At 42.7% G+C, this 57,671-nt stretch carries 37 protein-coding genes and 1 pseudogene (2 of these 38 running past the window's edge); 16 read left to right on the top strand and 22 right to left on the bottom strand.

Annotated features, from left to right (window positions below; translation table 11 throughout):
* The 3 genes from C1A09_RS07000 to C1A09_RS06990 all read right to left on the bottom strand — a co-directional run.
* A protein-coding gene (locus tag C1A09_RS07000) for an LL-diaminopimelate aminotransferase (RefSeq protein ID WP_101542933.1) crosses the window boundary here: on the bottom strand, positions 1-155 show its beginning. Its footprint begins 1,078 nt before the window's first position; only the first 155 of its 1,233 coding nucleotides appear in the window; the start codon lies at positions 153-155; its stop codon lies off the left edge, out of view.
* Positions 156-179: 24 nt separating this feature from the next.
* On the bottom strand, positions 180-1,031 hold the full coding sequence (dapF, locus tag C1A09_RS06995) for a diaminopimelate epimerase (protein ID WP_101542932.1): 852 nt from the start codon (positions 1,029-1,031) through the stop codon (positions 180-182).
* Between the two features lie 341 nt (positions 1,032-1,372).
* Positions 1,373-2,143 (bottom strand): glycerophosphodiester phosphodiesterase family protein, encoded by a 771-nt coding sequence (locus C1A09_RS06990; RefSeq protein WP_101543007.1) that lies wholly within the window; start codon positions 2,141-2,143, stop codon positions 1,373-1,375.
* 338 nt (positions 2,144-2,481) lie between these two features.
* Here C1A09_RS06990 and C1A09_RS16635 point away from each other — a divergent pair, with 338 nt between their 5' ends.
* Complete coding sequence (locus C1A09_RS16635; RefSeq protein ID WP_255419806.1) at positions 2,482-2,610, top strand: hypothetical protein; 129 nt, start codon at positions 2,482-2,484, stop codon at positions 2,608-2,610.
* A gap of 158 nt (positions 2,611-2,768) precedes the next feature.
* Here C1A09_RS16635 and asnB read toward each other — a convergent pair whose 3' ends face one another.
* Genes asnB through gltB form a run of 3 tightly spaced genes read right to left on the bottom strand, consistent with a single transcriptional unit; the run spans position 2,769 to position 10,479 of the window.
* The gene (asnB, locus tag C1A09_RS06985; protein WP_101542931.1) at positions 2,769-4,490 is read right to left on the bottom strand and encodes an asparagine synthase B; all 1,722 of its coding nucleotides are present in this window, start codon (positions 4,488-4,490) and stop codon (positions 2,769-2,771) included.
* Between the two features lie 50 nt (positions 4,491-4,540).
* Positions 4,541-5,878: a glutamate synthase subunit beta gene (locus tag C1A09_RS06980; RefSeq protein WP_101542930.1), complete on the bottom strand. Its 1,338-nt coding sequence runs from the start codon at positions 5,876-5,878 to the stop codon at positions 4,541-4,543.
* Positions 5,879-5,928: 50 nt separating this feature from the next.
* Positions 5,929-10,479 carry a glutamate synthase large subunit gene (gltB, locus tag C1A09_RS06975; RefSeq protein WP_101542929.1) on the bottom strand — a complete coding sequence of 1,517 codons (4,551 nt, stop codon included), beginning with the start codon at positions 10,477-10,479 and terminating at the stop codon, positions 5,929-5,931.
* Positions 10,480-10,841: 362 nt separating this feature from the next.
* Between gltB and glmS the strand changes: the two genes are divergently transcribed.
* The 4 genes from glmS (at position 10,842) to carB (ending at position 19,088) form a co-directional block, all read left to right on the top strand.
* The gene (glmS, locus tag C1A09_RS06970) at positions 10,842-12,686 is read left to right on the top strand and encodes a glutamine--fructose-6-phosphate transaminase (isomerizing) (protein ID WP_101542928.1); all 1,845 of its coding nucleotides are present in this window, start codon (positions 10,842-10,844) and stop codon (positions 12,684-12,686) included.
* A gap of 88 nt (positions 12,687-12,774) precedes the next feature.
* The gene (locus tag C1A09_RS06965; RefSeq protein ID WP_101542927.1) at positions 12,775-14,658 is read left to right on the top strand and encodes an amidophosphoribosyltransferase; all 1,884 of its coding nucleotides are present in this window, start codon (positions 12,775-12,777) and stop codon (positions 14,656-14,658) included.
* A 2-nt stretch (positions 14,659-14,660) separates the two neighbouring features.
* Positions 14,661-15,737 (top strand): glutamine-hydrolyzing carbamoyl-phosphate synthase small subunit, encoded by a 1,077-nt coding sequence (gene carA, locus C1A09_RS06960; protein WP_101542926.1) that lies wholly within the window; start codon positions 14,661-14,663, stop codon positions 15,735-15,737.
* A 117-nt stretch (positions 15,738-15,854) separates the two neighbouring features.
* On the top strand, positions 15,855-19,088 hold the full coding sequence (gene carB, locus C1A09_RS06955) for a carbamoyl-phosphate synthase (glutamine-hydrolyzing) large subunit (RefSeq protein ID WP_101542925.1): 3,234 nt from the start codon (positions 15,855-15,857) through the stop codon (positions 19,086-19,088).
* Between the two features lie 99 nt (positions 19,089-19,187).
* Here carB and C1A09_RS06950 read toward each other — a convergent pair whose 3' ends face one another.
* From C1A09_RS06950 to C1A09_RS06940, 3 genes are read right to left on the bottom strand one after another with little or no spacing between them, the layout of a single operon-like run.
* On the bottom strand, positions 19,188-20,546 hold the full coding sequence (locus C1A09_RS06950) for a TolC family protein (protein WP_101542924.1): 1,359 nt from the start codon (positions 20,544-20,546) through the stop codon (positions 19,188-19,190).
* Positions 20,547-20,548: 2 nt separating this feature from the next.
* A complete protein-coding gene (locus C1A09_RS06945; protein ID WP_101542923.1) occupies positions 20,549-23,674 on the bottom strand; it encodes an efflux RND transporter permease subunit in 3,126 nt (1,041 codons plus the stop codon).
* Between the two features lie 30 nt (positions 23,675-23,704).
* Positions 23,705-24,772 carry an efflux RND transporter periplasmic adaptor subunit gene (locus C1A09_RS06940; protein ID WP_101542922.1) on the bottom strand — a complete coding sequence of 356 codons (1,068 nt, stop codon included), beginning with the start codon at positions 24,770-24,772 and terminating at the stop codon, positions 23,705-23,707.
* 266 nt (positions 24,773-25,038) lie between these two features.
* On the opposite strand from C1A09_RS06940, the gene C1A09_RS06935 reads away from it, so the two are divergent.
* Complete coding sequence (locus C1A09_RS06935; protein WP_101542921.1) at positions 25,039-26,178, top strand: acyltransferase family protein; 1,140 nt, start codon at positions 25,039-25,041, stop codon at positions 26,176-26,178.
* Positions 26,179-26,673: 495 nt separating this feature from the next.
* Here the strand turns inward: C1A09_RS06935 and C1A09_RS06930 are convergent, their stop codons facing one another.
* From C1A09_RS06930 to C1A09_RS06890, 9 genes are all read right to left on the bottom strand, one after another.
* The gene (locus C1A09_RS06930; RefSeq protein WP_101543006.1) at positions 26,674-27,114 is read right to left on the bottom strand and encodes an Hsp20/alpha crystallin family protein; all 441 of its coding nucleotides are present in this window, start codon (positions 27,112-27,114) and stop codon (positions 26,674-26,676) included.
* Between the two features lie 244 nt (positions 27,115-27,358).
* On the bottom strand, positions 27,359-27,823 hold the full coding sequence (locus C1A09_RS06925) for an alanyl-tRNA editing protein (protein ID WP_101542920.1): 465 nt from the start codon (positions 27,821-27,823) through the stop codon (positions 27,359-27,361).
* A gap of 237 nt (positions 27,824-28,060) precedes the next feature.
* Positions 28,061-29,356 (bottom strand): GNAT family N-acetyltransferase, encoded by a 1,296-nt coding sequence (locus C1A09_RS06920; protein WP_101542919.1) that lies wholly within the window; start codon positions 29,354-29,356, stop codon positions 28,061-28,063.
* Between the two features lie 246 nt (positions 29,357-29,602).
* Entirely contained in the window at positions 29,603-31,270 is a 1,668-nt protein-coding gene (locus tag C1A09_RS06915; protein ID WP_101542918.1) for a long-chain fatty acid--CoA ligase, read from the bottom strand.
* A gap of 108 nt (positions 31,271-31,378) precedes the next feature.
* Complete coding sequence (locus tag C1A09_RS06910) at positions 31,379-32,830, bottom strand: potassium/proton antiporter (RefSeq protein WP_101543005.1); 1,452 nt, start codon at positions 32,828-32,830, stop codon at positions 31,379-31,381.
* A 94-nt stretch (positions 32,831-32,924) separates the two neighbouring features.
* Entirely contained in the window at positions 32,925-34,286 is a 1,362-nt protein-coding gene (locus tag C1A09_RS06905) for a sensor histidine kinase (protein ID WP_101542917.1), read from the bottom strand.
* Between the two features lie 16 nt (positions 34,287-34,302).
* Positions 34,303-35,646, bottom strand: a complete 1,344-nt coding sequence (locus C1A09_RS06900; protein WP_101542916.1) for a sigma-54-dependent transcriptional regulator — start codon at positions 35,644-35,646, stop codon at positions 34,303-34,305.
* A gap of 96 nt (positions 35,647-35,742) precedes the next feature.
* Positions 35,743-36,492: a hypothetical protein gene (locus tag C1A09_RS06895; protein WP_101542915.1), complete on the bottom strand. Its 750-nt coding sequence runs from the start codon at positions 36,490-36,492 to the stop codon at positions 35,743-35,745.
* Positions 36,467-37,273, bottom strand: a complete 807-nt coding sequence (locus C1A09_RS06890; protein WP_245874971.1) for a metallophosphoesterase family protein — start codon at positions 37,271-37,273, stop codon at positions 36,467-36,469. The genes C1A09_RS06895 and C1A09_RS06890 overlap by 26 nt, the downstream gene beginning before the upstream one ends.
* 281 nt (positions 37,274-37,554) lie before the next feature.
* On the opposite strand from C1A09_RS06890, the gene C1A09_RS06885 reads away from it, so the two are divergent.
* Positions 37,555-39,870: an ABC transporter permease gene (locus tag C1A09_RS06885; RefSeq protein ID WP_101542913.1), complete on the top strand. Its 2,316-nt coding sequence runs from the start codon at positions 37,555-37,557 to the stop codon at positions 39,868-39,870.
* A gap of 63 nt (positions 39,871-39,933) precedes the next feature.
* A complete protein-coding gene (locus C1A09_RS06880) occupies positions 39,934-40,623 on the top strand; it encodes an ABC transporter ATP-binding protein (RefSeq protein ID WP_101542912.1) in 690 nt (229 codons plus the stop codon).
* Between the two features lie 186 nt (positions 40,624-40,809).
* Here the strand turns inward: C1A09_RS06880 and istB are convergent.
* Positions 40,810-41,495: pseudogene (gene istB, locus C1A09_RS06875) on the bottom strand (IS21-like element helper ATPase IstB).
* A gap of 76 nt (positions 41,496-41,571) precedes the next feature.
* On the bottom strand, positions 41,572-43,137 hold the full coding sequence (gene istA / locus C1A09_RS06870) for an IS21 family transposase (RefSeq protein ID WP_101542911.1): 1,566 nt from the start codon (positions 43,135-43,137) through the stop codon (positions 41,572-41,574).
* A 339-nt stretch (positions 43,138-43,476) separates the two neighbouring features.
* On the opposite strand from istA, the gene C1A09_RS06865 reads away from it, so the two are divergent.
* The 7 genes from C1A09_RS06865 (at position 43,477) to C1A09_RS06835 (ending at position 55,491) form a co-directional block, all read left to right on the top strand.
* Positions 43,477-44,685: a tyrosine-type recombinase/integrase gene (locus tag C1A09_RS06865; RefSeq protein ID WP_101542910.1), complete on the top strand. Its 1,209-nt coding sequence runs from the start codon at positions 43,477-43,479 to the stop codon at positions 44,683-44,685.
* A 706-nt stretch (positions 44,686-45,391) separates the two neighbouring features.
* A complete protein-coding gene (locus C1A09_RS06860) occupies positions 45,392-45,976 on the top strand; it encodes a DUF3575 domain-containing protein (RefSeq protein WP_101542909.1) in 585 nt (194 codons plus the stop codon).
* Between the two features lie 11 nt (positions 45,977-45,987).
* Positions 45,988-47,418, top strand: coding sequence for a DUF3868 domain-containing protein (locus C1A09_RS06855; RefSeq protein WP_101542908.1), 1,431 nt, complete (start codon positions 45,988-45,990; stop codon positions 47,416-47,418).
* A 31-nt stretch (positions 47,419-47,449) separates the two neighbouring features.
* Positions 47,450-49,222 (top strand): Mfa1 family fimbria major subunit, encoded by a 1,773-nt coding sequence (locus C1A09_RS06850; RefSeq protein ID WP_101542907.1) that lies wholly within the window; start codon positions 47,450-47,452, stop codon positions 49,220-49,222.
* Between the two features lie 271 nt (positions 49,223-49,493).
* Complete coding sequence (locus C1A09_RS06845; protein ID WP_101542906.1) at positions 49,494-50,567, top strand: FimB/Mfa2 family fimbrial subunit; 1,074 nt, start codon at positions 49,494-49,496, stop codon at positions 50,565-50,567.
* Positions 50,568-50,588: 21 nt separating this feature from the next.
* Positions 50,589-52,325 carry a hypothetical protein gene (locus C1A09_RS06840; RefSeq protein ID WP_101542905.1) on the top strand — a complete coding sequence of 579 codons (1,737 nt, stop codon included), beginning with the start codon at positions 50,589-50,591 and terminating at the stop codon, positions 52,323-52,325.
* A gap of 40 nt (positions 52,326-52,365) precedes the next feature.
* Positions 52,366-55,491 carry a DUF4906 domain-containing protein gene (locus C1A09_RS06835; RefSeq protein ID WP_101542904.1) on the top strand — a complete coding sequence of 1,042 codons (3,126 nt, stop codon included), beginning with the start codon at positions 52,366-52,368 and terminating at the stop codon, positions 55,489-55,491.
* A 116-nt stretch (positions 55,492-55,607) separates the two neighbouring features.
* Here C1A09_RS06835 and C1A09_RS06830 read toward each other — a convergent pair whose 3' ends face one another.
* The gene (locus C1A09_RS06830) at positions 55,608-55,910 is read right to left on the bottom strand and encodes a helix-turn-helix domain-containing protein (protein WP_101542903.1); all 303 of its coding nucleotides are present in this window, start codon (positions 55,908-55,910) and stop codon (positions 55,608-55,610) included.
* Between the two features lie 288 nt (positions 55,911-56,198).
* Between C1A09_RS06830 and C1A09_RS06825 the strand changes: the two genes are divergently transcribed.
* Entirely contained in the window at positions 56,199-56,462 is a 264-nt protein-coding gene (locus C1A09_RS06825) for a hypothetical protein (protein WP_145998976.1), read from the top strand.
* A gap of 15 nt (positions 56,463-56,477) precedes the next feature.
* On the opposite strand, the gene C1A09_RS06820 is transcribed toward C1A09_RS06825, so the two are convergent.
* Positions 56,478-57,671, bottom strand: the 3' portion of a protein-coding gene (locus C1A09_RS06820) for an MATE family efflux transporter (protein ID WP_101542901.1). It continues 159 nt past the right edge of the window; 1,194 of the gene's 1,353 nt are visible here — the last part of the coding sequence; the start codon falls outside the window, past its right edge; its stop codon occupies positions 56,478-56,480.

The raw sequence follows: 57,671 nt of genomic DNA, 5'->3' as shown, positions 1-57,671 counted from the left end.
CAGACAGGTGGCAGTGGCCGGGTAACATCTCCGATACCCAGACGAATGACGTCTTGTTTGGAGTGTGTTATCCTGAAAGTATTTATCTTTTTAGCTATGTCTGAAAATAGATAACTACCCGGTAACTTTAAAAAATGTTCGTTAACTAATGCCATATTCTTTGTTGTTTTAAGTGTTCATCATTTTTCCTTTATCTCTGCTTCTCCTTCAAATACCTTTGTGGCTCTTCCAGTCATTAAAACATGTCCGGTTGCAATCTCCCATTCAATGAGAAGTGTACCTCCATCCATAATGATTTCCGTTTTTCGTCCTGATCGTCCTGTTTGACAAGCGGCTACAGCCGTGGCACAAGCTCCCGTACCGCAAGCTTGGGTTATTCCTGATCCCCGTTCCCATACACGCATTCTTATTCTGTCTTTTCCCAATATTTGTGCAAACTCCACATTGATTCGTTCCGGGAATAAAGAATGGTATTCCAGTTTAGGGCCTACGGAAGTTAAATCTATACGATTAATATCATCCACAAAAACAACCAGATGCGGATTTCCCATAGATACGGTGGTTCCGATAAGTCGTTCACCATTCACGGTAATAGGATGTTCTTTCATCGGTTTTGCTCCCATCCCATCATAGTCCACAAGTTCATTAGTCGGAATACCCATATCAACAGTCACAGTATTTACTTCACCATTTATTATGTGAAGTTTCAGGATTTTAATTCCTGATAAGGTATCAAGTGTTATTTCTGTCTTTTTTGTCAATCCATAATCAAAAACATATTTTCCGATACATCGGCTGGCATTGCCGCACATCATGGCTTCCGAACCATCAGCATTAAAAATACGCATGCTGAAGTCTGCTTTGGGAGAACGCCCGATAAGTACCAGACCGTCACTGCCAATTCCCGTATGCGGTACACTCCATCTTTTCGAAAGTTCTCCGGGATTTTCGATGGAGTATCGGGTAGTGTCTATATAAATGTAGTCATTTCCTTCGCCATGCATCTTGGTAAATCTTATACTTCTTGTCATTTTGTATTTTAACTTCTTGTTAATATATCTTTTTGCTTTATTTATGTGCAAATATACGACGTTTTGAAATATTTTTTTGCTAAACAGGTGCCTTATTTCTATTTGTTTATACTTATACTTTCATTCAATATAAATATAAGTCAATCATCTTTCAATTTAAAAGTTTATAACGGTCATATTTATATAAATTGTAATATCAACAAGAAAAATATCTGAAATAGATAAATAAAAATGTTCAGTAATTGGAGTTTTAGGTACTTATGAAAAGAATAAATCCGTTTCATCTGTGATAAAATGAAACGGATTTACCTGTTTTTACTGACTATATGTATCGCGATAAGTCAATCCTTCATTAATGTTTCTTCCAATAATATCGGTTCGTTGGTAGTGATAAAATCTACCTTATGATTGATGAGCCATTCCATATCCTTGACGTTATTTACAGTCCAAGCATTGACTTTCAGTCCTAAGTTATGACATTCTTTAATCCATTCGGGATGTTTTTTGAATACGCTGTAATGATAGTCGGGTCCGGTACATCCCCATTCTTTCAGTTCTTCCGGGGTGAGGTCTCCTTCCAAATAGTATACGGGGGTTCCTTGAGGCGCACGGCGGATAAACTCTTTAGTGGCGTGGCGGGAAAAGGTGATGTATTCCATACGATCTTCCAATCCCATATCTTTAACCATCTTTACAATACTTTCCACGGCGTGTGTTTCTTGTTCCGGAGTTTTATGGGCTTTCAGTTCAAGGATAAGGCGTGTTTTCAATCCTTTCGCTTTTTCAAGATATTGTTGCAGGGTAGGGAGCGGCTCGCCGTTATCCAGTATTACTGCCGTACACTCTTGGGTGGTAGATTTTTGCATATTTACACCTTTAAAGGTGGCGTCATGGTTCACTACCAACTGATTATCAGTAGTAAGCCATACGTCAAATTCGGTACCGTAGCAGCCAATGGAATCGGCTTTAACCAGTGATGCGATGGAGTTTTGCGCAGAACCATCGATTTTCCAAAAGCCACGATGAGCAATCACCTGAGTTTTCTGTGCTTGCATAGTACCGCATGCGGCAAGCACTAACGAGATAGAAAGAATAATTTTTCTTAAATTCATCATTATTAAAGTTTTGATATTTACTCTGTCAAAGATAATGGAAGCTTTGCAAATATAAAATAGATTGTCTGTTACGGTTTCAATAAATTAATGTAATTATGCATATGGTCGGTATATCATGAAGGTTTTTCCTATGAATATTTTTATTCATCATTATCAATATCTTTGTTACTAAGAAAAGACGTACGACTTGTACGTCATTTGTTTAACTCCTAAAGAAGAGAGTAGTAATATGCCTATTCCATATTTTGTGAGACAAAAGAAGAACTTTCTGAATAAAGCGAAGAGTGGATTGTGATATGCCGTTATCCGTAAAATTCAGAAGCGGAGCGAAGTGAATGAGAAAGAAATCGGAGAAATGGTGGCTATGCGCGGTGGTTTCAGCCGTGGAGTGGTCGAAGGGGGAAACGCCCGGTGAAGTGAAAGTCTCAAAAGTCTATTTTATGGCAAACAGGAATATGTTGTAAAGATTGAAAAAAGAGAAGTGTACCCGCATGCCCTTAAGCCGGTATTTACCTAAAGAACTTCTGTCGCCGGAATTACTGAAAGAAGAGACGGATATGGAAAAACTTGAAAACGGTGAGTTTTAAAATCCGTCTCTTGGCTTATTTCTCAGATTTAGGTATCAGTAGGCTTCTTTGTGTATTCCGGTAACAGCACGTCCGCTTGGGTCGTTCTTCCCTTGGAAGGAGGCATCCCATGAAAGCGCTTCGGCAGTGGAACAGGCTACACTAGGTACACTCGGTACGCTCAGGGCTGCATTTATACTGGGAAAGTGTTCTGCGAAAATAGTACGATAATAATACTCTTCTTTGTTTTGTGGAGTATGAATGGGGAAACGTTCTGCAGCATGTGCCATCTGTTCGTCGCTGACGGTAGCGGCAGTGATAGCTTTCAGGGTATCAATCCAAGAGTAGCCCACACCATCGGAAAATTGCTCCTTCTGTCGCCATGCCACGCTTTCAGGTAACAGGTCGGCAAAAGCTTTACGAACTATTTTCTTTTCAATCTCTTTGCCCGGACACATCTTGGTGATAGGATTGATACGCATGGCTACATCCAGAAATTCTTTGTCGAGGAACGGTACACGACCTTCCACACCCCAGGCAGCAAGACTCTTGTTGGCACGCAGACAGTCGTACATGTGCAATGTGGAAAGCTTGCGCACAGTCTCTTCGTGGAAGGCTTGCGGAGTGGGAGCCTTATGGAAATAGAGATAACCGCCGAAGACTTCGTCGGCTCCTTCACCGCTGAGCACCATTTTGATACCCATGCTTTTGATGACGCGTGCCAGCAGATACATCGGGGTAGAAGCCCTCACGGTAGTCACATCGTAAGTTTCGATGAAATAAATGACATCACGGATGGCATCCAGTCCTTCTTGGATGGTATAGTTTATTTCATGATGAACCGTACCGATGTATTGTGCCACTTCACGTGCTTTGAGCAGGTCGGGTGCTCCTTTCAGACCTACTGCGAAAGAGTGGAGTTGAGGCCACCAAGCATCGGATTTATTGTCCGTTTCAATACGTTTGGCGGCATATTTTTTGGCAATGGCAGAGATGACGGAAGAATCAAGTCCGCCGGATAACAGTACTCCGTAAGGTACATCAGACATGAGTTGCCGTTGTACGGCATCTTCAAGGGCATAACGTACGGCAGAGATCTGCATGTCATAGGTTTTACGGTTGATAGCGGTGGAAGAGGTATTGTATTCGGTGACAGGGATATAGTTATCCTTCACATTTTGGTAGTCCATCCAGTCCCGGGTGTACCAACGGTGCATTTTTCCTTCACGTCCCCAATAGTAGTGACCCGGAAGAAAAGGTTTATATTCGTCGCAGAAACCTTCGAGTGCTTTCAGTTCGCTACCGAAATAGATATGGCCTTCTTTATCTTTTCCTATATATAAAGGTATAACACCGATAGGATCACGGGCAATCAGATAATCGTCCGTCTCTTCGTCATAGAGGGCGAAAGCAAAGATACCGTTCAATTCTTCGAGGAAGTGAATACCTTTGTCTTTGTAGAGGGCGAGAATGACCTCACAGTCCGAACCTGTCTGAAAGGCATATTTACCTGAATAACGTGCACGGATTTCGCGGTGATTGTATATCTCACCGTTGACGGCAAGAATTTGTTTACGATCCGGCGAGTACAGAGGTTGTCCTCCAGATTGAGGGTCAACGATGGATAGACGTTCGTGTGCCAGGATGGTTGAACCGCCTACGTAAATACCGCTCCAATCCGGTCCGCGATGACGAATTTTCTGCGCCATCTTGAGCGCCTTGTTTCTCAACTCTTGAGTTTGATATTGTATGTTGAAGATACCTGTTATTCCACACATGATATTATTAAGTATAAAGTATAAGATATAAAAAAATGATCGGGTTATTATTAAGAGAGATATTTGTCTATCTCTGCCGCTACCTTGCGTCCGTCTGCCAGTGCACGTACTACAAGACTGGTACCATTGGCAGCGTCACCGGCAATAAATACATTTTCGGGGAGTTGTGGATGTTCCGGTTTCAGGAAACCCATGGCGAGCAGTACCATATCGGTTTCTATTATTTCTTTCTTCCCTGTAGGTTTCATGGTAGGGCGGTTATCGCTTTTTTCCGAAAACCATTCCACTTCTTCCACTTCTACACCACAAACCTTGCCGTTCTTACCGATAAACCGGTTGGAGGCCAATGACCAGCGACGGGTGCAACCTTCTTCGTGACTGCTGGTGGTTTTCAACACCACGGGCCATTGCGGCCAAGGAGTGGCATCATTATGCCCTACAGGGGGCTGAGGCATGATTTCAATTTGAGTTACGCTCGTGGCTCCTTGACGGATACTTGTACCGATGCAGTCCGAACCGGTATCTCCGCCACCGATAACGAGTACTTGTTTACCTTTTGCATTGACAAGATCTTCTTTAGAGAATGTTTCTCCGTCGAGAATACGGTTTTGCTGTGATAGCATATCAAGTGCAAAGTAGATACCTTTCAACTCACGACCGGAAATGGTCAGATCGCGGGCTATAGGGGTTCCGGTACAGACAGCGTATGCATCGAAACCTGTGGGTAGTTTTTGTATATCAATATGGGTACCCATTTCAAACCGGATACCTTCGGCTCTCAATACATTCATACGGCGATCTATCACTTCCTTAGGAAGTTTAAAGTTGGGAATGCCGTAACGAAGCAGTCCACCTGGCATGGGCTTACTGTCGAATATTGTGACCTCGTAACCACGGATATTCAGTTGCACGGCAACGCTCAATCCGGCAGGACCTGCGCCGATAACGGCTACTTTTCTCCCATTGCGCTTGGGACGGAAAGGTACGATATATTCCTCGCGAAAAGCGGCTTCAGCAATGGCAGCCTCATTCTCGCGTATAGTAACCGGAGAATTGCAGGAGAGTTTTAGTATACACGATTTTTCACAGAGGGCTGGACAGATACGTCCCGTAAATTCGGGAAAGTCGTTCGTTTCGTTCAGTACTTGATAGGCTTCACGCCATTTCCCTTTATAGAGCGCGTCCTGAAACTCTGGTTGCTTGTTGCCTAACGGGCATGACCAATGACAGAATGGTACACCACAGTCCATACACCGTGATGCCTGGAGTTTGCGATCATGACTGTTTAGCGTCTGTTCTACTTGACTGAAATCGGTGATACGTTCGTGTATCGGACGATAACCCGCTTCCTGGCGCGGGATATTTAGAAATGCTTTTGGATCTCCCATGATGATTTACGATTGAAATTAGCTTATTGACATTTGTGATTTATCATAACTCAGTAGTCACGTTGCATATCTGCAATTTTCTGTTGCAACTTCTTCATTTGTTCTTCTTGCAATACCTTTTTGTATTCGATGGGGACTACCTGAATGAATTGGTCTACATAGTGTGTCCAGTCATCAAGCATGGTACGTGCCAGTTTGGAACCGGTGTAGAGATAATGCTGACGGATCAGTTCATGCAGTTCCTTACGATAAGAAGCCTCTTCGATGAGACTCAGTTCTACCATCTCCATGTTGCAGAAGTAGTCGAAATTATTTTCTTTGTTCCATACGTATGCCACGCCTCCGGACATACCTGCGGCGAAGTTTCGTCCTGTTTGTCCAAGAACGACCACGCGGCCACCGGTCATGTACTCGCAACAATGGTCGCCTACACCCTCTACCACAGCAATTGCACCGGAGTTGCGGACAGCGAAACGCTCGCCTACACGACCGTTGATGTAAACCTCGCCACTGGTAGCACCGTAGAGAATGGTATTACCTGCAATTGTATTTTTCTCCGCATCAAAGTTACTGCGGACCGGAGGAAGTACAGCGATGCGTCCACCGCTCAACCCCTTTCCCAAATAGTCGTTTGCTTCACCTTCCAGCTTGAAGTTGACACCCGTAACAAGGAAAGCGCCGAAACTCTGTCCGGCAGATCCCTTGAACTTGATGTTTAATGTATGTTCTGGTAGTCCGTCGGCTCCATATTTTGCGGCGATGGCTCCAGAAAGCATGGCACCGCAAGCACGATCGGTATTGGCAATGGTATATTCCAGGGAAATCTCTTTTTGATTTTCTAGAGCTTCGGCGGCGTGCAATATCTCTACGTCTTTGACATGGTCGATACCGTGTTGCTGGTCGATGATGTGACGGATAGCTGCTTCGTTGTTAATGCGTGCCAGTACTTTGTCAAAAGTAATCAACTGGTGTTTCTTTACGTTGTCATTGGGTTTACGAACGATCAAATCCGTACGTCCTATAATATCTTCCATTCTCTTCACGCCGATTTCCGCTAGATATTCACGTACTTCTTGTGCCAGAAAGGTGAAATAATTTACAAGGTATTCGCTACGTCCCATAAAACGTTTACGAAGTTCGGAATTTTGAGTGGCTACACCTACCGGACAAGTATTCTGATTACATTTACGCATCATTACGCAACCCAACACGATGAGGGCTGCAGTGGCGAAACCATATTCTTCGGCACCGAGCATTGCCATCAATACCACATCGCGTCCGGTTTTCAGTTGTCCGTCTACTTGCAGCAATACTTGCCCACGCAGGCCGTTTAGTACTAAGGTCTGTTGCGCCTCACTCAGGCCGAGTTCGGGAGAGATACCGGCATAGCGGATACTCGATGCGGGTGATGCACCCGTACCACCTTCTGCGCCGGAAATGACGATAAGATCTGCTTTTGCTTTTGCTACACCTGCTGCAATGGTACCTACGCCGCTTTCGGCTACCAGTTTCACACTGATTTTAGCTTTCGGGTTGACATTCTTCAGGTCGAAGATAAGTTGTGCCAGATCTTCAATGGAATAAATATCGTGATGAGGTGGGGGAGATATCAGTGATATACCCGGAATGGAGTGGCGTGTTTTGGCAATCACCTGATCTACTTTGAACCCCGGTAACTGACCACCTTCACCGGGCTTGGCTCCTTGGGCAATCTTGATTTGTATTTCATCTGCATTCACCAGATATTCGGTAGTCACACCGAAACGTCCCGATGCTACCTGTTTGATAGCAGAGCGCATATTTGTACTGAAACGTGCTGCATCTTCGCCCCCTTCACCTGTATTGCTACGTCCGTGTAACTTATTCATGGCAAAGGCTATTGCTTCGTGAGCTTCCTGACTGATAGCCCCGAAAGACATGGCACCCGTGACGAAACGTTTCAAAATACTCTCTACCGGTTCTACCTTGTCAATGGAAATGGGATTGTGGCGGAAGTCGAAAAAATCACGCAGAAAGATAGGTTTTTCCTTTTCATCTACCAACTTGGTAAACTCCTTGAACTTCTTATAACTTCCCAACCGCGTAGCCAATTGTAGCGTACTGATAGTCTCCGGGTTCCAGGCGTGTTGTTCACCATCCTTACGGAAGGAGTATAATCCTCTGTTCGGCAATAATGCTGCTTCACCTTTATTTTCTAATACTTCGTTCTTGATTATTTCTTTTCCTTCATTGTGAAAAGCAATGGCATCTTGTGCTACCTCGTCGAGACGGATACCGCCGATAGCAGATTTCAGTCCGCCGAAGTAGGTGTTACTCAATTCTTCACTTAATCCGATAGCTTCGAATATTTTTGCTCCACGATAGGAACGGATGGTACTGATACCCATTTTGCTCATTACTTTGAACAGGCCTTTACAGATGGCTTTGATGTAGTTTTTCTCTGCTGTGGCATAGTCAAGCTGTATTTCCTTGTCGGTTACCAGTTTGTCGAGTACGGCGAATGCCATATAAGGATTTAATGCACTGGCACCAAAACCCAGTAACAGCGCGGCATGCATCACTTCGCGTATTTCTCCACTTTCTACTACTAGTGCAGTTTGTACACGTTTGCCTACCGAAATGAGATGGTGATGTACGGCAGACACAGCAAGTAGTGAAGGAATGGCGGCATGTGTGGCATCTACGTCACGGTCGGTCAGCACAATATAGTTCACACCCTCTGTTACGGAATTCTCGGCGAGTTTACATAGTTCCGCAAGTGATTCCTGTAATCCGGAACGCCCTTTGGAAGCTTCAAACAACATTGGTAATTTTATGGTTTTGAAGCCTTTATAACGGATGTTGCAAAGTAAGTCTAACTGTGTATTAGTCAGTATCGGATGGTTCAGGCGCACCATTTTGCAGTGGCTTTCGTTGGGGGTCAGAATATTCATACCTACGGCACCGATATATTCCGTCAGGGACATCACGAGCTCCTCCCGGATAGGGTCGATAGGAGGGTTCGTTACTTGGGCGAATTGCTGGCGGAAGTAATTATATAACAATTGTGGTTTATCGGAAAGTATGGCAAGTGGTGTATCGTTACCCATGGCACTGACGGGTTCGGCACCATTGCTTGCCATCGGCATGATGATTTTTTCTATATCTTCTTTGGAGAAGCCGAAAGTACGTAGCATACTGCCATAATGCTTCACGCTGTGAGGAACTTTACGTCCGCTTTTCAATTCGTTCAGTTCGATACGATTACCGGCAAGCCAAGTACGATAAGGTTTGGCTTCGGCAAGCTGTTTTTTCAATTCTCCGTCATAATATATTTTACCTTTCTCAGTATCAACCAATAAAATTTTACCAGGTTGCAAGCGTCCTTTTTCTTTGATGTCTCCCGGTTCGAAATCCATTACGCCGACTTCACTTGCCACTACCATCATGTCGCTCTTGGTGATGAGGTAACGTGCGGGACGCAGACCGTTACGATCGAGCATACCGCCGGCATACCGTCCGTCACTGAAAAGTAACGCTGCCGGACCATCCCATGGTTCCATTAGGATGGAATGATATTCATAGAAGGCTTTCAAGTCTTCGCTGATAGGGTTCTTTTCGTTGAAAGATTCTGGTATAAGCATCGCCATGGCATGTGGCAGGCTCAATCCCGACATTACAAGAAACTCCAATACATTATCTAATGAGGCACTATCGCTCATGCCTGGCTGAATGAGGGGACGCAGTTCCTTGATGTCGCCAAGTGTGGGAGTGGAGAGCACGCTTTCACGAGCTTCCATCCATCCGCGATTACCACGGATGGTATTGATTTCTCCATTGTGTGCCAACAGGCGGAATGGCTGAGCCAGTCCCCAAGTGGGGAAAGTGTTGGTACTGAAGCGAGAGTGTACCAATGCCAATCCACTGGTGAAATAATTGTTAGTCAGGTCAGGGAAATAGGTACGCAATTGTAAGGAAGACAACATACCTTTGTAGATAATATTTTTTGTCGATAGTGACACGATATAGAAATATTCCCGTGTAGGGATGTCCGACCGGTATATTTTATTTTCTATCCTTTTTCTTATTATATAAAGTTTACGGTCGGCGGTCTCGCTTTCCATGAATCCGGTAATGAAGATTTGTTTGATGTCCGGTTCATTGGCAAGTGCGGTTTCACCTAATATTTCAGGACACGTTGGTACGTTCCGCAGGTGCATCAGAGTTAGTCCTTCCTTTTCTATTTCTTCGATGATGACACTCAATATGGCCGCTTGGGCTTTCTCATCCTTAGGGAGGAATAACAGTCCCGTACCGTACTTGCCTTTTTCGGGAACCGGTATACCTTGTAGCAGAATAAATTCGTGTGGTATCTGTAACATAATGCCGGCACCGTCTCCGGTTTTATTATCGGCACCTTCTGCTCCACGATGACGCATGTTCTCCAATACCTTCAGTGCAGACTCCACTAGTTCGTGCGATTTACCTCCGCAGATGTTTACCAACATACCTACACCACACGCATCGTGTTCGTATGATGCATTGTATAGACCCAACTCTTTGGGCTGTCTTTGTCCGGGCTTTTCTTTTCTTTTGTTGTTAAAAAGATTTTCTTTTCTCATCTTTTACTTTCTTTATTTCTGTATTATGTTTATTCTTTTGTCATAATGTTCGGCAAAAATAAACAATTAATTTCAAAATGATATTTCTTAAATAGGTTTCTATCATATTAAATGTATCTTCTGTTTGGGTTGATTATAATTTGAAAGAAAATATCAGGTGTTTCTTCTAATCTAAAATAAAATGTATTTTTTTGCTTTTAATTTATAAATTCATCTTTTTGCTTTTAAAATAATATATTCTTTAACGTTTTGATATTAAAATAACTTTTTTCTATTCTTTTGATAAATAAAATGGAGAAAGGTAAACTTTATGTTCTAAATAATATGTATCTTTGTATCGCAAAACCAAATATTGATACATTATGTGTGGAATAGTAGGCTATATAGGTCAAAGAAAAGCCTATCCCATCCTTATCAAAGGTTTGAAGCGGTTAGAGTACCGTGGATACGATAGTGCAGGGGTAGCATTGATCAGTGATAATCAGCAGTTGAATGTGTATAAAGCGAAAGGTAAGGTTTCGGAACTTGAAGCATTCGCTGTCCAAAAAGATATTTCCGGAAACATTGGTATTGCACACACACGCTGGGCTACGCACGGAGAACCTTGTTCTGTTAATGCCCATCCCCATTATTCCTCTTCCAAGCGTTTAGCTCTCATTCATAACGGCATCATTGAAAACTACGCCGTTCTCAAAGAAAAACTTCAAACTAAAGGTTATACATTTCAAAGTAATACGGATACTGAAGTATTGGTACAACTTATAGAATATATCCAGATAACCAATCAGATTGATTTGTTGACGGCTGTGCAATTGTCTTTGCAGGAAGTTATCGGTGCATACGCTGTTGCAGTACTTGACAAGGAACAACCCGATGAAATTATAGCTGCGCGCAAAAGCAGTCCGCTAGTGGTAGGAATAGGAGAGAATGAGTTTTTTTTGGCTTCCGATGCAACGCCTATCGTAGAATATACAGATAAGGTGGTCTACCTGGAAGATGAAGAAATAGCTGTTATCCATCGCGATGAACCGCTGAGAGTGGTAAACCTGAAGAATATGGAATGCTCTCATAAGGTAAAGACTGTTTCTATGAATCTCGGTCAGTTGGAGAAAGGAGGGTATAAGCATTTCATGTTGAAAGAAATCTATGAACAACCCAATTGTATTCACGACTGCATGCGCGGACGCATTAATGTGGAGAGTACGAACGTTGTACTTTCAGCTGTGATTGATTATAGACAACGGTTACTGGATGCTAAACGTTTTATTATCGTGGCTTGCGGAACCTCCTGGCATGCAGCTCTTATAGGTAAGCATCTGATAGAGAGTTTTTGTCGCATTTCAGTGGAAGTGGAGTATGCTAGTGAGTTTCGTTATCGTGACCCTGTTATTGGCGGTAGTGATGTGGTGATTGCCATTTCACAAAGCGGTGAAACTGCTGATACGCTGGCTGCCATAGAACTAGCCAAAAGCCGTGGAGCATTTATATATGGTATATGCAATGCCGTCGGTTCTAGTATCTCCCGTGCCACACATACGGGTTCATATATCCACGTGGGACCGGAAATTGGGGTAGCGTCTACCAAAGCCTTTACGGGACAGGTCACGGTACTCATTATGTTGGCACTGACGCTCGCCCGTGAGAAACAAACGATTGATGAAGCGAAATACCTTACGATTGTTCATGAATTAAGACAAATTCCCGATAAAATGAAAGAGGTCTTGAAACTGGATGACCGTATTGCGGAACTCTCCAAAATTTTCACATATGCGCATAATTTCATCTATCTGGGACGTGGATATTCTTATCCTGTAGCTTTGGAAGGGGCATTGAAACTGAAAGAAATCTCATATATCCATGCCGAAGGATATCCTGCCGCTGAGATGAAACACGGTCCCATCGCTTTGGTAGATGCTGAAATGCCGGTAGTGGTCATTGCCACGCAAAATGGATTATACGAAAAAGTATTGAGCAATATACAGGAGATTAAGGCGCGTAAAGGTAAGGTGATAGCTGTCGTGACGAGAGGAGATACGGTTATCAGTAAAATAGCAGATATCTGTATCGAACTTCCTGGAACAATAGAGTGCCTTGACCCGTTAATAACTACAGTACCTCTGCAATTACTAGCCTATCATATTGCTGTATGTAAAGGAATGGACGTAGATCAGCCGAGAAACCTTGCCAAATCGGTGACAGTGGAATAATTGAAAGAAAGATGATGTGTATATTTTCAATAGATGACACATTTGATATAAACAGATAATTCGTAATTAGTCATTAGTAAATAGATAGATGGAACAACTGAAGCATGAATGTGGCGTTGCCATGATACGCCTGCTGAAACCACTGGAGTACTACGAGCGGAAGTACGGTACATGGATGTATGGGCTGAACAAGCTTTATCTCTTGATGGAAAAACAACACAATCGCGGGCAAGAAGGTGCCGGACTGGCATGTGTAAAGCTGGAAGCCAATCCTGGTGAGGAATATATGTTTCGTGAACGTGCTCTCGGTTCTGGTGCTATTACCGAAATATTCGGTACGGTGCAGAGTCATTTTAAAGATCTCACAAAGGAACAACTACATGATGCAGACTATGCTAAGCGTATGCTACCTTTTGCTGGAGAAATATATATGGGACACCTGCGCTATTCTACTACCGGAAAGTCCGGCATATCTTATGTGCATCCATTTCTCCGCAGAAACAATTGGCGTGCTAAGAATCTTGCTTTGTGCGGTAACTTCAATTTGACGAATGTGGATGAGATCTTTGCGCGTATTACAGCCATTGGGCAGCATCCCCGTAAGTATGCTGATACATATATCATGTTGGAACAGGTGGGACACCGCCTTGACCGTGAAGTGGAGCGTCTCTTTAACCTTGCAGAAGCGGAGGGGTTGACAGGTATGGATGTCACTCACTATATTGAAGATCATATCGACCTTGCCAATGTCTTGCGGACTTCGAGTAAAGAGTGGGACGGAGGGTATGTGATGTGCGGGCTTACCGGAAGTGGCGAAACTTTCGTTGTCCGTGACCCATGGGGGATTCGTCCGGCATTTTGGTATCAAGATGATGAGGTTGCGGTACTTGCCAGTGAACGTCCCGTGATACAGACTGCTTTCAATGTATCCATTGAAGCCATCAAAGAATTGCAGCCGGGACAAGCGATGTTCATCAATAAGGCGGGAAAATTGCGTACTGTGCAGATTAACAAACCACGTGAAGTGAAACCTTGTTCGTTTGAACGTATCTATTTTAGTCGTGGTAGCGATGTGGATATCTATAGGGAACGTAAACTATTAGGTGAGAAGTTAGTGCCTAACATATTGAAAGCCATTAATAACGATGTAGATCATTCTGTGTTTTCTTTCATTCCCAATACGGCGGAAGTTGCCTTTTACGGAATGTTGCAAGGGCTGGATGATTATCTCAATCAGGAAAAAGTTCAGCAGATTTCCGCTTTGGGGCATAATCCCAATCATGATGAACTGGAGCGTATTCTATCTCGACGGATACGAAGTGAAAAGGTGGCTATTAAAGATATCAAGTTACGTACGTTTATCGCTGAAGGCAATAGTCGTAATGACCTTGCCACTCATGTGTATGATATCACTTACGGCAGTCTTGTGCCCGGAGTCGATAATCTCGTTATTATTGATGACTCGATAGTGCGCGGAACTACTTTGAAACAAAGTATTATCGGCATCCTTGATCGTCTGAACCCGAAAAAAATAGTGATTGTAAGTTCCTCTCCACAAGTACGCTATCCTGACTATTATGGTATAGACATGGCAAAGATGAGTGAGTTTATCGCCTTCAAAGCTGCCATCGAGTTACTGAAAGAACGTGATATGCGGGATGTTATTGCCGCTGCTTATCGTAAGTCTAAGGAACAGGTTGGTTTACCTAAGGAGCAGATGGTGAATTATGTAAAGGAAATCTATGCTCCTTTTACAGATGAAGAAGTTTCTGCTAAGATGGTGGAGTTACTTACCCCGAAAGGTACGAAAGCTAAAGTACAGATTGTTTATCAACCCCTTGAAGGTTTGCATGAGGCTTGTCCAAAACATCAGGGTGATTGGTACTTCAGTGGAGATTATCCTACTCCGGGAGGGGTGAAACTGCTGAATGAAGCGTTTATTAATTATATAGAACAAGTTTATCAATTCTAAATATGAGAAATGTAACTCTAATCCTTGACGACGGGAGCCGTTTCCACGGTAAGTCGTTCGGCTATGAAAAGCCGGTGGCGGGAGAGGTCGTTTTCAATACGGCCATGTCAGGATATCCCGAAAGCCTGACCGACCCCTCATATGCCGGACAGTTGATGACTCTTACTTATCCTTTGGTGGGTAATTATGGGGTGCCGCCGTATACTATTGAATCGAATGGATTGGCTACTTTCATGGAAAGTGAATGTATTCATGCCGAAGCTATTATTGTAAGCGATTACTCGGAGAATTACAGTCATTGGAATGCAGTGGAAAGTTTGGGCGATTGGCTCAGGCGTGAACAAGTGCCCGGTATTACAGGTATCGATACACGTGAACTGACCAAAGTGCTGCGTGAACATGGGGTAATGATGGGGAAGATTATATTTGACGATGATCCTGACAATATACCCGACGCAGCTTATGCCGGCGTGAACTATGTAGATAAAGTAAGTTGTAAAGAGGTGGTCCGATATAATGAAGGTAAGGATAAGAAGAAAGTCCTTCTCTTGGATTGCGGAGTGAAAACCAACATCATCCGTTGTCTACTGAAACGGAATGTGGAAGTAATCCGTGTACCCTGGAACTATGATTTCAATGGATTGGACTTCAACGGCTTGTTTATCTCCAACGGTCCTGGTGATCCGGATACTTGTGATGAGGCTGTACAGAATATCCGTAAAACGATGAAAAACGAGAAACTCCCCATTTTCGGTATTTGTATGGGTAATCAGTTACTGGGCAAAGCCGGAGGAGCAAAGATATACAAATTGAAATATGGTCATCGCAGCCATAACCAGCCGGTACGTATGGTAGGTACGGAACGTTGCTTCATTACCTCTCAAAATCATGGCTATGCGGTTGACAACAATACATTGAGCGAGGATTGGGAACCACTTTTTATTAATATGAATGATGGTTCCAATGAAGGTATCAGGCACAAACGTAACCCATGGTTTTCTGCACAGTTCCATCCGGAGGCTGCCAGTGGGCCAACGGATACGGAGTTTCTGTTTGACGAGTTTGTGAAACTGTTATAATAATTTTGACCGGTATCAAAAAGTCGTTTGATATATGTCATAATTCCGTTTGATGTACATTAAAATAGATTTTGATACCTGTGAAAACAGATTATTGATATAATCAATTTAAGACAAATGAAAGAAAACAATATAAAGAAAGTCCTGCTGCTCGGTTCCGGCGCATTGAAAATCGGTGAGGCGGGAGAGTTTGACTACTCCGGTTCGCAGGCACTCAAGGCATTGAAAGAGGAGGGTATCTATACCGTCCTTATCAATCCGAATATTGCTACCGTGCAAACTTCGGAAGGGGTTGCCGATCAGATTTACTTCCTGCCCGTTACTCCCTACTTCGTAGAGAAGGTTATTGAGAAAGAACGTCCCGACGGCATTATGCTTGCCTTTGGCGGACAGACAGCGTTAAATTGCGGTGTGGCACTGTATAAAGACGCTATCTTTGATAAATACAATGTAAAAGTACTCGGTACTCCCGTACAAGCCATTATCGACACCGAAGACCGTGAGATATTCGTGCGGAAACTGGATGAGATTGACGTAAAGACCATTAAGAGCGAAGCGGTGGAAAACGTGGTGGATGCACGTCGTGCAGCTAAGGAACTCGGTTATCCCGTTATCGTCCGTGCTGCATATGCGCTTGGTGGATTGGGTTCCGGTTTTTGTGACAATGAGGAAGAACTGAATGTGCTGGTAGAAAAAGCTTTCTCTTTCTCTCCGCAGGTATTGGTAGAGAAATCCTTGAGAGGTTGGAAAGAAGTGGAATACGAGGTTGTCCGTGACCGTTTCAATAACTGTATCACGGTTTGTAATATGGAGAACTTTGATCCGCTGGGTATTCATACTGGGGAGTCTATCGTCATTGCTCCGTCACAAACTCTGAGTAATGCGGACTATCATAAACTACGTGAACTCGCCATCCGCATTATCCGTCATATCGGAATTGTGGGGGAATGTAATGTGCAATATGCCTACGACCCGGAGAGTGAGGATTATCGTGTAATTGAGGTAAACGCACGCTTGAGCCGATCCTCTGCATTAGCTTCTAAAGCAACAGGTTATCCACTTGCTTTTGTCGCTGCAAAACTTGGTCTTGGATATGGGCTTTTTGATTTGAAAAACTCCGTAACCAAAACGACGAGCGCTTTCTTTGAACCGGCGTTGGACTATGTTGTCTGCAAAATTCCGCGTTGGGACTTAGGTAAGTTCCACGGTGTGGACAAAGAACTCGGTTCATCTATGAAGTCAGTTGGTGAGGTAATGGCTATCGGTCGTACTTTTGAAGAAGCTATTCAGAAAGGGTTGCGTATGATAGGACAGGGGATGCATGGTTTCGTAGAAAACAAGGAGCTTGTAATTCCTGACATTGACCAGGCGTTGCGTGAACCTACCGATAAACGTATCTTTGTTATCTCTAAAGCTTTTCGTGCCGGATACACCGTAGATCAGGTGCATGAGTTAACGAAGATTGATAAATGGTTCCTGGAGAAGCTGATGAATATAATGCGTACTAGCAAGGAATTGGAACAATGGAGTGGAAAGCATAAGGATATTGTTGACTTTCCTGTTGAATTGTTGCGTAAAGCTAAGATACAGGGCTTTTCGGACTTTCAGATAGCCCGTGCAATCGGTTATGAAGGTGATATGGAAGAGGGTATCCTCTATATCCGTAATTATCGTAAGAAGATGGGGGTACTACCTGTGGTGAAACAGATTGATACCCTTGCCGCCGAATATCCCGCACAAACTAATTACCTATACTTGACGTATAGCGGCATTGCCAACGATATACATTATCTAGGTGACCGTAAATCCATTGTGGTTCTTGGTTCGGGTGCTTATCGTATCGGGTCTTCAGTGGAATTTGACTGGTGTGGTGTACAAGCGCTCAACACCATCCGTAAGGAAGGTTATCGTAGTGTAATGATTAATTATAACCCGGAAACCGTATCTACGGACTACGATATGTGTGACCGTCTCTATTTTGATGAACTTACTTTCGAACGTGTCATGGATATCCTTGAATTGGAAACTCCTCATGGTGTCATTGTTTCTACTGGTGGACAGATACCTAATAATTTGGCCTTGCGCCTGGATGCGCAGAATGTTCCCATTCTTGGAACGAGTGCCAAGAGTATTGATAATGCTGAAGACCGTGACAAGTTCTCTGCTATGCTTGACCGTATCGGTGTGGATCAGCCCGAATGGAGAGCACTAACTTCACTTGAAGATATCAATGCTTTTGTAGATAAGGTAGGATTTCCGGTATTGGTTCGTCCGTCATACGTACTTTCTGGTGCTGCTATGAATGTATGTTCCAATCAAGAGGAGCTGGAACGTTTTCTGCTTTTGGCTGCCAATGTCAGCCAAAAACATCCGGTAGTAGTCAGCCAATTCATTGAACATGCCAAGGAGGTAGAGATGGATGCGGTGGCACAGGATGGTGAAATCATTGCATATGCTATCAGTGAACATATAGAATTCGCAGGGGTACATTCAGGTGATGCCACTATCCAGTTTCCACCGCAAAAGCTTTATGTGGAAACAGTACGCCGTATCAAGCGTATCAGTCGTGAGATTGCCCGTGAGCTGAATATATCGGGGCCATTCAATATCCAGTATCTGGCTAAAGACAACGATATCAAGGTAATTGAATGTAATTTGCGTGCCAGCCGTTCATTCCCGTTCGTCAGCAAAGTGCTTAAAATTAATTTTATCGAATTGGCTACGAAGGTGATGCTCGGTATTCCTGTACAGAAACCGGACAAAAATCTTTTCGACCTCGATTATGTAGGAATTAAGGCTTCTCAATTCTCTTTCAACCGCTTGCAAAAGGCAGATCCCGTGTTAGGGGTGGATATGGCGTCTACGGGTGAAGTGGGATGTATAGGTAGTGATACTTCCTGTGCTATTCTGAAAGCGATGCTATCAGTAGGTTATCGTATTCCGCAGAAAAATATCTTGCTTTCTACCGGTACGCCGAAGCAGAAGGTGGATATGCTTTCTGCAGCTCGTATGCTTCAAAATAAAGGATATAAATTGTTTGCAACTGGTGGCTCAAGTAAGTTCCTTACGGAGAATGGTGTAGAGAATACTCGCGTATACTGGCCGAGTGAACCTGATATGCAACCGCAGGCGCTGGATATGTTGCATAGAAAGGAGATTGATATGGTTGTGAACATTCCGAAAAATCTCACTGCGGGTGAGTTGGATAATGGTTATAAGATACGTCGTGCGGCCATTGATCTCAATATTCCGTTGATTACGAATGCGCGTTTGGCGAGTGCTTTTATCAATGCGTTTTGCACGATGACTCCAAATGATTTGGCTATAAAGTCGTGGGAAGAATATAAATAAAAGTACTTGAAACAGTATTTGTAAACAAAAACGAGGTTGTCTGAATACATTAAAAGTTTTCAGACCCCTCGTTTATTATATAGTTTCAATATATGACTGTCATTTCAGCAACGTCCCTGTAGCTTTTAGGTAAGTAATGTAATTCAGGTATAACCGAAAATGAGTATCTACTGTGTTTTCGTATGCTTGCTGCCACATAGCCTGTGCTTCCAGATGGTCGGATAGTGTTTCCAAACCTACATCATATTGACTACGACTTACTCTCATATTCTCTTCTGCCTGTTGTAGGGAACGTTTAGCGATAGAACTTTCCAACCGGGCTTCATCCAGATTATTGGCGGCCTGCGTCAATTCCAGTAACATCTGTTCGTTCATGTTTTCCTGTTCAAGGCGCGTCTGTTCCAGTTTGGCTTTGGCTGCACGTACTTTGTTGGTCCGTTCGCCGAAGTGGAAAATAGGTACACTTACATTTAGGAGAACGGAGAAACTGCCTTTATCGAACAGGTCTTGATTGTTGATTTCCAGACCATGGATATAGTCGTATGAACCTTTTATTCCAATTTGCGGTAATAGTTCGCTACGGTTCAACTTTACCTGTTGCTTGGCAATAGCTACTTGTTGATTCAGTATAGCATATTCGGGGCGGGCAGAGATGTCTGATATTTGCAACTGGATGTCTTGTTCTACTTCGGGAAAACTGTCGGAGATACATATGTTTGTTGTTAGAGGTTTTCCGATGTAGTGACAGAGGTTCATGGTTGCCAAGCGGAGTGCGTTATCGGTTTTGCGGATGTTGAGTTCGCTCTCGTTCAGTTTTACTTGTACTTTCAGAACGTCATTTTGAGACTTTAGGCCATGTTTGTAGGCACTTTCTACATTCTTCATCAATTCTATAAGTACTGCATTATACTTATGGGCTACTTTTTTCATCTCTTTGGCTTTGATAACCTGTGCATATGCCTGGTCCGTTTTTACAATGACTTCTGATGCTGTCAGCGTTTCATTCAGTTGCGCCATTTCTTTGCCCAATAAAGACATTTTGTAGGCCGCGCGAACTTTGCCGCCCATATAAAGTGGTTGTTCCACTTGTACACCTCCCATATATAATATACCTATTTTATAGTTAAGGTCCAGTCCCGGAAAGTAGGCAAAACCATTGTTGGGTAGAAATTGTCCCGTAGCATCGGGCAGGAAGGTAGGTAAGTTACCTCCGGCTATACCTAAGCTACCATCTGCTGTGCTGTAAATGCCCGTTCCACTAAGAGTGAAGTTTGGGAAAAAGTTTCCTTTGTAACTTTTTACGGTATACTGTGCGCCCTCCGTTTGCTTGACCGAAATAGCCATTTCTTTATTATATTTCAGTGCCATTTCTCTGCATTGTTCCAGAGTCAGGGTTTCTTGGGCAGAGATGCTGACAGAGAAGAATAGGGTAGTGAGGATAATTATTTCCTTTTTCATTGTTATTCGTTTTTTATGTGAAAGAATAATGCATACAGGATAGGAATAAAGAGGAGAGTTATCAATGTGCCGAATGTCAGGCCACCCATAATGGAAGCTGCCAATGAACCGAACATGGCATCAGGTAGTAACGGTATCATACCTAGAATAGTGGTTAACGCTGCCATAGTAACTGGACGTAGTCGGCTCTGGGCACTGTCAACTAATGCTGTAATCGGTTCTATTCCCTGATTGAGTTGCAGGGTGATTTCATCCATTAACACAATGCCATTCTTGATAAGCATACCTATCAGTCCCAGTGTACCTACAATTGCTACAAAGTTGAACGTCTTGCCTGTAAGCAGCATCACTGCCACTACTCCTACAAGAATCATGGGAAGACAACAGAAAATGATGGCTGGTTTACGGTAGTCCTTGAACAACATAATCAGAATGGCAATCATCAGGATAATGGCTAGTGGAAAATTCTTGAACAGGTATTTCATGGACTGGTCGCTCGCATTTTTTTCTCCTTGCCAATGCAGGGTATAACCGTCGGGTAGTTCTATCTGCTCTACTTTTCGGGCAATGGTCTGCCGTGCTTTCTCGGTTTCTATGCCGGGAGCGGGAGAACACTGTATACGTTGGCTACGTTGCCCGTTGTAACGTGGCACTACGGGATCCTCCCAACGGATATCGATGCTTTTGCTGATTTGTTTCAGTGGGGTACTTCCCATCAGGCTTTCCACCAGTTCTTCCTTACTCAAGGTACCGGCTTTCAACTTTACCATGGTTTCCTCATTCAACAATCCGTTCAACGAAGGAAGTGATGAGAATACCTGTGTGTTACCGAGATCTTCTATCGGTTGCCCTTTCTCGTCCAGACATTTCAGATAGATATTGTCGCGATGTATGCCCTCGTAAAAAGAACCGATGGGTATGCCACCGTTGACAGAGAGCAGGGACATGCTTACATCGTTGCGGCTCAGGCCCAGCGCGCGGGCGGCGGCTTGGTCGTATTCTATGGAAAGTACGGGTATCTGCGGTTCCCAGTCGGTAGTGATGAGGCAGACTTCAGGGGTATTCTCCATAATACTTTGTACGCTGTCGGCCAACTGGTGTAGTACGGCAGGATCCGGTCCCATGAATTGTACCTCGATAGGATACTTCTTGAACATCAGGTTATAGCGTTTCAATTTGATGTAAGCATTGGGATAGCGTTCTGTCAGATAATTTTGTATCTCATCCATATTCTTTACCAGGTCCTTCGGGGAAATAAAGTCTATAATCAGTTCGCCGTAGGAGAGAGAGGGGTTGGCAATGCTGCGTACCAGATTATACCGCCCCGGTGTACCGCCGATTGAAGTGGTGATGTGGGTGATTTCCTTGCGGGTTCTCAGATAATCCTCTATTTCTTTTAAATCCTGCGCCACTCGCGTGGAATTACTGCCTTCGGACAGTTTGTACTCCATATAGAGCTGGTCGTACACCATATCGGGGAAGAAGCCTTGCCGCATATATCCGTAGCCGAAAATGGAAAGTCCCAACAGGACGACCATTGCCAGTACGAAACTCCAGCGGTGTGCCAGTCCGAAGTGTAGGGCGGTACGTAATAGGGCGTATGTATGTCCTTTGTATTCACGTTTTCCGGTGGCGCTGGTTTCGACGGTGGGATGTAACCTGCTGTTTGCCATTAGTGGCACGTGCACCAATGCCAACACCCAGCTCAACAGCAAAGAGACTGCCAGTACGATGAATAGATCGCGGGTGTAGACACCTGCCGTATCCGGTGACATAAATATAGGCAGGAAGGCGATAATAGCTATCAGTGTAGCGCCCAGTAGGGGCATCGCTGTCTGGCGGCCGATAGCTGTCATTGCTTCCATACGGTTTTTGCCGGCTTTCAGGTCTACCAATATGCCGTCTATAATAACAATGGCATTATCTACCAGCATACCCATTGCCAGTACGAATGCGGCCAATGATACGCGTTGCATGGTTCCGCCTGCCGTTTGCAGGAACAGGAACGAGCCGAAGACGGTGACAATCAGGCTGACTCCGATAATGACTCCGCTCTTGAACCCCATTGCCAGCATCAGGATCACTACGACAATGATGACAGACTCCAACAAATTGATGACGAAAGTACCTAAAGATGCCCCTACGCGTTCCGGTTGATAGAATACTTTGTGGTATTCTACACCTGCGGGCAGACTACTTTCTTTCAACTGTGCCAATTTCTTTTCTACGGCGACGCCTACTTTCACGATGTCCGAACCACTGGATGCTGCGATAAGGATTCCCTGTGCCCGCTCGCTGTCAAAGAACAGTTCGTTGCGGGTAGGCTTTTCGTATCCTTTCTCTATTCGGGCGATGTCGCGTATGCGGAGCTGGTCGTTGTCATGTCCTTGTATCAGCATGTTGCCTATGTCCTCTACCGTCCTGAACTTATCACTGACGGTCACGCGGATACGGTTATCTCCGTTATCGTAGTAACCGCTGTATGTGGTTTTGTTTTGTCCGTTCATAGTGGCGAGGACTTCGGCTGGCTTCACACCGAGGTTTGCCATGCGGTCTTGCAACAGGGAAATATTGATGCATTCGGGGCGTTTGCCGTACAACTCCACCCGGTCTACACCTTCCATATCGCTGATTTCACGTTTGATGAGTTCGGCGTAGTCAGACAGTTCGCGGTCGGACAGCCCGTCACCCGTCAAAGCATAGAACATGCCGTACACGTTGCCGAAATCATCCTTGACAATCGGTGTGCTTGCCCCGTCGGGTAAGAGGGTGCAGGCATCGTTTACCTTGCGGCGCAACATGTCCCAGCATTGCTCCACTTCTTCATCCTGGGTGGTAGTAGTCAGCTCTATTTGTATCAGGGAAAGGTCATTGTATGAGTAGCTTTCCACATTGTCTATATTTCCCATGCTGCGGATGCTCTTTTCCAGTACATCCGTCACTTCCAATTCTACCTGGTGGGCAGAGGCTCCCGGATAGGTGGTTACCACCATAGCGAGCTTCACCTTTATTTCCGGATCTTCCAATTTGCTCATCTGATAGCAAGAAAGAACTCCGCCGACAAACAATACAGACACCAGGAAATAAACCAGGTTACGGTTCTTGAATGCCCATTTACTTATATCCATATTACTGATTTTTTAAGATGTAATTCCATGTTACAGCAGTCCTCCGATATTTGTTTTACTGGTGTTGGGTAGGGGTTTTACGGTTTCTCCGTCTTTTATGTGATGTATTCCTGCGGATACCACCAATTCTCCGGGTTTCAGCTCATCGGAGGTAATGATACTGCGTCCGTTGCTCAGCAGGCGTACAACGCTCACTTCACGGTTGTTTACTTTGTTGTTGGAGGGGTTGTAAACAAAGACACAGGTCTTTCCGTCTTTATGTAATATGGCACTGCCGGGTACGGACAAACAGTGTGGACTGTTATTGTCGTAATGAATGGTGACCATTGTATTCATACCCGGAGAGGGAATGGGCCGGTCATCCGCAATCAGTTGCAGACGCATGGTATACAATTGATTTGCGTTGGCTTTGGGAGTGATACTGATTGGGGTCAGCCGGTAAGTCTTTCCCGGATAAATGTCGAATGTACAATGATATTGGTTGAACTGTTCTCGCCGGATATATTCGGCTGCCGGAAGGTTTATCTCAATTTCCGGGGTACTGCTGCTAATCATGGACAGGACAGGCATTCCGGCGCCTATCGTTTCGTGTGTCTCGAATAGACGTTTCTGTATATAGCCGTTGAAGGGTGCATAAAGGCGGGTGTAGTATAACTGGTCTTTGTGATGCTGGTATTTGGCAGTGATTTGTTTCAGTCCATATACAGCCTTGTCGTTGGTACTGGGAGTGGTTCCGTTATCTTTGTACAATGCCATTACGCGTTCCGCTTCCGCTTTAACTTGCTTGTATTCGGCTTCGGTGGCATCCAGTTGTACTTGGTAGTCCGTTGGGTCCAGTTCGGCGAGCAACTGGCCGGCTTGTACGCGGGCGCCATCTTTCACGTGTATTTTCTGTATTGTTCCACTTACCCTGAATGCGAGACTGATGTCCTGCGCCGCTTTTACCTTTCCGGGATATTGCAGGTGGGTTTGCCCTCCGGCGAAAATAATTGTATCTATTTTTACTGTCTGGCATTCTTTCGCATCTTTTCTACCGTTGGTACAAGATATGAGCGAGTACAGGGAAATGCTTGCTAAAATCCAATAAATTCGTTTCATAATCTATAGTATATTTAGTTTTTGGACAAAATTAGTCAGCATCTCGTATATAGAAAAGGTTTATATGCATTATTAAATGTTCTGTTTATGACATTTTCCAGAAAAACAGACTGTTTTTTTGTACATGAGGCATCTTAAAACCACGATAATGTTTAGTTTTGCTCAAATTTACTTTTCCACTATTGTTTATTTATCATATTACTATCTTATTACCTTATCGTTTTTTATTATCTTTACGGGCAAATTTATGAACATCTTATACCTCAATGAATACACAGAACTCTTATCTTCCTTCGAAACCGCATTATGAGATACTCGACGGGCTTCGTGGCGTAGCTGCTGTAATGGTTGTTGCTTTTCACCTTTTAGAAGCACACTCGGGCGGCAATCACTTGGAACAGTTTATCAATCACGGATACTTGGCAGTCGATTTCTTTTTTATGCTTTCGGGCTTCGTTATCGGTTATGCTTATGATGACCGTTGGAACCGGATGTCGGTAGGGACTTTCTTTAAACGGCGTATTATCCGCCTGCAACCGATGGTGATTATAGGCAGTATCGTAGGGGCGGCTTTTTTCTATTTTCAAAAGTCATCCTGTTTTCCGGCTATTGAGAATACTCCTGTTGGCACAGTGTTGCTGATTATGCTACTGGGCTGCACGTTATTGCCTCTTCCGTTGAAATGGGATGTACGTGGCTGGACGGAAATGCATCCGCTCAATGGTCCGGCATGGTCGCTCTACTATGAGTATATCGGTAATATTCTATATGGGTTGTTTATCCGTAAGTTCAATAAAGTAGCTTTGTCTATCTTGGTATTTGTTGCCGGTTGCTTTACGGTGCATCTTTGCCTGACTGCTCCGGCAGGCGATATTGTAGGAGGATGGGCTTTGAACTGGGAGCAACAATATGTAGGGATGGTTCGGTTGATGTATCCTTTTTTCGGTGGATTGCTCTTATCTCGTTTGGGATGGTTAATTCGTACGGAGAAACGCGCTTTCTGGTGGTGCAGTCTGATGATTGTTGTGGTTCTTTCTATTCCCCGTATCGGTGGTGAAGAGGGGTTTTGGATGAATGGGCTTTATGAAGCAATCTGCATTCTTTTTATCTTTCCGGTTATTGTTTCAATGGGAGCGGGAGGTAAGGTTACGGGCAAGCGTTCTACTGCTGTGTGTAAATTTCTGGGAGATATATCCTATCCGGTATATATCACTCATTATCCGTTGGTATATACTTATACTGCGTGGGTATGTAACAATAATGCAACGATGGTGGAAGGTATTCCTTATATGATATTGACTTTCGTAGGTGCATTCGTGTTGGCTTATCTCTGCTTGAAACTCTACGACGAGCCGGTACGTAAATGGTTGACAGACCATTTCCTGAAAGGGAAAAAGGAAGATTAAGTTGTTTTCCTTTGAAAATCTTCTTTTTTGTCAATAGCAGATTTATGCAAGTTTAACGGACGGGGGACTCAAGTTCCCCGTTTTTATTCCAATGACATCCGGTTCGCTCACTCTGAATGCACCATTTGCTAATGTTGAACATTGTATCCGTAACCATGTACTTTAGCTTCGTAAACATCAAGGATAATTGCCGAAACCACAGGCATTTTCATCGCAAACCACAGGTGTTTTGTCCGTTAAGGTGTGGCATTTGGGGAGTAAACTTGTGTCGTTTGCCCTGCAAGCGTGCGTCATTTCAAACAGATAAGAATAGAGGGAAACAAAAAACGGAGAAGCAATGCCTCTCCGTTTATCTTAATTTAAAATTGAAGTATCTATAAATTCACCTTACAAATATACAACATCACGAAGGTGATGTCAAGTGTTCAGGCATTTATTTTATAAATAATCTTCCATTCGTTTACTTACTTTCCATTTTATTAATTGTCGATTATCTTATTTTACGTCAATGAATTTTTTACTTCTTTCCTTTTCCTGTTCGGTGAATTTTGGCAGGTTGATGTTCAACACGCCGTTTTCTACACTAGCTGAAATCTTGTCCTTATCGACATCTTCAGGAAGAATCATAGTCTGTTGGAATTTAGAGTATGAAAACTCACGACGCAGATAGCGACCTTCTTTCTTTTCATCTTTGTTATCTTCCTTGTTGTCCGTTTTCTTTTCCATGCTGATAACAAGGTTGTTTTCTTCATCGATATGAACGTTGAAATCTTCTTTTGTCATACCAGGGGCAGCTAATTCTACTTTGTATTCTTTTTCAGTTTCAAATACATTGATGGCAGGAGCAGTTGCATTAGCTTTTACCATCCAGTCATTATCAAAGAAATCGTTAAAGATACTTGGTAACCAATTCTGAGATCTTCTTACAGGCATCATAATCATAGTCTCCTATTTTTTTAAAGTTATACATTCAGTTTAGCTTTGAGCTCGGTTTGATATCTTCAGGTATCGTTTTTTAAATTCTTACCATCCGGTATCTAAACCGTTGCTCACTAACTACTTTGCAAATCTTATGCCAGTTGGTTTTACTTGACTTTATTGACTAATTGTCATTTGTTGGCTGACTATTTTACCTGTTTAGTGACAAAATGCTATCTTTTTATTTAATTTTGATTGAAATTTAGACTAATTTAAAACGTATTCTCCAACACTTATTTTCTTCATTCCAATCATGACTGATGATTTTAAAAGTACCAATCTCTGAAGTGTTGTTTACGTGAATACCAATACACAGACATTCATCATAATCTCCTACTTTCACAACTCTTACGGTTTTCGAGGCATCTTCGGGTAATCGTGCCAAATCAAAACGTCCTTTGGCTTCTTCTTGAGTTATAAACTCTGTGATAATTGATAAATGTTGAGCTATCACTTCATTAACTGTTTGCTCTAACTTCTTTACCTCTTCTTCCGTTGGACATGTTTCCAATCTGTAATCCAGTTTACTTTTTTTTCGCTCAATGTGTGCTGAAATTGATCGTCCGCAACCGAATAAACGAATCATGGTTTGGTTAATGATGTGTTCGCAAGTGTGCATAGGAGGGTACTCCTGCTTGTTATGATCGTTGAGTATGATTTCTTCCATATATTATTTTTTATCAAACAATTCAGACATGTATTCCATGGAACGGCTGATATCAAAATAGACTTGACTTTCTCCACCGTTTTTATTTTCATATACCATTAAGTCGCAATGACTGTTTGTGGAGTGATTGTTTGAGCCGACATAATTGTCGGTATCAAAAGTAGACTGAATAGTAATAAGATTTTTTTCATACGTATATCAAATAAAGTTAGTAAATTCTATCTTTATATATTTATCTTAGAACGATACTCGTATTTCTTCTGCCAGAATGCTGTATACATGGACATCCGTATATTCTCCTGATGATAATAATTCTCCTGCCCGTTCCGTGCCTTCATGGTGAAATCCTAAACGAAGGGGAATTTGATTGCTTGCAATATTATTTATGGCACAGCGGATTTGAATTCGTTTTATTCCTTTTTCGTCTACAGCCCATTGGCAGAGCTTATGTACACAAGTGGTCATGATACCTTGATGCTGATATTCAGGTAACAACCAATAACCTATTTCAGTGCGATGATTGTCAAAATCAGAAAAATGAAATCCTATGAGTCCACATACTTCATCTTGTCCGTTGCGAATGGTAAATATGGGTTCATATTTCTCAGCAGGGGCGGAGAGGATGGATTTGAGGAACATTTCTTCATCTGCCACAGATTTCAAATTGTCAACGAAAGGCAGCCATATTCGCATATAATCCCGATGGGTGTTTATTGCGTGATAGATGGCTGCTGCATCTTTCAACATTACTTCGCGTAAAGTTATGTTTGGAAGAATGGGGAATGATACCGGAGTATCTTTTTGAATAACTACTGGTAATTGCCCGGATGTTATTCTTTCTTTGATTTTTTCCCAAGCATGGGTATTGAAAAGGCAACTTTCACGCATAGTATTGTACATTTCCTTGAATCTGGACATCGGAATGGTAAAGCTTAACAAGTTTGCTTCAAAATACGGACGTACGGAAGGATCAAAAAATCCCAGAAAAGTACGTTTTCCTTGTTTTCTGTTTTCGAGAATTGTTTGTGTCACAATAGAACAACAACCTGAGCCGAAAGGACTACATACAGCATCTGTTGTATTTGTATCAAAGAAAGTCCAGGTTGTTAGTCCGGCTAGTATATCCGGGGTAGCCAGAAAAAAAAGTCCCTCAACTTCATCTAAAGAATTTATCTGGTCGATACGTGCGAAATGAAGAAATTTTTTGTTTGTTTTGAGGATTTGGATCTCATTAATGAAGTCGGCTACCATTTCGGGAGTTTTTTTATATTTTTCTTTCAGAGATACGAAACTGGGAACATATTCCGGCATATCAGTAAATCCCGTATAGAATTTACCCCCTCCACAACCTATTGTTTCAGCATTGAGACTGATGATTTTTCCCTCTCTGACTTGTTGTATGTATTTAAAGAAACAACCGTTTACTTTTTCTGTTTCTGCTTCTAATTGGTCTGAATACCAAAAAGCGATAGGAAGTTCAGCTTGTTTACAGAATGCTTCGTAATAATTGGTTATGAATGTACGTATATCCATAAAAGTCGTATTTTAAATTTGGAAGTAAAGGTAATGATAAGTTCTGGAATTTGTATACTTGACGGTTATAAATAAAAAAAGGAGTACCGCTGTACTCCAACCTTTGTTAACCTTAAATCTAATACTATGAAAAACACATTGCAAAGATACGGACTTCCAGGAAATCTGCAAATAAACCAAGAAAAAAGATGTGTTTTATAACACTTATTATAAAAAAACTTCTTCACTATATTTTTTTTAAGAGTTTCAACCCTTAGCTTCTTGATACATAAAGCGCTTGATACTCTTTTTAGCTGTTTTTTCAAATTCTTCAAAATGGATTTTTACTTTAGTAATCTGGCAGTATGAAGGTAATAGTTGATTCAGTTCTTTACGGTTTTCTTCCATTACGTTTGCAATATCATTTTGTTGTAAGCCATGGGCAAATGCGTCATCAAAATCGGGGTAAACAAGGGCAACAAGTTTATCGTTTTGCAGGACGATAAGCGATTCGGATACATATGGCATATTGTTCAGCTTACTTTCAATCTCTTCGGGGTAAATGTTTTGTCCACTTGAAGTGAGCAAAAGATTTTTACTGCGACCACGTACGGTAACATAACCATCAATATCTATGGTGGCAAGATCACCCGTATGAAGCCAACCATTAACGTCAATGATTTGTGAAGTAGCCTCGGGATTTTTATAGTACCCCAACATCAGGTTAGCACCTCGACAGATTATTTCACCTGCTACATTTTGTGGATCAGGAGAGTCTATTTTCACTTCCATCCGAGTAGTAGCTTTACCACAAGAGGCAAGTTTCAATGTTTCCCATCGGCTGGAGCAAATGATAGGTCCACATTCTGTCATACCATATGCGATGGTATAGGGAAATCCTATTTGTTTGAGGAAACGCTCTACGTCAGCATTAAAAGGTGCACCACCAATGATAATCTCATCGAAGTTTCCACCAAAGACTTCCATTGCCTTTTTGCGCATGTCAGCCTTTATTTTATCATTAACGATAGGCATGCGCAACAATAATTTGCCAATTTTATTGTCAATTTGGGGCAAGATATCTTTTTTGATAATTTTTTCCACAATAAGCGGTACACAAGATATAATACGTGGTTTGATTTCAGAAAATGACTGGGCAATAATTTTGGGTGAAGGCATCCGTGTAAGGAAATACAAATGTGCGCCAACAGAAAATCCATACAGGAAATCATATACCATACCGAATACGTGTCCCAAAGGAAGCATGGAAACAATATGATCGCCTGGGCGTACAGGAAGCATCTCATGACAATAAGCTATATTTGACCATAGGCTGCGATAGGGAAGCATAACTCCTTTGGAGTACCCTGTTGTACCGGAAGTATAGTTAATAACCGCCAATTCTTCAGGTGACTGTTCCTTACGATAACAGATATGTTCAGGACGAAAATTCTTAGGATAATGTGCACCGTAGATAGCATTACGATGTTCGAAAGCTTCCATAAGTTGCTTATTACGGCATACAACCGGAGTAAAATCAGTCAACAATACAATTCCCATCAATAATGGCATCGCATCTTCGTTCAGACTTTCCCAAGCTTGATCTCCTACAAAAAGTAGCTTGGCTTCGGAGTGATTGACGATATTGTGGATATTATCTGCTTTAAACTCATGGAGGATAGGAACAATGATAGCCCCATATGTGAGAGTTGCGAGAAAACATACTCCCCAATGGGCACTGTTACGTCCACATACAGCTATTTTGTCTCCAGGTTTAATACCGGCACTTTCCAGTACAATGTGAAACTTAGCTATTTTACGAGCTACATCTTTATATTGTAAGGTAATTCCTTTGTAGTCTGTCAGAGCATTTCGATCCCAGTTCTTTATGATGCTTTGTTCTATGTAGTCGATGAATAGTGGTTTTTGTTCCATTCGTTAAATTTGCACACTTTAGTTAAAACTGCGCAAATATAGAGCTTATAGTGATGCAAAACAAGTGGTTTTGTTTTTTTTTCTTAGTGGAATACTCTTCTGTTTTTCTTATTCTTTGTTTTTCTCTGAAATCAGAAGTAACTTATCTCCTACATGTAACTTTAACGTACCATTAGGAATGAGATATTCATCACCGCGTTTCACTATCATCACAAGTGTGCCTTTGGGAAGATTCATATCTTTCAAAGTTTCTCCTTTTTTTAATATTTCTTCTGTGACAGTCACGTCACGTAAATCAGAATCTATTTCTTCAGGCAATTCAACACCAAAGTCATTTCCTGTTTTCTCCAATGGTGTGGAAAGTCCCAATATACGGGCTACCCATGAAACGGTAGTACCCTGGACTATGAGAGAAACAATAGTGATGAAGAATACAATATTAAAAATACTATGGGCACCAGGTACATTGGCTACTACCGGATAAGTTGCAAAAATAATGGGGACTGCTCCACGTAATCCCACCCATGATATGAACAAACGTGATTTCATCGTTATCTTTTTGCCGAAAGGAAGTAAGCAAAGAAATACACTGAGTGGACGTCCGATAACAATCATGAATATACCGATGAGTAATGCAACAACGCTTACTTCCAGCATTTCGTGGGGATTGACAAGCAATCCGAGACAGAGGAACATAATAATTTGGAATAACCATGTCAATCCGTCCATGAATGTATATATTTCTTTACGATACATGATTTTATTGTTACCTACCATCATACCGGCAATATATACGGCAAGATAACCGTTACCTTTTAGCAAATCTGTTATAGAGAAAGTGAAAAATACGAATGCAAGCAATAGAATAGGATAGAGGGATTGATTGTCTATATTCAGTTTATTCAGCATGAGTATAGCCAGTTTACCTAACAAATAACCGGCAACAGCCCCTACAATGAATTGGATAATGAAAGAACCTAAAATATTTCCTACACCCATTCCAGAAGATTGGATAAATTGAATCAGTACAATTGTAAGCATATATGCCATTGGATCATTGCTACCACTTTCTAATTCTAACATAGGACGCAGATTATGCTTCAAATTCATCTTTTGCGAACGGAGTATGGCAAATACCGAAGCGGAGTCTGTTGACGACATAGTAGATGCCAATAGTAAAGAGGTAATGAGAGGCAGTTGTATATTTGTCCAACTCATTCCGGAAAGCCACCAGATAAAAAGTCCGGTGAATAGTGCTGTTAGTAGTACGCCAGCAGTGGAAAGTACAATACCCGGTACAAGGATCGGTTTGATTTCCGTATACTTAGTATCCATACCACCGGAAAATAAGATAATGCTAAGGGCTACCATACCGATAAACTGTGCTTCTTTGGCATTATGGAATTGCAAACCGAGACCGTCACTACCAAACAACATGCCTACTACAAGAAAAAGCAATAAGGCGGGAACTCCAAAACGATAACCGGTTTTTCCTACAATGATACTGACGAAAAGCAAAATAGAACCAACAAGTAGAATGTTTTCTGCTGTGAATAACATATGTTCTGTATTGTAAAGTTTGTAATACGATGAATTGTATATCTTATTGGACAAAGATAGCCAATATTATTAACAAATGCAAATACCAAATAGTTCAATTAAATTTTAGGACAAAGGTGGTTTCCTTACTGGGTATTAATGAAATACTTCCACCAGATAGCCGCATAATTTGGCGTGAAATGCTCAGACCTATACCACTACCATTTTCTTTAGTTGTGAAAAATGGAATGAAAATATGTTCTGCTATATCGGGGGAAATAACAGGACCATTATTTGATATTTCTATAACTACTGCTTCTGCTTCATTACAATAGGCGCGGATATTAATATAACCATTTTCAATTTTGGCAGGAGAAGTTTCGATAGCTTGTATTGCATTTTTTAGTAAATTGATTACAACTTGTGAAATTAGGTTTTCATCAGCATGAAGTATGAGGTCATCAGGCATGACATGAGTATGGAAGGTAACAGGAGAATTGGGGTATTGATGATGTGCCAGTTCGACCATACGGTTGATAAAAGCTTTTACATAAAATAAAGAGGGTTCGGGTGTAGGGATACGGGTAAATTTGCGATAGGACTCTACAAAGGATAATAGACCTTTACCTGTACTGCTGATAGTTTGCAGACCGTTTTGTATTTCCTCTGTTGCTTTACGCTCTTTACTAAGCCCTAATAGTGTATCACTCAACGAAGTTATAGGAGTAACGGCGTTCATGATTTCATGGGTCAATACACGAGTAAGTCGTATCCAGGAATCAATCTCTTTTTCGTCTAGTTCAGAGTTAATGTCGTTCAGTGCAAGAATACGTAAATGTTCCTGATGAACAGTTATATTACTGACGCGAATGGAAAGGTTGATTGTTCCTCGTTCATTATTAATATTTATTTGAAGCTTGTCCCCGGGACAGCAATGAGCAAGTATATCCATCAAGTGCATATCTATACGACTCAGTTGGTGGATGTGAGTAAAGACATCTAGTCCGAGTAGTCGCAAAGCTTCACTGTTCTTTTGATAAACCGATCCACTGTCGTTCAAAACGAGAATACCAGTATTGACACAATCAAGGATAAGTTCATAGTATTTCTCTTGTTGAGCTGTTTCATTTTTTACATTATACAGAATATGTGCTACACGATTCAGAGCACGATTTACGAGACGGGTATCGGCAGTTTCGTCGGTTTCGGAAAAATGGATTGAGCTATCGTTGTTTTCAATGGCATCGAGCATAAAAAGCACCTTCCAGGTATGATGTTGATAGAGATGTTGCTGCCAACGTATGGCGAGAGGTAAAAGTACTGTAGTAAAGATTGCCCAAAATAGTGAATCACCAAGTCCTTTGGTTTCGGTGGTTTCGAGAATAACAAGTGTCCACATTATTCCTGCCAAAAGTGCAACCAGCAAACTGATGGTGGTTCGGAAAATGTAATATTGCCTTATGTCTCTGAATTTCATATTTTATATCGGCTATTCAAAGTCCGTATTTTTTCATCTTGTTATATAGCGTTTGGCGTGTGATACCCAACTGTGCTGCAACAGCGGAAAGATTACCGTTACATTTATCTAATGTTTTACATATCATTTGTATTTCCATTTCTTCGAGAGTGGATGCGGAAATTTCAGAACTATTATTCCGATGCGATAATTGGAATAACTCTGGCGTGAGAAAAGCACCATCGCAAATGATAATTGCTTTTTCAATGGTATGTTCCAATTCTCGGATATTACCATACCATGGGTGATGTATCAATTTTTCTTTAGCGGAATTTTCTAGATTAGCGGGAATTTTATTATATTGTTTACAGAAATGTGCAATGAAACGTTCAGCAAGAGGAATGATATCTTCTGGGCGTTCGCGAAGGGCTGGTATCTCCAAATGAATGGTGTTGATTCGATAAAGTAAATCTTCTCGGAACTCTCCTTTAACTACCATTTCTTGCAAATTACGGTTAGTGGCACAGATAAGGCGGATATCTATTGGAATAGAGGTATTACTGCCTACACGTACGATGCTCCGGTGTTGTATAGCAGTCAGTAATTTAGCTTGCAAATGATAGGGAAGATTACCGATTTCATCAAGGAAGAGTGTACTGTGGTCGGCTGCTTCAAATTTTCCGGTACGGTCGGTATGGGCATCGGTGAAGGAACCTTTTAAATGTCCGAACAGTTCACTCTCGAAAAGACTTTCGGTGATTGCTCCCATATCCACACTTATTATTTTCTGCCCTTTGCGTGAAGAAAGGGCATGAATTTCCCGGGCAAGCATTTCTTTACCGGTACCGTTTTCGCCTGTGATGAGAATATTGGCATCTGTTATAGCCACTTTCTCTACCAGCAAACGGAGTTGTTGCATAACGGGACTTTCACCCCAGTACATGGAAGATGGTATGGTGTCTTGTTTCCCAGTAATTCTCCGTATACCGGGTTTATTAGAATTTTCCGTTGCATTCAACAACGTTTTTACTAATTTTTGATTATCCCAGGGTTTTACAATGAAGTCAGTAGCTCCCTCTTTAATACCGCGTACGGCGAGATTTATATCAGCGTATGCGGTGAAAAGAACAACAGGTAATGAAGGGCATTGCTTTTTGACTTCATGTAACCAATATAATCCTTCGTTACCGGTATTAATGCCGGAGGTAAAATTCATATCGAGTAACAGGACTTGCCATTCTTCTTCATGTAACATGTTTGAAAGGGTAATAGGTGACGAAAGGACAGCAATTTTGGCAAAATAGGGCTTTAACAAGAGTTGTAAAGCAGTCAGTACACCCCGGTTATCATCAACGATAAGAATATTTCCGGATTTTTTCATATATGAGGAATTATATTTGTAAGGACAAATATACTTTATGTTTTTGGGAAAATAAAAAAGTTAAATAAGTTTTTCTTTTTCACATATAGACACAGACTACAGTAATTGCAATTTTAATCCGAAAGATAAACTCAGATAATCTTTCGGTTTTAGATATTTATTGGTGGCAGCACTTATGACATATAGGTCGCAGGTACTAAATTCATAAAAGAAAGTAATGGCTTTTGCTGTAAATCTGCGATGCGGATCAATGTCATATGTGATACGTTGGCCAAGAAATATATGGAAACGTACTTTAGATGAAAAACCGTAATAACCTTTGGGATAACGGTCTGGTTCGTGTGTCCAGAATTCATCACCAAATACGGTATTTAGATACATACCACATGTGAGTGGTTCGGCGGAGAAACGACTTTCCTTGATCTGAAGACTCCACGGAATATAATTCTGTTTCAGGGTAAAAGTCATTTTTGTATGGTTGGATTGATATTTGGGAAGGACACCCAAGAAAAGATCTGTTTCCCACTGGTTATGCTTTCCATAATCCCATCCTGTACCGAAGGATAACAAACCCATATTTCCGGCAAATTGTATTTTGGTATGTGTTGGAATGAGTGCTTCCCAATGTTTACGATAGCGATGTACACGACGATCGTAGCGATTATGGCGGATAGGAGTTGTCATAATAGTATCCGCTTTATTATATTTCATCCATATTGTATCATACTTTATAATAAAGACTGTATCTTTTTCTTGTGCAAATAAAGGCATGCATTCCAATAATAACAGGCAGGTTAAGATACCTATTATCCTATATATATTAATAGTATACCACTTCGCGTTCATATCCGTCTGGTTTCAGGGTGAATATATAATAACTACGATGTTTCATGCAATCGCTCATATAATATATAATTCCGTCTCCGAAGAGGTTTTCCTCAAATAGGCGGTGTTCGTGGGCAGCAGTGCAAAATTGTATACCGGGATATTCGGTTATATAACGGTGGAATACTCGTGCCACATTGTTGTTAAATTGATCAGCGTAAGGACGAACATGCATGGATATAACTGTTTTATCAAATTCACTTTGTCGTTCGGTAATCTCTTTTTCCATGAAAGTAAAATCAGGAATGGGACATGAATAGTCAAATTCCATTGCATTGGTATTCAGACATACAAATTTTACTCGTCCGGCAATGAATGAGAAGTTCGGATCACCAAATATAGCACGATATGCTTCCTCACCTGTACCCAAACAGTCATGATTGCCAATAAGAGTTACGTACGGAACTTTAAGTTTGTTCATAATATCGCGTTGCCAAAGAAATTCGTCTGTAAGTCCGAAGTCACTCATGTCTCCGCTATGGATAACAAAATCTATGTCATCTCGTGCATTTAGGCTATTTACGAAATCTACAGTTTCGTCATACCAACGTTGAGAATCGCCCATCGTTACAAAACGGAGTGTTGTTTTACCTTTACAATTTTCTTCTATTTGGGTGATGTTATGAGTATTTACATCTGTTTCACCTGTAATGCGGACATCGTAGGGATGATAGTCTATCAAATCACAGCTACCCATAAATAGGTAGAAAGTGAAAAATAACATGAAGTGGACTAATTTCATATATATGTGTGTGTTTAAGAAAACTGGCGGTAAAGATAGAGTTTTATTTCTATATGCTAATTGCCGTATTTTCTTTTTTTCTGTTCTTTAATGATAATTTTCTGGTGTAATGCCAGTAATTTGTCATTTTTTTATGTCTAAATATTAGACGGTATTGTCTAATAATTAGACATATTTCATTTTATAAGAATAGTGTTTATATTTGAAAATCAATGTGATATCTGTTTTGGCATACTTTCTGCATTAAATTAAAGCAGGAAAGTGATAAAACAATATAAAAAATGAAACAAATCTATTATGTAATCCAAACGTTACTTCATGGACGCAGTTCGAACATTATCAAGGTAATTTCTTTGGGATTGGGGCTGACAATGAGTATTTTACTATTTGCTCGTGTGGTTTATGAACAAAGTTTCGACAAATGTTATCATGATTATGATAATTTGTATCAGATATGGTCGGTCTTCACGACTAATGGTGAGAAGCATGAACCGTCACAGGCAAACTGTGGTCCGGTAGCGGGAGCTATACTTGAAAATTTTTCTAAAGAAGTGGAATCTGCTTGTAGTATGGCTGAATGGCCGGTTGCACAACCGCTTTATAACGGTAGTATACGCTTTGATGACCAGAAAGTAGTGGCTGATTCGCTCTTTTTTCGTACTATGGGAATTGAGGTATTGAGTGGCAATCCGGAACGTGACTTGATTCAGCCTGACGTTATCTTCCTGAGTGAACGTTTTGCGAAGAAGATTTTCGGTAATGAGAATCCTATTGGGAAAGTACTTAGTTATGACCATCGTATAGATTTGACAGTGAAAGGTACATATGTTACATTGCCGGAGAACGCTACCGCGAATCCCGAAGGGGTCATATCTCTGCCCACTATCTGGAGCCGTGGCTGGGGAAATTATTCGTGGAGTGGTGGAGATAGTTGGAAAGAATATATTCGTTTCCGTCCAGGTGCAGATCACTCGGTAGTAAATAAGCGAATTGATGCGATGATTGATAAATATCGTCCGGCAGAAGATAAGAAAGTATTTGGCTATACTGCTTTCATTCAGCCTATCCGTGATACTTATCGCGGATATGAAGACGTGCGCCGCATGACAAGTATTATGAGTATTCTGGGATTTGCTATTCTTTTCATTGCTACATTGAATTATGTACTTATTGCTATTTCTTCTCTGAGCCATCGTGCCAAGTCAATAGGTATACACAAATGTAGTGGTGCCGGTAACGGTACTGTTTTCTGTATGTTTCTTTTGGAGACAGTAGTTATCATTTTGGGTGCTTTATTAATAATGGTGTTATTGTTATTGAATTTTCGTGATTTTGTGGAAGATACTGCAGTAGCAAAACTTTCCATGTTATTTGCACCGGAGCGTATCTGGGTACCGTTCATAGTAGTGGGCATACTATTTATTGTAGGTGGTGTATTACCGGGACGTTTATTTTCACGTATACCCGTTTCGCAGGTCTTTCATCGTTATTCTGAAAGTAAAAAAGGTTGGAAGCGGCCGTTACTTTTCATCCAGTTTGCAGGTGTGGCTTTTATTTGTGGATTGATGTGCGTGGTGATGGCGCAATATAACTATATGTTGAATAAAGATATGGGTTATAATCCTCGGCGTTTGGCAATAGGCGAACTTTATTTAGGGGAAGAAAGAGCACGTGATGCCGCTTATCAGTTTTTTAAAGGATTACCTTATGTAGAGGCGGTGAGTAGTGCTGAAGGTACCCCCATTTATGGTTATAGTGGTAACTTTATCAATGATGAAACGGGTAATTCATTATTTTCCACCCGTTATTGCTATTATATGCGTGAAGATTATCCGGCATTGATGGGAATGATTTTCAAAGCAGGGCGTATGGCTCGTACCGGTGATGAAGCGGTAGTGAATGAGACTTTTGCTGAATGGATGCATTGGGGGAATGATGTAGTGGGACGTACTATTTCTACAGGCGGAGAGAATTTCAAAGTGACTGGGCTACTGAAAGATTTTCAGATACAGACTTTTACAAGTGAAAAAAAACCTTTTATGGCGATAGGTAAGAAACCTTTCTACGGTGTAGTGCATCTTCGCCTGAAAGAACCTTTTATCGATAATCTCCAAAAACTGAATAAGGCAGCCAAAGAGGCTTTCCCTGATAAGACTATTGATTTTGGTAACTACCAACAAGTGATAACGGATCAATATAATAGTGTTCGTGTATTCCGCAATGCTACATTGATGGCAGCAATGACCATGTTTTTCATTATGCTAATGGGATTAATAGGTTATACAACCGATGAGGTACATCGCCGTTCAAAGGAAATTGCCATTCGCAAGGTGAACGGAGCTGAAGCAAGTATGATACTGGAACTTCTTTCACGTGATATACTCTATGTAGCTGTTCCGGCAGTATTCATCGGTACCATTGCCGCTTGGTATGTCAATACGCTTTGGATGGAACAGTTCACGGAACAAATTCCGCTCGGTTGGATTGTATATGCGTTGGTACTGATTGGCAATCTGGCAATCATTCTTGGTTGTGTTCTGTGGAAATCATGGTGGATTGCGAATGAGAATCCCGTAAACAGTATTAAGAGTGAATGATATTTGAAATAATAAACTATTCTTGCCTTCCTGAAGGGAAAGGAGGAATAAAAAAATGATATTATGATTGAAATTGGCAACATCAGTAAAGTATTTCGTACTTCAGAAGTAGAAACAGTAGCATTGAACCACGTAAACCTTGAGGTGAAGGAGGGAGAATTTGTAGCTATTATGGGACCATCGGGGTGTGGCAAGTCGACCTTGCTGAATATTCTCGGTTTACTGGATAATCCTACGGAAGGCAGTTATAAACTGTTAGGCCAGGAAGTGGGTAATTTAAAAGAAAAAGAACGTACCCGTGTTCGTAAGGGAAAATTGGGATTTGTATTCCAAAGTTTTAACCTGATAGATGAACTGAATGTATATGAGAATGTAGAGCTTCCTCTTACCTATTTAGGTGTGAAAGCGAGTGAACGTAAACGTATGGTAGAAGATATTCTTAAACGTATGAACATCAGCCATCGTGCCAAGCATTTTCCCCAGCAACTCTCTGGAGGGCAACAACAACGTGTAGCTATTGCCCGTGCAGTAGTTACCCATCCGAAACTGATACTTGCTGATGAACCGACTGGTAATCTGGACTCCAAGAATGGTGCCGAAGTTATGAATTTATTGACAGAACTGAATAAGGAAGGTACTACAATTATCATGGTGACACACTCTCGGCATGATGCCAGTTTTGCGCATCGTACGATACATTTGTTTGATGGTAGTGTGGTGGCAAGTATAGTGGCACAGGAAACTTGCGTTTAATCTGAAGGATACCTTATGAGACAACTCTATTATAGTGCATTGATGTTGTTGCGTGTGTGGAAAATATAAAGTCGGTTGACCCACTATTATATTCCCAATTGATCCATCAAAAAAACATTGGATTTATGGAAAGAAAAATGCATTTTAACCCGGGTTAGTTTCAATTATAATTATCTACAGTAGATGTTACTTCTTTTTTGCATTCATCTTTCTTACAGAATCTCCTGTAAGTTCAATTTTGTGTGCAGTATGTACAATCCTGTCCAGGATTGCATCAGCTACGGTAGGATCACCAATTGCATCATACCAGTTTTCAACGGGAATCTGTGATGTTATTATGATTGATTTTAATCCGTGTCTGTCTTCTATTATTTCCATAAGAATGGACCTTTCCTTCGCGTCCAGCCCTATAAGAAACAGATCGTCAAGAATCAACAGTGGGCACTTTTCAATTTTTTTCATCTCAGATTCTATAGTTCCCTTGTTCTTGGCTATTTTAAGCTGTCCCATAAGCTTTGACGCATTGGAATATACAGTTCTGATTCCATTTTTACACGCTTCATATCCTATGGCTGAAGCTATATAGCTTTTGCCTGTTCCGGAGCTGCCTGTGATAAAATATTTTGTCCGTCTCTTATAAAATCTAGAGAGGCAAGTCTCTCGAGCTGGTTCCGGTCAAGGCTACGTTTTATTGTATAGTCTATTTTCTCCATATATGCCTTATATCTGAAGTTTGCCGACCTTATTAGTCGCTCAATACTTACATTGTGTCTGTAATCATACTCGCTTTCTAGAAGCCATTTAAGGAACTCATCGTTTGTCATACCATCAGAGGATGTAGTCCTGCAGTCGTTTCTGTATGTTTCAAGCATGCCGTAAAAACGTAATTTGGAGAGTAGTTCCATTATTCTGTCCATATTTTTTCCGACAGTTCTGTTTATTTTATTGTTACTTGTCATTTTCATCATTGTTTTTAGAGTTAAAATAATCCTTACCTCTGAGATTTTTATGTTTAGGAGTAAGTTCAGGAACCTGTCCTTCCATTTGGACATGATACTTTTCATCTTCCCTGTTTATCAGAATACTTTCAAGTTCATTGTATCCGAACATGTTGGATTCCATTGCTATCTGGCATGCAAGAACCATTCTGTCGTGTCCGAAACGTTCAACAAGACTTAATATACCATCGGCTGAACGTACGGCTTGAATCGGATATTTTTTGGCAACGGCCACTAGTTTTATGTACTCTTCCACTACCGAATCGATTTCACGTGCCTTACGGTATATATCATCCATTCTGCTTCTGTATTCATGTAGTACTCCCGGAAGTTTGTGGGACGGTTTTTCCGAATACGTGAAAGGTGTATCATCCCTGCGGTGTGTCGTTATGTGCCTGAATTTATGATATATTTCCACTGTATCTCCATCATATAGTAATTCTACAGTATCGCCGATATACTCTTTAGGGACACTGTAATAGTGATTGTTAAGCGATACATAACTGTTTCTCATGACAGTTGCCGTTTTCCTGTTTTTTGATATAAACCTTGTGGCGGGCAAAGTGTGCAGCCTGTCTTTCTCGACTTCAAGGAAACGTTCCCTGCGGCTGTAACTGCGATTGTACATCTTACGGCTGTTCAACGCATCCGTATGTTTCATTATCTCTATGTTCAGGGCTTCAAGATCATCACATTTCAATCCCGTCATCCTTGAATAGACCTCCCTGTAGAGCAGTCTTACGGCATTCTCAACCAGAGCCTTGTCTTTTGGCTTACGTACTCTTGCCGGAAAGACAACACAACCATAATGGTCTGCAAATGCAGCAAAGTCGTCATTGATTACAGGTTCAATCCCTCCGGGCTTTGTTACGGCAGACTTGAGATTGTCGGGAACTATGGCATTGGGTACACCTCCAAAATAATGGAAAGCATTTTCACATGCCTGGATAAGATATTCTTTCTTCTGCGATGGTACAGCCTCATAATAAGTAATCTGGCTGCACGGAAGTATGGCAGCAAAAACTTCTACGGGAACCTTATCACCTGTCTTTTCGTCTGAAAGATAAAGTTTGTCACCGGCAAAATCCACATACATCTGATCACCGGCTATATGGTCTATGCGCCCAACGGGCACTTTTACTTCTCTTTCACGTCTGAGATATAGGCAAAAAGAACAATAGCTGTAATCTTGAGGACGATTTTTCAGATACTCCTCATACAAGGACCTTCTTGTTGTTCCACGGGATTTAAGTCGTTTAATGTACTCAGGTATATGTTCTTCAAGATACTTATACTCTGCAGATCTGACTGTTTCATTATCAATATCTGCACCAAAAAGTTCATGCAGATGCTGTTCGTCCATTTTCAACAGACGATCCAGTTCTATACCCATATCTTCATATATACGGATATACCGTTTGACTGTATTACGTGAAATCAGAAGAGAAGAACTGATACTTCGGATACTCATTCCTGACTGATAGCAACGAAGTATGTGCTTGATTCTTATTTTCATTCTTTAAAAAATTATTTGGTAAATTATACCGGGTTAAAATGCTTTTTTTAAAGTAAAAAAACAAGATTGGAATATAAGTATTCTATAGGGGTCAATTTTTATTATAATTTCAGTGGATCAGTTGCGATTATAAAGGTGGGGCAAATGGATTTTATAATAGTGGGTCAACCGACTTTATATTTTCCATTCATTTTTTGCCCTTATCATTTTCGCAAACATGAAACTGCTCCATTCAGAGATTTTGAGCGAAATAACAGTTGTATATGCCGGATTGATCGCCATCACATTAGCTACAGTCTCCTTTATCTTTTATAAGTGGAAACACTAAATCGATTATATATGGCAACAATGAAAGTTAAATTTCGTGCATCTTCTATTTCAACGAAAGAAGGCACATTATTCTATCAAGTGGTTCACGGACGTGTAGCACGTCAAGTTAACACCGGTTACAAGGTATATCCCTGTGAATGGGATTCCGCTCATGCGGAAATCGTTTTTCCGCCCGGCATCGGGGATAGCCGCAGCAATTATCTTGCATCATTGAAAGAGATTTTGTATGCGAACACCAAACGGTTCAGGAATATAATCGCACGTCTGGAGCGTGCCGGTGAGGACTATACTGCCGAAGACGTGCTGAAATGCTATCTCACACCTTCGGAGGGCAAGGGCTTCATTTCTTTTGCCCGTGAAGTTATCCGGCAGATGGGACAGATCGGGAAACCCCGTACTGCAGAACGGTACACGGTTGTCACCAGAAGTTTCGAGCGTTTTTGTGGCGAAAATGATGTGTTTCTCGATGAAGTTGATTCCGATTTGATGGTACGCTATGAAAACTTCCTGAAAGCGGCAGGGGTGTGTCCCAATACCACATCCTATTATATGCGTGGCTTGCGAGCCATCTACAACCGGGCCGTCGAAAAGGAACTGACCGTACAACGCTCTCCGTTCAGACACGTTTATACGGGTATCGACAAGACGGTCAAGCGGGCTGTTCCGCTGAATATCATCCGTCAGATCCGTGATTTGGACTTGACTCTTTCTCCGGCGACCGATTTGGCAAGGGATGTCTTCATGTTCTCGTTCTACACACGTGGAATGTCATTCATTGACATGGCATTTCTCAAGAAAAAAGACCTTCAGAACGGAATACTCTCTTATCGCAGACAAAAAACCGGGCAGCAGCTCTCCATTAAATGGGAGAAACCCATGCAGGAAATCATCGACAAATACGACATCGCGGACACTCTCTATCTGTTGCCTATTATCAAGAATATGGAAGTGGATGCACGAAGACAGTACAAGAATGCGGCTCATTTGGTCAACGACAAGTTGAGGAAGTTGGGCGAACAACTGGGATTGGCAATTCCGTTGACCACATACGTGGCGCGTCACGGTTGGGCTTCCATTGCCCGGAGTAAGAACATTCCGCTTCCAATCATCAGTGAAGCGATGGGACACGATTCCGAAAAGACCACGCGCATCTATCTCGCTTCGTTGGATACTTCTGCCGTTGACAAGGCAAACAGCCAGATACTCAAGGCTCTGTAAGGACTATGATAGGATGAAAATCTGCTTCAGTTTGATACAGCCGGATAAGTAAAATCGGACAAAAATCTATTGTGCAAATCCCTAAATCTCCTTTTAAGAGAATTATTTTATGCCACAAAAGTACTGAAAAATGCAAGAAACCGCCAAACAAATGAAAACAAAATAATCGGTAATATGATGATTTTCTTCATCTAAACCTAAAGATGTCAAGCGATATTAGGCTTTTCACACTGTTTTTATGATATAAAACACTTGATTATCAATCTACAATAAAATCCCTAATTCTCTTAAAAGGAGATGTATCAATGGGCAGACGTTTACAGGGACACACTCGCGTTTCTCAAAATAGGAACGAAAGAGGATTGGGTGTCAATTTCTTTGAGTGGTTCCTGAAAGACGTATGAAACATGGTTAAAAGAAGTGCTTCTCAAAATATATAGTTGTTGGGTAGTAGCTTCATTCTCTCTATAAGAGAATGACTGCATGGAAAGAATTGCGTGATTTATAGGTGATAACCGTATCAAAACGGATGTTGCTTTCGAATTGTACAGTTGCTATGCTTAACAGAGTCTGTATAAATTAGCATTCTCTGTCGAAGAACAATTCCTGTTTATCAATCAGTTGAATCCTATTTCACGTATTCATATTTCTCTTATAGAGAGATGTTGCGGATAAAGAGTGAAACTGAAATAAATATAAATAGGAAATGAAACGTGCGCTTTTATTATTTATGATAGTCGTCTCCTGTGTCTCGCAGGAACTTTGTGCGCAGAAGGTGGGTGTGAAAACCAATCTGGCGGCAGATTTTACGTTGAATCCCAATATAGGATTGGAGGTAGGTCTTGCTCCCAAGTGGACACTGGAAGTGGATGGCCAGTTCAATGCGTGGACAATCTCAAACGACAAACGCTGGAAGCATTGGTCAGTGCAGCCCGGAGTCAGGTATTGGCTATGTGACCGCTTTGGTGGCTCCTATTTCGGAACCTATTTGCATGGCGGACAATATAATGTCGGCGGCATCAATCTCAATGTAAATTTTCTTGGAACGGACTTCCGTAAACTGAAGGACACCCGCTATCAGGGGTGGTTCATCGGAGGCGGTGTGTCATACGGTTACGCTTTTGTACTTGGCCGGCATTGGAACCTGGAAACGGAAATAGGTATCGGTTATTCCTACACCCGTTACGACCGTTTCCGGTGTACAGGATGCGGAAAGAAGGTTGAAACGGACAAGCCGCATCACTACGTGGGTCCCACGAAAGCGGCCATTAACTTGGTTTATCTATTCTAATTTACAGTGAAATGAAAAGGACGATATTCATACTGGCAACCCTGCTTGGCATGACAGATATGACTAAAGCGGTGGCTCAGGACACAAAGGACATTCTGCCCGGTGTATCCGTTGAAAACTTCAACATGAATCGCAATGGCAAGTACCTGACCGTTACGATGGGTATAGATTTGTCGGAGCTTGATGTGAACTCCAACCGTGCCATACTGCTCACCCCGCGATTGGTCAATGGGACGGATTCGATCGACTTGCCGTCGATAGGCATCTACGGACACCGCAGATATTACTATTATATAAGGAATGGAATCAGCACCATTTCGGGTGAGACGGAAAAATCATACAAGGCATCGAACAAACCGGAACAACTGGAGTATGACAACCATATTCCCTACGAGAAATGGATGGACGGGGCCACACTCAAGTTTCACCGCAGCGACTGGGGCTGCTGTCAGGAGATATTGGCGGAATACGATGGATTGTTGGGACGACACCGCGAGGCGTTCTTCCCCGAACTGGTATTCGTGCAGCCCAAGGCCGAAGTCATGAAGAGCCGTTCCCTGTCCGGTTCGGCATACATCGACTTTCCGGTGGACCAGACGGTAATCTATCCAGACTACCGCCGCAACACGGTCGAGCTGGGCAAAATACAGGCGACCATCGACTCCGTGCGTAATGACAAGGACATCACCATTACGTCCGTGTGGCTGAAAGGTTTTGCCTCGCCCGAAAGCCCCTACAAACACAATACCGATCTTGCCATCGGGCGTACAGCCGCACTCAAGAAACACATAGGCCAGTTGTACCACTTCGCAGACAACATTATCCAGACCGATTACGAGCCGGAGGACTGGGCAGGCCTGCGTCGCTATGTGGAGCAGTCAAACATCGACCACCGCACGGAGATTCTGGCGATGATAGACAGCGACATGGAACCGGATGCCAAAGAAGCGAAAATCAAGTGTACCTATCCGCAGGAGTACCGCTTCATGCTGCTGAACTTCTACCCGGCATTACGCCATACGGATTACCGCATCGACTACAACATCCGCACGTTCAGCGAGACAGACGAAATCCGCCGTATTATGGAAGAGCAGCCGCAGAAGCTGAGTCTGAACGAGTTTTACCTTGTTGCCGGAAAATATGAACCCGGTACGGACGAGTTTACCGAGGTCTTTAACACGGCCGTGCGTATGTTCCCCAACGATGAGATTGCGAACCTCAATGCCGCCAATGCTGCCATCCGCAGGGATGATTTCGGAGCGGCACGCAGGTATCTTGACAAGGCGGGCGACTCCGCCGAGGCGATCTATGCGCGTGCCGCGCTTGCCATTCGCAAGGAGGATTACGAAACGGCACGGCAATATCTGGAGAAGGCGCGTGACATGAGTCTGGGACAGGCAGCCGCCACGCTGAATGAATTGAACAAAAGGCGAAAGAGATAAAACTTAGTAATAATTTTTAATTTTTAACAACATGAGAATTAGATCTCTATTCTTGTCAATGGTCGCCGGACTGGCGTTCGTTGGCTGTTCCAGCGAGGAAGACATCGCCCCCGGCAACAACGGCGGTGAGTTAGGCGAGCCTCAGTTCCTGACGGTAAACCTTGTAACCAACCCGACTAATGGAACCCGTGGTACCCGTGCTGCCGGTGACCAGCACACAGGTGACCCTAACAACAATTCCACATACGAAGAAGGTCTCGATGCGGAGAACAAGGTAACGAAGGTGCGCTTCTACTTCTTCAACGCAGACGGTAGTGCTGCCTTCGTAAAAAAAGTCGGTAACGATATGGTCAACTATCTGGAGTGGACCAACGTCACGGAGGAAGGAAATAATACACCTAATGTGGAAAAAATCCTCACAGCACAGTTGATTATCGAGTCTCCTGAAGGAGATCAAGCCCCGTCCCAAATTGTTGCGATTATCAATCCTATGTTAGAATCTGCGAGCTCTGAGCGTACCCTTGGAACTCTTGCCACTGTAACACACAACGCTAAAGCAAACACCACCAGTGGTAAATTCTTGATGAGCAATTCCACCTATGCAAAGGACAACGTAAAGCAAATGGCAGTCAGTGTAGAAGGTAAAATCAAGAAGACCTCGGGCGAAGCTCTGAATGACCCCGTGGAAATTTACGTTGAGCGTGCCGTAGCAAAAGTCCGCCTGAACAGTTCCCTGACGCCACTTGATGGCACAACCAACATTTTCAAGACTTCGACTGACGAAAAAAAACAGGAAGTGACAGAAAACAATGTTACGAAAGAAATCTATGTCAAGTTCCTCGGCTGGAATACCACCGCCGTTTCCAACAGATCCCGTCTTGTTAAAGAAATCAATCCGGGATGGAGCGCCACTCTGTTCGGTGCCGGTGCTACTCCGTGGAACTGGTCGGACTACTGCCGTTGCTTTTGGGCAATCAATGCAAACAATGTAAGTTACGAGTATGGTGCTTTTGTTCCGGATACAGAATCGAAACAAATTGACGGCAACAAGTTCCAGGCTCAGGCCAAGACAAAATTTGACGGAAAAGACTGGGTTTATGTAAACGAAAACGCATCGCCATACGCTTCCGACATCACAACATCGACGGGCGGTGATGCTTCAACACCCACCAAGGTTATTATTTCAGCCCAGCTTGTTGATAAAGACGGCAACGCACTCGAATTTGCCGAGTACGGTTCGACAAGAACTACTATCGACGGCCTGAAGGACCTGTTCGCAAACAACTGCGGTCTCTATAAAAAGGAAACCGTGGATGGAGCAATAAAATTCGTCAAGATTACTCCGGAAGAACTGACAGTAAAAACTGCTACCGCAGCTGGTGAAACAAGTACTGCAGACGGCAAACCGGATATTACCGAGCCGGGCCGTTACAAATCATACGTCCAGCTGGCAACCGATGAGGATGGTAAATGGTATGCCTCAAACGCCGAAAATGCTACTGCCATTACCGCCGCAGCCGCCAATGAGCAACTGAAGAAGCTCGGCTCTGCAAAAGTATGGAAAAACGGTTATACCTATTACTACTTTGACATCAATCACTTTGGCAACAAGATAGGTGTTGTGCGTAACCATATTTATGACGCAACAATCACTAAACTGGCAGGTCTCGGCACGCCGGTGTATGATCCGGAAGAAGTCATCTATCCCGAAAAACCGGATGAATCCGACGACACATTCATCGCAGCCCGTATCAACATCCTCTCTTGGCGCGTAGTTAACAGCAATGTGGTACTCGATTGGTAAAAAATGGTGGAGATGTGTGATACCCGCGTATGCGGATGACATACAGGCATGATGAAAGACTGATAAACAAATCATCGGACGGGGAGGGACCCCCCAAAGGAACTCTCTCCCCGTCCTCAAATAGTAATGAGAAAGCACTTCCGTACCGGTGCAAAGAGAGGTGCGCGGCCATGGAGTCCCATATGGAGGCACTCCCACTTGTTAAGGAAATTCTTTGCGGGATAAAACCCGCAACCGACATATATAAAACAGATATAGGAATATAAACGGCATGAAAATAAAGGCTTATATAAAGAGAAAGGCATTGCGAGCATGGGTGACGGCGATGGCGGTACTGCCATTGTTCGCTTTTGTGTCATGTGACAGTTTTGTCTATGACTACGAAGGCGACTGTTCCGTGACCTACCGCCTCAAGTTCCGCTACGACAAGAACCTGAAATGGGCGGACGCCTTCGCCAACGAGGTCTCGTCGGTTCATGTGTATGCGTTCGACCCCTCGGGTGTACTGGTATGGCAAAAAGCGGAACAGGTAGACCCTGCGACAGCGGAAAACTATTCGATGCTGCTCGACCTTCCCGCCGATGACTACAACTTGCTTGCCTGGTGCGGACTTCAGAATGACGGTGAACGCGAAGAATCCTTCTCCGTGCCTGAAGCTCGTGTTGGCGAGACCCGCATGGAGCAGTTGCAGTGCGCCCTGAACCGTCGGCACGACGAGGCAGGAGCCTACAGCGAAGCCCACTTGTACCGCCTCTTCCACGGCACTCTGGACGTGTCGCTGCCCGTGAACGACGACGGCGGCAGTTACGAGTACACCATGCCCCTGACGAAGAACACCAACCACGTCCGTGTCATCCTGCAGCACCTCTCGGGCGAGGATGTGAACAAAGCGGACTTCACCTTCCGCATTGATGACGAGAACGGTCTGATGGCACACGACAACGAGCTGGTTGCCGACGAGAACATCAACTACCGCCCGTGGAACATACAGGAGGTCGAGGCGGGCATTGGCAGGGACGGTACCCCTGTCATCAGCAACGTGAAAGGAGTCGTCGCCGACTTCACTGTGGGGCGCCTGATAGAGACGCACCGCGAGAAAATGATACTTGCCATTGACACCAAGGACGGCAAGCAAGTGGCTCGCATCCCGGTGATAGACTACGCCCTGATGGGAAAAGAGTACTACGAGAATGAATACCGTTACCCGATGGACGAGCGGGAGTACCTCGACCGTTTGGACGAGTGTGTGATGACCCTCTTTCTCGACGAGAACCACAGATGGGTGAGCAGCGTCATCCAGATCCTGTCATGGCGTGTGGTATTGAGCAACGTTGAAATTGAATAACCGGAAAGAAGGATTTGACTGATGAAACCGAACATTATACATAACATCGTAATTTGCCTGGCGGCACTGCTGCCGGTTATGGTGGCGTGCAACAGTCAGGAAGAATCCTTGCCGGAGGAGATTTCGGAAGCTACCCTATATTTGAACATAGAGCCGATCGGGCTGACGAGGGCGGCAACGGCAACGCTGCCCGACAACGAGAAGATGTACAGCGTGCGTGTCATCATACTGCATCCTGACGGGACGGTGGAACACAACAAGTTCTATGCTTTGGACGGTGCGGAAGAGCAGAACCTCATTCTGCTCAAGGTGACACCCAATGAGAAGAAAAAGATATACCTCTTCGCCAATGAGGAGAGCGAGTCTGCGGTGGAGGGCGTAGTGGGTGTAAACAGTACGTTGTCCGCGTTCTTCGATAGCTATGGCGAGGGAGCGTCCGGCTTTGAAGAAACCGTGAACGGCCTTTATTTCACCCCGGATTATTCGGACGGGAACCCCATCCCGATGTCGTCCATGTACGAGATAGATATTCCAGAAAAAGGAGTCGTCGAAAAGACTTTCTACGTGGTGCGTGTCGCCACCAAGTTCACGATGAACTTCATGAACTGGCGCGGAGAGAATGTAACCGTGAGAAATTTTACCATAGCGAGCCATGCTGACAAGAACTTCTTGATGGCGCATGTCAATGACAGCGAACAGAACCGGCAGCTTTTCAACGGGAAAAGCTGGATAGACTGGCTGAGAGAGGTTTCCGAAACCTCGTCGGAGAACGACGATTATGCCACTACGGAAGCCGCCGGCTGGTTGAAGGATTACAGGCTGCCTGCACAGGCGAATAAGCAAGTGGTATATACATTCCCTTTTCCTGTCACTGTGGCAGCGGCGGAGTTTGACGAAAACAATCTTGATGACATAAAACCGGGCACGGCATCGGAAGCATTCTATCTGCCCGAGAGCAAGAACCCTAAGGCGGATGCGGCAGACGGCGAGCAGGAATACACTTTGACGCTCAATATAGTCGGGAACTCCGATCCTTTCGTCCGCAAGCTGCCCAACTTGAAGGCGCTTTTCCGTAATACGAATGTCGTGGTGAACATCACCATGTACAAGAATCTGGAAATGGTGGTGGATGTCATCCCGTTCACATCGGTAAATGTAACGCCCGATTACGGTCTGGGCAAAGAGGACTTCACTGGCTACGTTGTGGGAAAGGATGAAAATGGCAACAAATGTTGGTATGATGGCAATTATTACGACCCCGTGACAGCGGTTCCATTGTATCTCGGTCCAAAAGATAATCCGGGAAAGTTTGTGACCATCAACAACAAGGAGTATCTGCTTGTGTATGCGGATTACGAACGGACAGCGGCAAAACTTGACCATTTTTTCGAAAAGGAGACCCGGAAGAAATATCTTCTCACTCCGGAAAGTATAACCGGATATAAATACGGGAATGATATGTATCTCAATAAATTACAGCAACGCGTGTGGCTCGATTCCGGTGGAGATCCCAATGGAAACGCTGATGCCCAAGCAATCTACACAGCTTTGCAGAATGTAGGATTGAATTTGAAGTGTTGTCACATCCTGTACGAATGGGACAGATTGGACTGGAATAAAGCACGCTGGTGGGGTGAGAAAGGAATATATCCGAAATACTGGTTTGACGTTCTCGGCAACCGCTATCCCTGGTCGGAAGGAGATACAGATGCAAAGAGAAAAAACAAACTCGGAGAATGGGTACAATACCTTGAATGAGTTTGCAACATACTTGACACTTTAAAATTTATGAGCAATTATGTCACAGCATAATAAGAAATATAGCATCAATTTTTCAATCATACTGGCATTTCTGGCTATGGTGGTTGTCATACTTGCCGGATGCACGGATGACTTTATAGACGGACCTGTAGATATTCCTGACGCAGAAGTTGAATTCAAAGGCGAAGTGATTTTCAAACCACTTGTACCGACGGCAGTACAAACACGTGCCGAAGCACCTGAAGGAGGCAAATACAAGGGTATAAAGTCCCTGTATGTTTTCTTCTTTGATTCCGAGAGGAAACCCGTAACGGAATACAGCGGAAACGTGGATTTCACTCCCGCACCCTCGGAAGGCTCTACGCATGAACATATTACATTCAAAAAGAAAGTACGGGCAGGACGTTATTATGTCTATGCCATTGCCAATATATCTGATACCCAGAAAAGTGATCTTACGAGCGTAACATCCATCGAAGACCTTAGAAATTTCAAACTCGTTTGGAACGGCAACATCGAGAATGACCTTGAGATGTTCGGTGTGTTCCAGCAGGACTATGACAAGGAAACAGGTTCCGTTCCCGGTAATGAGAATTTTGAAGAGGATGTTCTCCTTACTATTACTCCGGACCGGAACAGCCTGCATTCCTGGGTACGCAGGGCGGTGTCGAAAGTAACCGTGGATTTCGACGGAACAAATCTGAAAGAGGGAGTAACTGTATATATAAAAAACGCCGTGCTGAAAGACATTACATCCGGTGCTCTTCTCGGAGCCTCCTCAGCCGTCGGAGAGAATGACCTTACCTGCATCACATCGGATTATTCCATTACCTACGGAGAGGGTGAAGACCACAACGTCTGGCCTACGGTGACAAAAACAAAAGCATTCTCACCATCGGATATATGGAAAGAGCAGAGTATTGCAACTTTCCATGACGACAATGCCAAAGCACTTCCTTGCTATGAAAATATGCAAGGTACACATGAAGACAAATCCAAACTTCAAGACACCAACGGAGACGGCATCATTGACTCCAAGACAAAAGACGGGGTTGATAACGGCACCTACCTCGAAGTGGAAGGATATTATGTCGCCAATCGGCCTGAGTATAAATCAGAGGGTAAAATCATCTACCGCTTCATGCTTGGGAATAATGCGACAAATAATTTCGATTTAGTCCGTAACCACCATTACAAGATTACAATGAATTTCAAGGACTATGGCAATGACATAGACTGGCACATCGAGTATGTCGAGAAGTATTTGGATGTCACCTACCCCGAAGATGTGAACTATCAGGGCAAATTCTTTGTGCCAGATAATGACTATCAAGCTAATATGGCAAATGCCGGTCATACTTTCAATAATCAGAATGTAATCACGGTGACCAGCTATGCAACGAACGGCATGGACAAAGAATGGATAGAGCCGGAAATCAGCTATACTTACTATTCATATAATGAGCAGGTCGGGGTGTGGGATATAGACAACACTACCTCCGGATGGCTTACACTTACCAAGGGTACTCTTAGCGATGACAGGTCACAAACGCCATATACATTTGTTGCCTCCATGACAGATCCGACTGAATCCACTATCAATAACTTGTTTCCTGCTGCAAGCAAAGGTACTGAAGGCTCCCCGTATAATCTTTCCAGCAAAGATGGAGGAAGCTCTGTGGAGAATACCGCTAACTGCTACATGGTGGGGGCTTCCGGCTGGTATTGCTTCCCTCTCGTGTATGGAAATGCAATCACAGGTGAAAGCACAAACGCGATGGCATATTCATCATCACACATGGTAAACCATCTTAAGAATAAAATTTCTGCACCTTATATTAAAGATAATAATGTGAGTCTCTCCGATGTCAGTGTGAAACTTATATGGCAGGATGCCGAAAATCTTATCATACCAAGTGAGATAAAATATGATTCTACTCTTTTTGGCGGTAATGGCGGAATAAAATTCCACATAAGTAACATACAGGAAGGAAATGCCGTGATAGCCTTGATTGACAATAGTGCTAAGGAAGATGATTATGTCGATATAGACCGAGGTAAGATATACGGGAAAAGCGGAAGCACAAAAGCTATCTGGAGCTGGCACATTTGGGCTACCCGTTTCGGTTTTGAAGATTTCGAGAAGGACATCCGGATTCTCAACCATGAAGAGGAAGCATTTGATGTCATGCCTGTCAATCTCGGATGGTGTTCGGGAGGCAAGGCGATAAAGTATTATAAACGTCGCAAGTGTGATATAAAATTCAAGGTAGGAGAGCACGAGATAATCAGGACTATTGAACAGTATCCTCATTTTGTCCTTCCCCGTGGCGACCATCCTTACTACCAGTGGGGGCGTAAGGACCCGTTTGTCGGATCAAATTTGGCTTTTGGAAACAAACCCAGATGGACTTATGACGGAACTAAGTCTATCAAGTATTATGAATGGAGTGATTATAACCCTCCCCGTCTTTATAATGAACCGAAAGAATTTTTGAATAACATAAACCGAAAACACACCAAGGAGTGCCTTGATGTGCTTGTCAAGAACCCTGACAAATGGCATAACGCACCGCGACAACCTAATGTACCAACTGATTTTACACAAGGTTTTTATAGTACTAATGAATCACCCACAGACCTATGGTCGAATGCCGGTGGCAAGACGGTCTATGACCCCTGCCCACCGGGATATCAGGTAGGCGATAAATCTGTTTTCACCGGATTTACGACTCACGGGCAATCTGCTAAGTTCCCTTACGATTGGTATGATGTACTTGAGAGCAATATGCCGCAAGATTATTACTCAACAGACATCTCGGTAAACAGACAGGTTTTGGAACTTTATACGGACACACGGAAAATTCAATCCATCACTTTCCCGATCACAGGTTATCGTGATTATGATGACAAAGCCGCAGTCGTTAAATATCCGCAGGCGAGTGGAGAATATGAAGGTTATGTATGGTTCAATGGCGCGAATGGTGTGACCCGTTCTTACCATTTGAAATACCACCGCAACGATATTCAGGGTACAGGTGATGACGGTTGGAAAAATCGAGGCGGAGATGGGCTGAACCTGATAGCCCCTTATGAGGATTTCTATAATACAGACGGTTTCGGTATTCGTCCGGTATCAATAAAGCAACCGACTCAGCCATGACCGTACACCCCTGTAATCGCACAAGAGGCTGCAAGCCGGAGACGGAAGCAAAATACCGCCCGGCTTTTGAGCTATATACCGCCACAGACCTCTCCATCGCCGGCCATAGTCCTGCTTTATTGCTCGTTTTCGTTCAGACCTTTGATAATTTCGATGCCCAATGTGTTTTCTATCTTACATATAGTTTCCAACGACATATTCTTTTGTCCTTTCAGCATCTTGGATATATATTGCTGGGTGCAGTTCATTTTCTCGGCAAGCATTTTCTGTGTCAAGCCGAGTTCCAACATCCGCTTTGACATAAGGGCGGCAATAGCTCGTGAGTATTGCGTCCAATCCCTTTTATCCTGACCGGATTTGATTGTCTGCGATTCAGTCTCCAAAATTCCGCAAGGCATCTTGTATGTCACTGTATTCATTGAAACGATTACATTGCTTAATTCAGTTGCAAAGGTAGCACAAATATTTGAAATTGCACAACTTCCGGGTTGTTGTTCCGTGGAAAGAAACGAAATTCCATGCCTAAATCAATGATTTAGGTAAGTAGAGACTTGTCGCCTCCCTATTCATAATGGTAATGAACTTCCATGTTGTTAATTCCTATGTTCTACCGTAAGAACAATATTTCTCCATTTGTTTGTTGCAAATTTGTTGCGCATGGATTGTTTACCTATATATTACTATTGATTATCAAAGTATTATAATTTATGCAAAATCAAATTGCGTTGAACCATAAGATGGAGGAAATATTTCCGTCTGATTATGTAGCGTTTACCCCTTTGGCAAGTATATTGGATGAACAGTATGCCGATGTTCGCCGTTTTCGTAATGCTGTATTACGGGCGAGTTTTTCAATATATTTGATTACATTAATGGTTTTGTTAGGGTATATCAACGATGAAGTACGCCGTCATAGTAAGGAGATTACTATTATTTATGAAAATCCTATAAACAGTATTAAGAGCGAATAGTAGGAAACAGAATAATCAAGGCTGAGGAGAAGTTAATCTCTTTAGCTTTTTCACATATATCCATAGGGCAATGACCGCTGTAACGAACGCAAAGAAATCTGACACTGGCATACATGTCCATATTCCGTCTAAACCTAGATAATGGGGAAAAATTAGTAACCCAGGAAGTAGATACAGCAGTTGGCGGGTGAGCGACAAGAAAATACTGATTTTAGCTTTTCCTATACTTTGGAAAAAGTTACCTATCACAATTTGTGCACCTACCAACGGAAACATAGCTATACCAATACGGACGCCTCTTGATGCCATATCTATCAATTGTTCATCGCTGGTGAAAATGGCGGATACAGCATGAGGGAATAATTCGCAGATGATGAAACCGGTACTGGTAATACATACTCCCGAAATAATGCTCAACTTTAAAGTCGTTTTTACCCGGTCGTGCTTCTGTGCCCCGAAATTATAGCCTACTATAGGTTGCATACCCATTGTCAATCCTAATACAATCATTACATAGAGTACCAGCAAACGGTTCATAATACCGTACGCACCGATAGCCATATCACCACCGTAATGTTGTAGACTGTTGTTTACGATAATGACGATGACACATGCCGTTACATTCATCAGGAATGGGGACATGCCGATGGAGAATATACTGGTTATAATCCGTTTCTTCATTTTCCAAAAATCCGATTGGAAACGTACAAGGGTAGTTTTCTGAAAGAAATGGCTGATTACCCATACCATACCGATGAATTGTGATATGACGGTTGCTGTAGCAGCCCCCCGAATACCCCATTCGAAATGGAATATAAAAATTGGAGCAAGGATGATGTTGCAAACGACTGTTACCATAGAGGTCAACATCGCTTTCTTGGGATATCCGGTAGCACGCATAATGTTGTTCAGGCCAATCATGGTATAGGTGATAGGAGTACCCAATAAAATTACTTGCATAAAGTCGCGTGCGTAAGGTAATGTATCGTTACTGGCACCGAAAAAACGTAGAATATCATCCAAAAATATAAAAGAGATACCTCCAAAAACAAATGCATTGATAAGACAGAACATCAACGTGTTTCCCAATACTTCTGTTGCCCCGTCAAGGTCTTTCTGTCCCAAACGTATAGATGAAATAGTGGAACCACCGGCTGAAACCAAAGTACAAAAAGCAACTACAAGGTTCATCAAAGGAAAAGTAATGGC

Source organism: Bacteroides cutis (genome assembly GCF_900241005.1).
Lineage (GTDB): Bacteria > Bacteroidota > Bacteroidia > Bacteroidales > Bacteroidaceae > Bacteroides > Bacteroides cutis.
This window is presented reverse-complemented; position numbering and strand designations above follow the sequence as displayed.

Bases quoted from the DNA above. Each gene is read 5' to 3' on its own strand.
- dapF (WP_101542932.1), bottom strand. From the start codon at position 1,031: ATGACAAGAAGTATAAGATTTACCAAGATGCATGGCGAAGGAAATGAC.
- C1A09_RS06990 (WP_101543007.1), bottom strand. From the start codon at position 2,143: ATGAATTTAAGAAAAATTATTCTTTCTATCTCGTTAGTGCTTGCCGCA.
- C1A09_RS16635 (WP_255419806.1), top strand. From the start codon at position 2,482: ATGAGAAAGAAATCGGAGAAATGGTGGCTATGCGCGGTGGTTTCAGCC.
- asnB (WP_101542931.1), bottom strand. From the start codon at position 4,490: ATGTGTGGAATAACAGGTATCTTCAACATACAATATCAAACTCAAGAG.
- C1A09_RS06980 (WP_101542930.1), bottom strand. From the start codon at position 5,878: ATGGGAGATCCAAAAGCATTTCTAAATATCCCGCGCCAGGAAGCGGGT.
- gltB (WP_101542929.1), bottom strand. From the start codon at position 10,479: ATGAGAAAAGAAAATCTTTTTAACAACAAAAGAAAAGAAAAGCCCGGA.
- glmS (WP_101542928.1), top strand. From the start codon at position 10,842: ATGTGTGGAATAGTAGGCTATATAGGTCAAAGAAAAGCCTATCCCATC.
- C1A09_RS06965 (WP_101542927.1), top strand. From the start codon at position 12,775: ATGGAACAACTGAAGCATGAATGTGGCGTTGCCATGATACGCCTGCTG.
- carA (WP_101542926.1), top strand. From the start codon at position 14,661: ATGAGAAATGTAACTCTAATCCTTGACGACGGGAGCCGTTTCCACGGT.
- carB (WP_101542925.1), top strand. From the start codon at position 15,855: ATGAAAGAAAACAATATAAAGAAAGTCCTGCTGCTCGGTTCCGGCGCA.
- C1A09_RS06950 (WP_101542924.1), bottom strand. From the start codon at position 20,546: ATGAAAAAGGAAATAATTATCCTCACTACCCTATTCTTCTCTGTCAGC.
- C1A09_RS06945 (WP_101542923.1), bottom strand. From the start codon at position 23,674: ATGGATATAAGTAAATGGGCATTCAAGAACCGTAACCTGGTTTATTTC.
- C1A09_RS06940 (WP_101542922.1), bottom strand. From the start codon at position 24,772: ATGAAACGAATTTATTGGATTTTAGCAAGCATTTCCCTGTACTCGCTC.
- C1A09_RS06935 (WP_101542921.1), top strand. From the start codon at position 25,039: ATGAATACACAGAACTCTTATCTTCCTTCGAAACCGCATTATGAGATA.
- C1A09_RS06930 (WP_101543006.1), bottom strand. From the start codon at position 27,114: ATGATGCCTGTAAGAAGATCTCAGAATTGGTTACCAAGTATCTTTAAC.
- C1A09_RS06925 (WP_101542920.1), bottom strand. From the start codon at position 27,823: ATGGAAGAAATCATACTCAACGATCATAACAAGCAGGAGTACCCTCCT.
- C1A09_RS06920 (WP_101542919.1), bottom strand. From the start codon at position 29,356: ATGGATATACGTACATTCATAACCAATTATTACGAAGCATTCTGTAAA.
- C1A09_RS06915 (WP_101542918.1), bottom strand. From the start codon at position 31,270: ATGGAACAAAAACCACTATTCATCGACTACATAGAACAAAGCATCATA.
- C1A09_RS06910 (WP_101543005.1), bottom strand. From the start codon at position 32,830: ATGTTATTCACAGCAGAAAACATTCTACTTGTTGGTTCTATTTTGCTT.
- C1A09_RS06905 (WP_101542917.1), bottom strand. From the start codon at position 34,286: ATGAAATTCAGAGACATAAGGCAATATTACATTTTCCGAACCACCATC.
- C1A09_RS06900 (WP_101542916.1), bottom strand. From the start codon at position 35,646: ATGAAAAAATCCGGAAATATTCTTATCGTTGATGATAACCGGGGTGTA.
- C1A09_RS06895 (WP_101542915.1), bottom strand. From the start codon at position 36,492: ATGAACGCGAAGTGGTATACTATTAATATATATAGGATAATAGGTATC.
- C1A09_RS06890 (WP_245874971.1), bottom strand. From the start codon at position 37,273: ATGAAATTAGTCCACTTCATGTTATTTTTCACTTTCTACCTATTTATG.
- C1A09_RS06885 (WP_101542913.1), top strand. From the start codon at position 37,555: ATGAAACAAATCTATTATGTAATCCAAACGTTACTTCATGGACGCAGT.
- C1A09_RS06880 (WP_101542912.1), top strand. From the start codon at position 39,934: ATGATTGAAATTGGCAACATCAGTAAAGTATTTCGTACTTCAGAAGTA.
- istA (WP_101542911.1), bottom strand. From the start codon at position 43,137: ATGAAAATAAGAATCAAGCACATACTTCGTTGCTATCAGTCAGGAATG.
- C1A09_RS06865 (WP_101542910.1), top strand. From the start codon at position 43,477: ATGGCAACAATGAAAGTTAAATTTCGTGCATCTTCTATTTCAACGAAA.
- C1A09_RS06860 (WP_101542909.1), top strand. From the start codon at position 45,392: ATGAAACGTGCGCTTTTATTATTTATGATAGTCGTCTCCTGTGTCTCG.
- C1A09_RS06855 (WP_101542908.1), top strand. From the start codon at position 45,988: ATGAAAAGGACGATATTCATACTGGCAACCCTGCTTGGCATGACAGAT.
- C1A09_RS06850 (WP_101542907.1), top strand. From the start codon at position 47,450: ATGAGAATTAGATCTCTATTCTTGTCAATGGTCGCCGGACTGGCGTTC.
- C1A09_RS06845 (WP_101542906.1), top strand. From the start codon at position 49,494: ATGAAAATAAAGGCTTATATAAAGAGAAAGGCATTGCGAGCATGGGTG.
- C1A09_RS06840 (WP_101542905.1), top strand. From the start codon at position 50,589: ATGAAACCGAACATTATACATAACATCGTAATTTGCCTGGCGGCACTG.
- C1A09_RS06835 (WP_101542904.1), top strand. From the start codon at position 52,366: ATGTCACAGCATAATAAGAAATATAGCATCAATTTTTCAATCATACTG.
- C1A09_RS06830 (WP_101542903.1), bottom strand. From the start codon at position 55,910: ATGAATACAGTGACATACAAGATGCCTTGCGGAATTTTGGAGACTGAA.
- C1A09_RS06825 (WP_145998976.1), top strand. From the start codon at position 56,199: ATGCAAAATCAAATTGCGTTGAACCATAAGATGGAGGAAATATTTCCG.